Annotated in this window: 58 protein-coding genes, 2 tRNA genes and 1 rRNA gene; 4 read left to right on the top strand and 57 right to left on the bottom strand. The window is 41.5% G+C overall.

What is annotated here, in order from left to right:
- Positions 1–40 precede the first annotated feature (40 nt).
- From dusB to spoIIE, 19 genes are all read right to left on the bottom strand, one after another.
- The gene (dusB, locus tag FZC76_RS21580; protein ID WP_148990169.1) at positions 41–1,042 is read right to left on the bottom strand and encodes a tRNA dihydrouridine synthase DusB; all 1,002 of its coding nucleotides are present in this window, start codon (positions 1,040–1,042) and stop codon (positions 41–43) included.
- Positions 1,042–1,272 carry a helix-turn-helix domain-containing protein gene (locus tag FZC76_RS21575; RefSeq protein WP_148990168.1) on the bottom strand — a complete coding sequence of 77 codons (231 nt, stop codon included), beginning with the start codon at positions 1,270–1,272 and terminating at the stop codon, positions 1,042–1,044. Before FZC76_RS21575 ends, dusB begins: the two co-directional genes overlap by 1 nt.
- A complete protein-coding gene (folK, locus tag FZC76_RS21570) occupies positions 1,224–1,742 on the bottom strand; it encodes a 2-amino-4-hydroxy-6-hydroxymethyldihydropteridine diphosphokinase (protein WP_148990167.1) in 519 nt (172 codons plus the stop codon). The genes FZC76_RS21575 and folK overlap by 49 nt, the downstream gene beginning before the upstream one ends.
- Positions 1,742–2,104: a dihydroneopterin aldolase gene (gene folB, locus FZC76_RS21565; protein WP_148990173.1), complete on the bottom strand. Its 363-nt coding sequence runs from the start codon at positions 2,102–2,104 to the stop codon at positions 1,742–1,744. Before folB ends, folK begins: the two co-directional genes overlap by 1 nt.
- Positions 2,097–2,951 (bottom strand): dihydropteroate synthase, encoded by an 855-nt coding sequence (folP, locus tag FZC76_RS21560; protein WP_148990166.1) that lies wholly within the window; start codon positions 2,949–2,951, stop codon positions 2,097–2,099. Before folP ends, folB begins: the two co-directional genes overlap by 8 nt.
- On the bottom strand, positions 2,902–3,825 hold the full coding sequence (pabC, locus tag FZC76_RS21555; RefSeq protein ID WP_148990165.1) for an aminodeoxychorismate lyase: 924 nt from the start codon (positions 3,823–3,825) through the stop codon (positions 2,902–2,904). Before pabC ends, folP begins: the two co-directional genes overlap by 50 nt.
- A gap of 1 nt (position 3,826) precedes the next feature.
- Entirely contained in the window at positions 3,827–4,408 is a 582-nt protein-coding gene (pabA, locus tag FZC76_RS21550; protein WP_148990164.1) for an aminodeoxychorismate/anthranilate synthase component II, read from the bottom strand.
- Positions 4,405–5,814, bottom strand: a complete 1,410-nt coding sequence (locus FZC76_RS21545; protein ID WP_316246630.1) for an anthranilate synthase component I family protein — start codon at positions 5,812–5,814, stop codon at positions 4,405–4,407. The genes pabA and FZC76_RS21545 overlap by 4 nt, the downstream gene beginning before the upstream one ends.
- 136 nt (positions 5,815–5,950) lie before the next feature.
- A complete protein-coding gene (cysK, locus tag FZC76_RS21540; protein WP_148990163.1) occupies positions 5,951–6,877 on the bottom strand; it encodes a cysteine synthase A in 927 nt (308 codons plus the stop codon).
- 94 nt (positions 6,878–6,971) lie between these two features.
- Entirely contained in the window at positions 6,972–7,889 is a 918-nt protein-coding gene (locus tag FZC76_RS21535) for a peptidyl-prolyl cis-trans isomerase (protein WP_148990162.1), read from the bottom strand.
- A 9-nt stretch (positions 7,890–7,898) separates the two neighbouring features.
- Positions 7,899–8,780: an Hsp33 family molecular chaperone HslO gene (hslO, locus tag FZC76_RS21530; RefSeq protein ID WP_148990161.1), complete on the bottom strand. Its 882-nt coding sequence runs from the start codon at positions 8,778–8,780 to the stop codon at positions 7,899–7,901.
- A gap of 22 nt (positions 8,781–8,802) precedes the next feature.
- A complete protein-coding gene (locus FZC76_RS21525) occupies positions 8,803–9,576 on the bottom strand; it encodes a type III pantothenate kinase (protein WP_148990160.1) in 774 nt (257 codons plus the stop codon).
- A 362-nt stretch (positions 9,577–9,938) separates the two neighbouring features.
- Positions 9,939–11,873: an ATP-dependent zinc metalloprotease FtsH gene (gene ftsH, locus FZC76_RS21520; RefSeq protein WP_148990159.1), complete on the bottom strand. Its 1,935-nt coding sequence runs from the start codon at positions 11,871–11,873 to the stop codon at positions 9,939–9,941.
- 85 nt (positions 11,874–11,958) lie between these two features.
- Positions 11,959–12,507: a hypoxanthine phosphoribosyltransferase gene (gene hpt, locus FZC76_RS21515; RefSeq protein WP_010191424.1), complete on the bottom strand. Its 549-nt coding sequence runs from the start codon at positions 12,505–12,507 to the stop codon at positions 11,959–11,961.
- Positions 12,504–13,925, bottom strand: coding sequence for a tRNA lysidine(34) synthetase TilS (gene tilS / locus FZC76_RS21510; RefSeq protein WP_148990158.1), 1,422 nt, complete (start codon positions 13,923–13,925; stop codon positions 12,504–12,506). The genes hpt and tilS overlap by 4 nt, the downstream gene beginning before the upstream one ends.
- A 142-nt stretch (positions 13,926–14,067) precedes the next feature.
- A complete protein-coding gene (locus FZC76_RS21505) occupies positions 14,068–15,114 on the bottom strand; it encodes a protein kinase domain-containing protein (protein WP_148990157.1) in 1,047 nt (348 codons plus the stop codon).
- The gene (locus tag FZC76_RS21500; protein WP_148990156.1) at positions 15,080–15,817 is read right to left on the bottom strand and encodes a vWA domain-containing protein; all 738 of its coding nucleotides are present in this window, start codon (positions 15,815–15,817) and stop codon (positions 15,080–15,082) included. The genes FZC76_RS21505 and FZC76_RS21500 overlap by 35 nt, the downstream gene beginning before the upstream one ends.
- Positions 15,818–15,905: 88 nt before the next feature.
- Positions 15,906–16,373 carry a hypothetical protein gene (locus FZC76_RS21495; RefSeq protein WP_148990155.1) on the bottom strand — a complete coding sequence of 156 codons (468 nt, stop codon included), beginning with the start codon at positions 16,371–16,373 and terminating at the stop codon, positions 15,906–15,908.
- Positions 16,374–18,860: a stage II sporulation protein E gene (gene spoIIE, locus FZC76_RS21490; protein WP_148990154.1), complete on the bottom strand. Its 2,487-nt coding sequence runs from the start codon at positions 18,858–18,860 to the stop codon at positions 16,374–16,376.
- Positions 18,861–19,295: 435 nt separating this feature from the next.
- On the opposite strand from spoIIE, the gene FZC76_RS21485 reads away from it, so the two are divergent.
- A tRNA-Met gene (locus FZC76_RS21485) sits at positions 19,296–19,372 on the top strand.
- 9 nt (positions 19,373–19,381) lie between these two features.
- Positions 19,382–19,453, top strand: a tRNA-Glu gene (locus FZC76_RS21480).
- A gap of 69 nt (positions 19,454–19,522) precedes the next feature.
- Here FZC76_RS21480 and FZC76_RS23300 read toward each other — a convergent pair.
- The 22 genes from FZC76_RS23300 to yabG form a co-directional block, all read right to left on the bottom strand.
- Positions 19,523–19,681 (bottom strand): hypothetical protein, encoded by a 159-nt coding sequence (locus FZC76_RS23300; protein WP_187442179.1) that lies wholly within the window; start codon positions 19,679–19,681, stop codon positions 19,523–19,525.
- A gap of 290 nt (positions 19,682–19,971) precedes the next feature.
- Positions 19,972–20,433: a S1 domain-containing RNA-binding protein gene (locus FZC76_RS21475; RefSeq protein WP_148990153.1), complete on the bottom strand. Its 462-nt coding sequence runs from the start codon at positions 20,431–20,433 to the stop codon at positions 19,972–19,974.
- An 89-nt stretch (positions 20,434–20,522) separates the two neighbouring features.
- The gene (locus tag FZC76_RS21470) at positions 20,523–20,906 is read right to left on the bottom strand and encodes an FtsB family cell division protein (RefSeq protein WP_148990152.1); all 384 of its coding nucleotides are present in this window, start codon (positions 20,904–20,906) and stop codon (positions 20,523–20,525) included.
- 15 nt (positions 20,907–20,921) lie between these two features.
- Positions 20,922–21,560, bottom strand: a complete 639-nt coding sequence (gene yabQ, locus FZC76_RS21465; protein WP_148990151.1) for a spore cortex biosynthesis protein YabQ — start codon at positions 21,558–21,560, stop codon at positions 20,922–20,924.
- The gene (gene yabP, locus FZC76_RS21460; protein WP_060666716.1) at positions 21,557–21,862 is read right to left on the bottom strand and encodes a sporulation protein YabP; all 306 of its coding nucleotides are present in this window, start codon (positions 21,860–21,862) and stop codon (positions 21,557–21,559) included. The genes yabQ and yabP overlap by 4 nt, the downstream gene beginning before the upstream one ends.
- Positions 21,863–21,940: 78 nt before the next feature.
- The gene (locus tag FZC76_RS21455; RefSeq protein WP_060666715.1) at positions 21,941–22,210 is read right to left on the bottom strand and encodes an RNA-binding S4 domain-containing protein; all 270 of its coding nucleotides are present in this window, start codon (positions 22,208–22,210) and stop codon (positions 21,941–21,943) included.
- A gap of 16 nt (positions 22,211–22,226) precedes the next feature.
- Positions 22,227–23,690, bottom strand: coding sequence for a bifunctional methyltransferase/pyrophosphohydrolase YabN (gene yabN / locus FZC76_RS21450; protein WP_148990150.1), 1,464 nt, complete (start codon positions 23,688–23,690; stop codon positions 22,227–22,229).
- 22 nt (positions 23,691–23,712) lie between these two features.
- Entirely contained in the window at positions 23,713–25,296 is a 1,584-nt protein-coding gene (locus FZC76_RS21445) for a putative polysaccharide biosynthesis protein (RefSeq protein WP_148990149.1), read from the bottom strand.
- Positions 25,297–25,649: 353 nt separating this feature from the next.
- A complete protein-coding gene (gene spoVT, locus FZC76_RS21440) occupies positions 25,650–26,186 on the bottom strand; it encodes a stage V sporulation protein T (RefSeq protein ID WP_148990148.1) in 537 nt (178 codons plus the stop codon).
- A 203-nt stretch (positions 26,187–26,389) separates the two neighbouring features.
- Positions 26,390–29,926, bottom strand: coding sequence for a transcription-repair coupling factor (gene mfd / locus FZC76_RS21435; protein WP_148990147.1), 3,537 nt, complete (start codon positions 29,924–29,926; stop codon positions 26,390–26,392).
- A 111-nt stretch (positions 29,927–30,037) separates the two neighbouring features.
- Complete coding sequence (locus FZC76_RS21430; protein ID WP_148990146.1) at positions 30,038–30,268, bottom strand: anti-sigma-F factor Fin family protein; 231 nt, start codon at positions 30,266–30,268, stop codon at positions 30,038–30,040.
- Between the two features lie 128 nt (positions 30,269–30,396).
- On the bottom strand, positions 30,397–30,957 hold the full coding sequence (pth, locus tag FZC76_RS21425; RefSeq protein ID WP_316246631.1) for an aminoacyl-tRNA hydrolase: 561 nt from the start codon (positions 30,955–30,957) through the stop codon (positions 30,397–30,399).
- Positions 30,958–31,699: 742 nt separating this feature from the next.
- On the bottom strand, positions 31,700–32,344 hold the full coding sequence (locus FZC76_RS21420) for a 50S ribosomal protein L25/general stress protein Ctc (protein ID WP_148990144.1): 645 nt from the start codon (positions 32,342–32,344) through the stop codon (positions 31,700–31,702).
- An 85-nt stretch (positions 32,345–32,429) separates the two neighbouring features.
- A complete protein-coding gene (locus tag FZC76_RS21415; protein ID WP_148990143.1) occupies positions 32,430–33,380 on the bottom strand; it encodes a ribose-phosphate diphosphokinase in 951 nt (316 codons plus the stop codon).
- A gap of 215 nt (positions 33,381–33,595) precedes the next feature.
- Positions 33,596–34,966: a bifunctional UDP-N-acetylglucosamine diphosphorylase/glucosamine-1-phosphate N-acetyltransferase GlmU gene (gene glmU, locus FZC76_RS21410; protein WP_148990142.1), complete on the bottom strand. Its 1,371-nt coding sequence runs from the start codon at positions 34,964–34,966 to the stop codon at positions 33,596–33,598.
- Positions 34,967–35,114: 148 nt separating this feature from the next.
- Positions 35,115–35,405, bottom strand: a complete 291-nt coding sequence (gene spoVG, locus FZC76_RS21405) for a septation regulator SpoVG (RefSeq protein ID WP_010191385.1) — start codon at positions 35,403–35,405, stop codon at positions 35,115–35,117.
- A gap of 127 nt (positions 35,406–35,532) precedes the next feature.
- A complete protein-coding gene (ridA, locus tag FZC76_RS21400; protein ID WP_148990141.1) occupies positions 35,533–35,907 on the bottom strand; it encodes a 2-iminobutanoate/2-iminopropanoate deaminase in 375 nt (124 codons plus the stop codon).
- A gap of 15 nt (positions 35,908–35,922) precedes the next feature.
- Entirely contained in the window at positions 35,923–36,765 is an 843-nt protein-coding gene (purR, locus tag FZC76_RS21395; protein WP_148990140.1) for a pur operon repressor, read from the bottom strand.
- 57 nt (positions 36,766–36,822) lie between these two features.
- Entirely contained in the window at positions 36,823–37,692 is an 870-nt protein-coding gene (ispE, locus tag FZC76_RS21390) for a 4-(cytidine 5'-diphospho)-2-C-methyl-D-erythritol kinase (RefSeq protein ID WP_148990139.1), read from the bottom strand.
- 160 nt (positions 37,693–37,852) lie between these two features.
- On the bottom strand, positions 37,853–38,035 hold the full coding sequence (locus FZC76_RS21385; protein ID WP_148990138.1) for a small, acid-soluble spore protein, alpha/beta type: 183 nt from the start codon (positions 38,033–38,035) through the stop codon (positions 37,853–37,855).
- 285 nt (positions 38,036–38,320) lie between these two features.
- A complete protein-coding gene (gene veg, locus FZC76_RS21380) occupies positions 38,321–38,584 on the bottom strand; it encodes a biofilm formation stimulator Veg (protein WP_010191377.1) in 264 nt (87 codons plus the stop codon).
- Between the two features lie 262 nt (positions 38,585–38,846).
- Positions 38,847–39,749 (bottom strand): sporulation peptidase YabG, encoded by a 903-nt coding sequence (gene yabG / locus FZC76_RS21375; RefSeq protein WP_148990137.1) that lies wholly within the window; start codon positions 39,747–39,749, stop codon positions 38,847–38,849.
- 603 nt (positions 39,750–40,352) lie between these two features.
- Between yabG and FZC76_RS21370 the strand changes: the two genes are divergently transcribed.
- Positions 40,353–41,468, top strand: a complete 1,116-nt coding sequence (locus tag FZC76_RS21370; RefSeq protein ID WP_148990136.1) for an IS110 family RNA-guided transposase — start codon at positions 40,353–40,355, stop codon at positions 41,466–41,468.
- A gap of 594 nt (positions 41,469–42,062) precedes the next feature.
- Here FZC76_RS21370 and rsmA read toward each other — a convergent pair.
- The 5 genes from rsmA to metG form a co-directional block, all read right to left on the bottom strand.
- Positions 42,063–42,953 (bottom strand): 16S rRNA (adenine(1518)-N(6)/adenine(1519)-N(6))-dimethyltransferase RsmA, encoded by an 891-nt coding sequence (rsmA, locus tag FZC76_RS21365; protein ID WP_148990135.1) that lies wholly within the window; start codon positions 42,951–42,953, stop codon positions 42,063–42,065.
- The gene (rnmV, locus tag FZC76_RS21360) at positions 42,954–43,508 is read right to left on the bottom strand and encodes a ribonuclease M5 (protein WP_187442178.1); all 555 of its coding nucleotides are present in this window, start codon (positions 43,506–43,508) and stop codon (positions 42,954–42,956) included. It abuts the gene before it with no gap.
- A 176-nt stretch (positions 43,509–43,684) separates the two neighbouring features.
- On the bottom strand, positions 43,685–44,893 hold the full coding sequence (locus FZC76_RS21355) for a G5 and 3D domain-containing protein (RefSeq protein WP_148990133.1): 1,209 nt from the start codon (positions 44,891–44,893) through the stop codon (positions 43,685–43,687).
- Between the two features lie 224 nt (positions 44,894–45,117).
- On the bottom strand, positions 45,118–45,885 hold the full coding sequence (locus FZC76_RS21350) for a TatD family hydrolase (RefSeq protein WP_148990132.1): 768 nt from the start codon (positions 45,883–45,885) through the stop codon (positions 45,118–45,120).
- 165 nt (positions 45,886–46,050) lie between these two features.
- Entirely contained in the window at positions 46,051–48,039 is a 1,989-nt protein-coding gene (gene metG / locus FZC76_RS21345; protein WP_148990171.1) for a methionine--tRNA ligase, read from the bottom strand.
- Positions 48,040–48,583: 544 nt separating this feature from the next.
- Between metG and FZC76_RS21340 the strand changes: the two genes are divergently transcribed.
- Positions 48,584–48,865: an AbrB/MazE/SpoVT family DNA-binding domain-containing protein gene (locus tag FZC76_RS21340; protein WP_010191364.1), complete on the top strand. Its 282-nt coding sequence runs from the start codon at positions 48,584–48,586 to the stop codon at positions 48,863–48,865.
- A gap of 223 nt (positions 48,866–49,088) precedes the next feature.
- Here the strand turns inward: FZC76_RS21340 and rsmI are convergent, their stop codons facing one another.
- The 11 genes from rsmI to rrf all read right to left on the bottom strand — a co-directional run bounded on the left by rsmI (position 49,089) and on the right by rrf (position 57,562).
- On the bottom strand, positions 49,089–49,973 hold the full coding sequence (gene rsmI / locus FZC76_RS21335; protein WP_148990131.1) for a 16S rRNA (cytidine(1402)-2'-O)-methyltransferase: 885 nt from the start codon (positions 49,971–49,973) through the stop codon (positions 49,089–49,091).
- A gap of 216 nt (positions 49,974–50,189) precedes the next feature.
- Positions 50,190–50,936 (bottom strand): tRNA1(Val) (adenine(37)-N6)-methyltransferase, encoded by a 747-nt coding sequence (locus FZC76_RS21330; RefSeq protein WP_148990130.1) that lies wholly within the window; start codon positions 50,934–50,936, stop codon positions 50,190–50,192.
- Between the two features lie 282 nt (positions 50,937–51,218).
- The gene (yabA, locus tag FZC76_RS21325; RefSeq protein WP_148990129.1) at positions 51,219–51,590 is read right to left on the bottom strand and encodes a DNA replication initiation control protein YabA; all 372 of its coding nucleotides are present in this window, start codon (positions 51,588–51,590) and stop codon (positions 51,219–51,221) included.
- Positions 51,591–51,602: 12 nt separating this feature from the next.
- The gene (locus FZC76_RS21320) at positions 51,603–52,430 is read right to left on the bottom strand and encodes a PSP1 domain-containing protein (protein WP_148990128.1); all 828 of its coding nucleotides are present in this window, start codon (positions 52,428–52,430) and stop codon (positions 51,603–51,605) included.
- Position 52,431: 1 nt separating this feature from the next.
- A complete protein-coding gene (gene holB, locus FZC76_RS21315) occupies positions 52,432–53,424 on the bottom strand; it encodes a DNA polymerase III subunit delta' (RefSeq protein WP_148990127.1) in 993 nt (330 codons plus the stop codon).
- Between the two features lie 18 nt (positions 53,425–53,442).
- On the bottom strand, positions 53,443–53,883 hold the full coding sequence (locus FZC76_RS21310) for a YaaR family protein (RefSeq protein WP_148990126.1): 441 nt from the start codon (positions 53,881–53,883) through the stop codon (positions 53,443–53,445).
- A 76-nt stretch (positions 53,884–53,959) separates the two neighbouring features.
- Positions 53,960–54,289 (bottom strand): cyclic-di-AMP receptor, encoded by a 330-nt coding sequence (locus FZC76_RS21305; RefSeq protein WP_010191354.1) that lies wholly within the window; start codon positions 54,287–54,289, stop codon positions 53,960–53,962.
- Between the two features lie 81 nt (positions 54,290–54,370).
- Positions 54,371–55,009 (bottom strand): dTMP kinase, encoded by a 639-nt coding sequence (tmk, locus tag FZC76_RS21300; RefSeq protein WP_187442177.1) that lies wholly within the window; start codon positions 55,007–55,009, stop codon positions 54,371–54,373.
- A 7-nt stretch (positions 55,010–55,016) separates the two neighbouring features.
- Positions 55,017–56,468: an aminotransferase class I/II-fold pyridoxal phosphate-dependent enzyme gene (locus tag FZC76_RS21295; protein WP_148990124.1), complete on the bottom strand. Its 1,452-nt coding sequence runs from the start codon at positions 56,466–56,468 to the stop codon at positions 55,017–55,019.
- A 177-nt stretch (positions 56,469–56,645) separates the two neighbouring features.
- Positions 56,646–56,846, bottom strand: a complete 201-nt coding sequence (locus FZC76_RS21290) for a sigma factor G inhibitor Gin (RefSeq protein ID WP_148990123.1) — start codon at positions 56,844–56,846, stop codon at positions 56,646–56,648.
- A 599-nt stretch (positions 56,847–57,445) separates the two neighbouring features.
- Positions 57,446–57,562 (bottom strand): 5S ribosomal RNA (rrf, locus tag FZC76_RS21285).
- Between the last annotated feature and the right edge of the window lie 109 nt (positions 57,563–57,671).

The following is a 57,671-nucleotide window of genomic DNA, read 5'->3' as shown; positions in this document are numbered from 1 at the left end:
CAGTTCGATAGTGTTTTGGGGGTACAGTCGCCTGCGTAGTTTAGATCGCTTGGGACGTCTTTGCTTCTTTTTCCTCAGACTCTTCTACAAGGTTATCAAGCAAACTTACAAGATCCATTCTCGTGTTGCATTCATTAATAGAGTTACGTACTAATGCGTTACCGCGGATGCCTTTTAGGTACCACGCTGTATGTTTGCGCATTTCGCGCACTGCTGTATTTTCTCCTTTAAGGTCGATAAGACGATCAAGGTGCAGCTTACATACGTCCATTTTTTCACGTACAGATGGTTCCCCAACAAGCTTTCCTGTTTCTAAGTACTGTACCGTACTGTAGATCATCCAAGGATTCCCGAGTGCCGCGCGACCGATCATGACACCGTCGACTCCCGTTTCCTCAAGCATTCTTTTAGCATCCTGAGGAGTTTGAACATCTCCATTTCCGATGACAGGAATGTTGACAGACTCTTTTACCTGCTTAATGATGTCCCAGTCTGCATGTCCCTCATACATTTGCACTCTAGTACGACCATGGACCGCTACCGCTTGTCCGCCTGCGTGTTCAACGGCACGGGCATTTTCAATGGCAAAGATATGATCTTCGTCCCAGCCTGTGCGCATTTTAACCGTGACCGGCTTGTCGACTGCATCTACAACAGCTGCCACCATCTCATAAATTTTGTTCGGATCCAGTAGCCATTTGGCACCTGCGTCACACTTGACGATCTTTGGTACCGGGCATCCCATATTAATATCAATAATGTCTGCTGTTGTGTTTTTGTCCACGAATTTTGCCGCTTCGACAAGCGTGTCTTTCTCCCCGCCGAAGATTTGCAAGCTCAGTGGTTTTTCGCGCTCATCAATATAAAGCATGCCCATCGTTTTGGCATTTTTATAGAGAATCGCTTTGTCGCTTACCATCTCGGCACAGACAAGGCCCGCTCCGAATTCTTTTACCGTCAGGCGGAATGCAGCATTACATACTCCTGCCATTGGCGCTAGGACCACTTGGTTTTTCATGGTGATATTACCGATCTTTAACATCAGTTGTTGACCTCCTCCCTTGTTAGTTCTGGTGGTTGTAGTTCCTTAACCGTAATATTTAGTTCTTGGGCAATCGACTGAACTAGTTCTTGGGAAGGAACGCGGTTACCCCGTTCAACCTCTCCTAAAACAGAGACTGATATATGAAGATTTTTTGCAAATGATTCTTGGGTATATCCCTTCAGCTTTCGGTAAGCTCGGATACGTCTTCCCCACTTCTCGGCTTCCATACATGTACCCCTTCTCTATCTTGTTGTGCAAGTAGTTCTTTTCTATCTATCTCTATGGGCAGATCTTTACTTTCCGCGATCTCCATTAAAGGAACATAAACAAAAGCTCTTTCCCACATTCTTGGATGAGGGATAATAAGCTCTTCTGTTTCAATATTTTCTTGGTTATACAATAAAATGTCAAGGTCTAAAGTACGCGGACCCCAGCGGACCTCTCTTTTCCTGCCAAAAAGATGTTCGAATTCTTGTAATACCTTTAATAAATCAACAGATGTCAATAGAGTATTAACTTTAATTACCATATTTAAAAATTTATCCTGTTCTGTATAGCCGATAGGATCTGTTTCATAGATGGACGATTTCTTCTCTACTGTTATCTTGTCATGTTGATGGATTTGTTGGATAGCATCCTGAAGGTACCGGGCACGGTTTCCTTGATTGGACCCCAAGGCAATATAGGCTGTATTCATTAGGAACGGCCCCTCGTAATTTCTACTGCAACAGATTCATAATGTCCAGGTATCGGTGGATCAGGCTTGATGGCTTTGATGGTACAACTTTTAATCCGTTCAAAGGATGACAAAATCTCCTCTGCGATCCTCTCCGCAACGGTTTCGACTAATTTATGCGTTTCACCCTCGACTACTTTTTTACATGTATTATAGAGGTCCGCATAATTGACGGATAGTGTTAGATCATCGGATTTACCTGCTTTGGATAGATCAAGTTCCACTGTCAGATCAATCATAAACCGTTGGCCGAGTTTTGTTTCTTCGGGAAAAACACCATGGTACCCGTAGAATTTCATCTGATTTACATATATCTTATCGATAGGAAAGCCCTCCTTCATAAAGCATAGCATCCATCATTTTCGCCATACGCGCAATCTCTTTTACATCATGTACACGGACAATGTGGCAGCCTTTCTGTATGCCAAGACACACCGTAGCCCCGGTCCCTTCCATTCTCTCCTCCGCCGGAAGGTCTAACACATGGCCGATAAACCTTTTTCTAGACGTACCAAGGAGAAGTGGGTAACCAAGCGTATGGAAATGCTCGAGCTTTTGCATCACTTTGATATTGTCTTCGTATGTTTTAGCAAACCCTATCCCCGGGTCCAAGATGATGTTTTCATCCTTCACCCCGGCATGCTTGACCAATGTAATACTCTCAAACAAGTCACTGATCATATCCGGAATCAATTGGTGATAGTCCCGCTCTTTCCGATTTTGCATAAGTATGATCGGTACTTGAAGCTCGGCCGCAACAGCGGGCATATCAGGGTCTCCCTTTGCCCCCCATACGTCATTGATGATGTGGGCCCCTGCCTGAATTGCCTGCCTTGCCACTTCTGCTTTATAGGTGTCAATGGATATGGGCACTTGCACTTCCTTGGATATCGCCTGGATAACCGGAATGACCCGCTCCAGCTCCATTTCCAGACTCACCTTCTCCGCGCCGGGCCTAGTCGATTCCCCGCCTATATCAAGGATGTCGGCCCCTTGTTCGACGAGTTCCTCAGCACGCAAGACTGCCCTTTCCACTTCGTTGTATTTGCCTCCATCGGAAAAAGAATCTGGCGTGGCATTTAAAATCCCCATAATTAAGGTTCTTTCACCCAGCGGCAAGTTATATGGTCCACATGTCAGCTTCGTTTGATATAAGTTTGTATTTCCCATTTTTCCAATCTACCTTCTTTACCTGTTGATAGGTCAACAATTGCTGTTCTGTACTCTGTTTATATAAACCTTTCAGACAAGTGAGCCACGATGTTTCAACCATAGGGAATACTGTGTCATCAAGTTTATTGATCCTTATTATTTCCTGGGTGGAGTTGGTGATGAATACCTCATCCGCTCCCAAAAGGTCCACTAGGGGGAATTTCCCTTCCTTCACTTCCAGGTTGAGGAAGGAGCATAAGAGGAGGATGAAGTTTCGAGTCACTCCATTTAGAATCCCTGTCGAAATGCTCGGGGTATAGACAATATCACCTTTTATCCAAAAAACATTAGAAACAAGTCCTTCTGCCACAAAGCCTTCCTGTGTGAGAAAGATCCCCTCTACATCCAGCTGAGGCCCTATCTCTCTTTTACCAAGAAGATTATTTAAATAGTGGTGAGACTTTAACCTCGTATCACCTTCAGGGGTATTGCGTCTCCGCTTTAAAATTACAGCATGTTTACTCGCTGCATTGTGATCAGGTAAAGGCCTTGTAAACAACAACAAGGACGGGGCCCGGTATGTCTCTGTGGGAAGGCCCCAGTTACTGATGCCTGCTGTAACATTCAGCCGGATTACACCATCTGTTAAACCATTTTTCTCTAATGCTTCTGTTACCAATTTATATAACTTCTCCTCTGAATGGTCCCACTCTATATAGACCGACTCTAAACCATCCCTTAGACGCTTCAAGTGGTCTTGAAACAAGAACGGGATGCCGTTATACGTACGGAACGTTTCAAAAAGTCCCACTCCGTATAGAAAACCATGATCCATAACCGAAACGTTTGTCTCTTCTATCGGCTGCCAGCTTCCGTCTTTATAAACAATCATGTTATACCTTTTTGGTAGAGTAGGTTGAGATGAAGTTGCGCAATAATTCTTTACCTACGGAGGTCATGATGGATTCCGGGTGAAATTGAACTCCTTCGATTGGAAGCTCTTTGTGGCGGATGGCCATTATCTCGTCCTGATCTGTCCATGCTGTTATTTCAAAGCACTCCGGAAGGGTTTCTTTTTTCACAATTAAAGAATGGTATCTTGTCGCAACAAATGGATTTGCCAAGGTGCGAAAAATCGTCTTTCCATCATGATGCATCTCAGATGTCTTGCCGTGCATCAATCTTTCCGCCTGTACTACGTCTCCGCCAAACACTTGGGCAATCGATTGGTGTCCAAGGCATACTCCAAAAATCGGTTTCTTACCCGCAAAATGCTTGATTACTTCTAAGCTAATTCCTGCCTCATTCGGCGAACAAGGCCCAGGAGATATCATTAAAAACTCAGGATTAAGCGCTTCTATCTCCTCAATGGTAATTTCGTCGTTTCGCTTTACCACTAATTCCTCTCCAAGCTCCCCTAAATATTGCACCAAATTGTACGTAAATGAATCATAATTATCAATCATTAAAATCATACTCTCACCTCTGCTCGGTTTTTCAACTCTTCTTCACTCAGCTCTTTCGCTTTCCATAAGGCTGCGGCTTTCTTTAAGGATTCCTTATATTCCCGCTTCGGCACAGAATCAATGACCACTCCAGCACCGGCCTGCACATAAGCCATGCCGTCTTTAGCAATCATTGTCCGGATAGAGATATTCAACTCCATCTCTCCATCATAGCCAATCCACCCTATGGAACCAGTATATACAGAACGTCTTACTGGCTCAAGTTCTTCTATAATCTCCATCGTCCTAACCTTGGGTGCACCAGTTATCGTACCTCCCGGGAAGGTTGCCTCGATGATATCAGAAATATTCTTCCCTTTTTTCAATTCGCCCTGAACATTGGAGACAATGTGCATGACATGCGAATATTTTTCGATAGCCATGAACTCATTCACTTCTACCGTTCCGTACTCACAGACCCGGCCCAGGTCGTTCCGCTCCAGGTCCACTAGCATGACATGTTCGGCACGCTCTTTTTCATTATCAATCAGCTCTTGTGCAAGCTTATTGTCCTCTTCGTCCGTCTTGCCTCGTGATCTTGTGCCTGCAATTGGCCTCGTACTTACCACATCGCCTTTTTTCTTGACTAAAAGTTCCGGGGAACCGCTGACCAGCTGGAAATCAGGAAACTGCAAATACCCCATATATGGTGAAGGGTTAATCTTTCTCAAAGAGGAGTAGACTTCCATCGGATGAGTCATAAGTGGCTCTGCCTGTCTGACAGAAAGATTCACCTGAAAAACATCACCTTGTGCAATATATGCTTGAACCTTTTTCACGGCTGTTATGAAGTCTTCTTCTGTAAAAGAAACCTCTCTGTTTTCTACAGGTTGTCTTTCTGGTGTATATGGATAGCAAGCTTCTTCCATTGGCTGTTCCCATTGCTTTTTATACTGCTCGAGTCGTGTTTGGGCGGACTCTTCTTGTCCTTCAAAAGCATGGCTAATCAAATAAAGAACGCTTTCTTGCTTGTCATATACAAATACATCATCAAATAATAAAAAATAAAGGTCAGGCAAGGCCAAGTCATCCTCAGCTATATTCGGTAAACGCTCAATGTATCTAACACAATCATAGGTCAAATAGCCAATTGCTCCTCCTGTAAAGTCAGGGAAACCTTGTAGTTTCTGAATAGATCGCTCAGAAATGATTTCTTGTAATAGCGATAAAGGATTGCCACTTCTCTTTTCCTTTTTCCCATCCAGATAATCAATGTGCAGCTCTTGTCCTTTTCCTTGAATGGAGGCGATTGGGTCGAGGCCGATAATATGATATCTCCCCCCACGTCCACTCTCCAATAGGACATGATAAGGCTTGTCCTTTGCAAGTGCTTTATATTTTTTATACCATTGATCTTCATTTAACGTTAGCTTCATTCCTACAGGCACCTTTTGCATTCTTGCTGTCACGCTCCTAAATTGCATACTACCCTTATATTACATGAAAATTACACTCTGATGCACGATAAAAGAAAAGGGAAACAGTTCAACAGACTGTTCCCCTTAAGATAACCTATTCTTCAAATTGATATAATGGTGTGCTCAAATAGCGTTCCCCGTTACTAGGAATTATCGCCAGCACCTTTTTGCCTTCGCCTAGCTCCTTAGCCACTTGCAGTGCCGCAGATATGGCTGCTCCGGAAGAAATACCTCCAAGCAAACCTTCACGTTTAGCAGCAAGGCGTGCATATTCAAATGCCTCTTCATTTTTCACTGTAATAATTTGATCATAGATGTTTGTATCTAAGATGGAAGGTACAAACCCTGCACCAATTCCTTGAATTTTGTGAGGCCCTGGTTTTCCACCAGACAGCACCGGGGAATCCGCAGGCTCCACAGCTACAATCTTAATTCCAGGGAATGCCTCCTTTAAGACCTCCCCAGCACCTGTAATAGTACCGCCTGTTCCTATACCGGAAACAAAGGCATCAAGACCGTCGCTGAATTGTTTTACAATTTCTCTGCCTGTTGTGTTACGGTGAATTTCAGGATTTGCCGGATTATTGAATTGCTGCGGCATGAATAACCCTTTTTCTTTTGCCAATTCTTCTGCTTTTCTAATCGCCCCACCCATGCCTTCTGGACCTGGTGTAAGCACTAGTTCTGCTCCATATGCACGGAGGAGATTTCTTCTCTCCAAGCTCATCGTCTCAGGCATGACCAAGATAGCCTTTAATCCTTTAGCTGCCGCAATCATGGCGAGTCCGATACCGGTGTTTCCACTTGTTGGCTCAATAATGGTGTCGCCTTCTTTTAACTTGCCGTCTTCTATAGCAGCGTCAATCATCGCTAGGGCGATACGATCCTTAACACTGCTGCCAGGATTCATAAATTCAAGCTTCAGATACACATCTGCCATGTCTTCTTCTACAATTCGATTTAGCTTTACGACGGGAGTATTCCCGACTAACTCATCAATAGAATTTGCTACTCGTACCATTTATTTTTCCCCCTGTCTTTAAAACTTAGTGTTTTTGTCGGATTAATCCCATTTAACACCATTAAATCTGAATTGTCAATTTATTTGGTTCGACCTATTGTGCAGATGGAAGGTTCCATACCACACCAACCTCGTCCCAGAATATGGAGGCATCCACCGAACCATCCATATGTTCCATAGCAAGGTGTCGTCGAATCTGATCTTTTACTTCTTCAAAGGAATATGTGACTCCGTCCATTTTTTCATGAAGGTAAATGATTGCATACTTTCCGTCAACAGAAATGGGATCGCTCCACGACTTTTCTTTTAGATTTGCAGCTTCTTCCATATAGACAGTCGGATATACTTGCGATTCATGTGTTAAAAATCCAAGGTCTCCTCCTTGATTTGCCGTCAACTCATCCGTTGAAACTTCCATTGCTAGAGATGTAAAATTGGATCCATCCTTTAGTTCTTTTACAATGGTTTCCGCCTCGTCCTTGGTCTCTACGATAATATGTGAGAGATGAAAAGAGTCCTCAATCGTATATAGCTGCTTGTTTTCCTGATAATAGCTTTCCAATTCCATTTCTGGTATCGTGACATCTTTAACAAGTAATTCTTCAAGCAATAAACTAGAACGAATCTGCTCCTTCACAAGCTCTTCAGAAGTATTGGTATGCATAGGAGAACGGCTGTACATAGTTTTAATCATTTTCCATTCTCGGTCGACCGACTGTTCTGATACTGTCACATTGTATTTCTTCGCAATTTGCTTAACCACTTCATTATTGACCATTTTCGTCAGCATTTCCTGTCCATACATGCCTTCAAGTTCTTCTAACATATCTTTCCTCGTGATAACGGTATCTCCAACTGTTGCAACAATATTGGCTTGACCATTTACAAAAGCTGCCTCTTTTAACGAGAAGCTCTGTTTTACCACTACCGCTAGTGTGAGACAATTAATAATCACAAGACCAAAGATGATATTCCATACCCACTTTTGTTTTAATCTCCGCTTTTGGTTCATATGTGCCCCCTAGCCTTTTACTTGCTCCCTCATTGCCTCTAATTCCTCTTTGCTGAAAAGGTATTTCGCATTACAAAAATGACAGTGTGTTTCTGCTTGACCGTCTTCCTCAATAATTTCTGTTATATCCTTTTCTCCCAATGAGATGATCGCTTGTTCAAAACGCTCTTTTGAGCATGTACATTTGAATTCAATCGGCATGGTTTCCAGGAACTTAACATTTCCTTCACCAAGAATTTCTGTCAAAAGTTCCTCCGGCGTTAAGCCTCTTTCAATCAACTTGGAGACAGGAGTCATATTGTTGATTTTCTCTTCAATCAATGTGATGGTCTCTTCTGACGTTCCCGGTAAAAGCTGAATGATGAATCCTCCCGCTGCAAGAATGGTGTTGTCAGGGTTAACAAGCACACCCACTCCTACTGCAGAGGGAACCTGTTCGGAAGAAACAAGGTAATAAGTAAAATCCTCCCCTAGCTCTCCTGATATCAATTCGGTTTGACCGGAGAAATGTTCTCTAAGTCCGAGGTCTTTAACAACAGAAAGCGTTCCGTTAGTTCCGACCGCACGTGCTACATCAAGCTTGCCGTGCTGATTCAAATCAAAATGCGTTTGTGGGTTGGTAACATATCCACGAATCTGCCCCTTTGCATTACTGTCGACTAAAATTACCCCGATCGGACCACCGCCATCAATTTTCACAGTAAGTTTATTTTCTCCCTTTAACATCGCACCCATCATGACGGAAGCGGACATTGCCCGTCCTAATGCAGCAGAAGCAGTTGGCCATGTCTGATGGCGTTGTTGAGCTTCTCCCACTGTTTCTGTTGTTCTGATTCCATATGCACGTACCTGGCCTTCAAAAGCCAAAGCTTTTACGAGATAGTCTGACATGCTAGTTAGCTCCTTTCGAATTTCAATCCTCTTTAGTATTTTTCATGTAAATCAAATGCAGTCCCTTCAACGTTAAGAAAGGATCTACGATATCAATGACATCTGATTCATTACCTATAAGCGCAGCAAGGCCACCAGTGGCAATAACTTTAGGTGTTACGTCACTTTGCCTCTTCATACGATTTACGATACCCTCAACTTGACCAACATAGCCAAAAAGAATACCCGCTTGCATCGCACTAACGGTGTTTTTACCAATTACTCCATCTGGTCTTGCTATTTCTATTCTAGGAAGCTTGGATGCACGTGAATAAAGCGCTTCTGTGGATATGCTTATTCCCGGTGCGATTGCGCCACCCATATATTGCTTGTCCTCGTTTATGTAGCAATACGTGGTTGCCGTCCCAAAGTCAACAATGATTAAAGGGCTACCGTAAAGATGGATCCCTGCGACCGCATTGACGATTCTGTCTGCTCCGACTTCTCTAGGATTTTCATATTTTATGTTTAAGCCTGTTTTGATTCCTGGTCCAACAATCAATGGTTTCAGATGAAAATATTTTTGACACATTCTCTCAAGGGAGAACATGATTGGCGGCACAACGGAAGAAATGATGATTCCTTCAAAGTCTCTAAAGCTTAAGCCAACATGTTCAAGAAGGGATTTGAAGATCATCCCAAATTCGTCTTCTGTTTTGTTGCGGCTTGTTTCGACACGCCAGTGATGCTTTAATTCTTCTCCGTCATATACACCGATTACGGTATTGGTATTACCGACATCTAACACAAATAACATATATATCCCCACCATGCTTTAAAATTAGTTTCATTATACTATATGGTAACCTAAGTGACTCAATAGAAATAATTATTCCTCGGGAAATCATGATTCGACAAAATTCTAATTTAGGATTTCATTAAACGCCGCTGTTGACTTCCGCAAATGGCTTCGCTTTCCTTGGGAAGGTGCTTGAGCCTCCTCGCAACGCTTGAGGGGTCTCAAGCTACCTTTATCTCCCTCAGGAGTCTTCGCCTTCTGCTCCAATCAACAGCTAGAAACAGAAGTCTCAACCTGCACTTCAGTCAACAGCGCTAATTCTATTTGACACTTTGGATCACAAAAAAAGGTGCCTGATTTTACTCCAGGCACCTTTTTGTTTATTCAGGTTTGTGTTGATCAGTAGATTCAGTTTTGTTTTCATCTTTTTTAGAGTTGATATTCACTTTAACATCTTCGCCACCATCAGCCTTTATAGGGAGTTCTGGAAGCTTCCCTTTTTCATATAGGTGTTTGATTTGATCTGCATCAAGTGTTTCAACTTCTAATAGAGTTTGTGCTACAAGCTCCAACTTATCTCGGTTCTCGGTAAGAATTTGCTTCGCTCTTTCATAACACTCTTTGATGAAACGTTGAATCTCCATATCGATTTGGTGTGCAATGGCATCACTGTAGTTTTGCTCATTTTGGATATCACGGCCGAGGAAGACTTGCCCTCCTGAAGCCTGACCAAATTGCAATGGACCAAGCTTTTCGCTCATTCCGTATTCGGTTACCATTTTACGCGCTATACCTGTTGCACGTTGGAAGTCATTATGGGCACCAGTACTTGCTTCACCAAATGTGATTTCCTCTGCAACACGACCACCCAATAGACCTGTAATCTTATCTAATAGCTCTGGTTTAGTCATAAAGTAACGATCTTCTTTTGGAAGCATGACAGCATAACCGCCAGCCTGCCCGCGAGGTACGATGGTCACTTTATGTACCGTATCTGCTTCATCCAATACGACACCGATAATAGTATGACCCGCTTCATGATATGCAACGATGTTTCGCTCTTTTTGAGAGATAACTCTGCTCTTTTTAGCAGGTCCAGCAATTACTCTATCAATTGCCTCATCAATATCCAACATATCAATATGCTTCTTGTCTCGTCTAGCAGCCACAAGTGCAGCTTCATTCAACAAGTTTTCAAGGTCCGCCCCAGAGAACCCAGGGGTACGCATGGCAATTGTTTTCATGTTGATACTTTCATCGATAGGTTTATTTCTTGCATGGACTTTCAGTACTGCTTCACGGCCTTTCAAGTCAGGACGATCTACCGTGATTTGACGGTCAAAGCGACCAGGTCTCAATAATGCCGGGTCAAGAATATCCGGTCTGTTCGTTGCGGCAACGATAATGATCCCTTCATTCGCTCCGAAACCATCCATTTCAACAAGCAATTGGTTCAAAGTCTGTTCACGCTCATCATGACCTCCACCTAGGCCTGCGCCACGTTGGCGACCTACTGCATCGATCTCATCGATGAAAATGATACATGGAGCGTTCTTTTTCGCATTTTCAAAAAGGTCACGTACACGGGATGCACCGACCCCGACGAACATTTCCACAAAGTCAGATCCACTGATAGAGAAGAATGGTACGCCAGCTTCTCCTGCAACCGCTCTTGCTAGTAACGTTTTACCTGTACCAGGAGGTCCAACAAGCAGAACCCCTTTAGGGATACGTGCACCAAGCTCGGAGAATTTGCGTGGATCCTTCAAGAATTCCACAACCTCGACAAGCTCTTGTTTTTCCTCATCTGCACCGGCAACGTCTTTAAATTTAACCTTTTTCTTCTCTTCGCTATATAGCTTTGCCTTACTTTTACCAAAGTTCATGACACGACTTCCGCCGCCCTGCGCTTGATTTAGTAAGAAGAAGAATAAGATAAAAATGATGACAAAAGGAATGATGGAAGTAAAGAAGGTTACCCATCCACTCGTCTCTTCCGCCGGATCTACTGTCATTGGAATCTTCTGCTCTTGGGCAATGGATTCTACGCGTTCCAATGCACTTGCACTATTTGGAAATACGGATACAAAAGTCTCTCCTTCTGCAGCGCCTTCCAACTTACCACGCGCTTCATACACCGAACGCGTTGGTTGAATGGTGAATTCCTCCACCTTATTTTCTTCAAGATTCTGGATGAATGTATTATAGGTGATCGGTTTTTCGCTCGTGTTAGGGCTATTAAAAAAGCTCACAACACCAATGACCACTAAAAATATTAATAAATAAAAGATGGTATTACGAAATATTCTGTTCATCCCTTACCTCCTCCCACGATAGCCAAACTAAACCAATAGTAACATAGTAAATTAATCCAATTCAAGGAATCTGTATTGGGATAGCTTATTCTTCTACGTTAGAATAAATTTCAGGTTTTAATACTCCGATATACGGAAGGTTACGATATTTTTCAGCATAATCAAGCCCATAACCTACAACAAATTCATCTGGTACGATGAACCCAACATAGTCAGCTGTGATATCAGCTTTTCTACCACTTGGTTTGTCAAGTAGTGTAACAATCTTAATGGATTTCGCTTTGCGATAGCGGAATAATTCCACTAGGTAGCTAAGCGTCAAACCGCTGTCGATGATGTCCTCGATGATCAGGATGTCTCTTCCTTCTACTGAAGTATCTAAGTCTTTTAGGATCTTTACTTCACCAGAGGAAACAGTGGAGTTTCCGTAGCTTGAAACGTCCATGAAATCCATTTCCAAATATGTATCCATACGTTTGATAAGGTCACCCATGAAAGGCATTGCACCTTTTAACACACCAATCGCCAAAGGAAAACGATCACTATAGTCCTCTGTTAATTGTGCACCTAGTTCTCTAACTTTTACTTGAAGCTCTTCTTCACTAAAGAGTACTTTTTCGATATCTTTGTTCATTTCTTTGTTGCCTCCCAAACTTTTTGACTCGTTTTGCAAGTTAATACTAAAACAGGACCCATCGTTTCCTCTGTTGCTTCGAAAGCGGAACGTTTAAGCATGGGTATCCACAAAATCTGATGGTTGGCATCGACGATTAAAGGCCATATTTCTCGTTGTTGAAGAGGTATTTTACCTTCAATGAAGATGCTTTTGATTTTTTTGGAACCGTTTGTCCCCTTCAGTTTCATTCGATCGCCGTCTAAACGGGTTCTCACATATAGCGGAAGAGCGACCTTCGATAAGTCAATCACAGCTTGATATTCTTTGACATCTTGAGGTTTTTCTTGTGTCCGAATCTCGCTGGTGATCATAAAATCGGTTGGTAATGCCACATTACCAGGGACTTCAAGCATATGCTTGTAGGTTTTATCACGTTCATCCTCATCAAATGTCAATGTGCATTCATTATAGGATTTGATAACCTGTAAGCCATTTGGGAAATGCAGCCTTCCAGAAGGGTGTTCACTTTCCAATAAGGATAATAAATTATCAATATGTATAGAGGAAAGAGATGGAGGAATTTCATTATTATAGAGATAGTTTAATATTAGTTGAATCCCACGCCTTTGTAAAGGTTTAGCCATTAAAAGCAATGGTTTGGTATCCAATATCACTCTATCTTTTGCTTTACTCTTAATAACGGCAATCCATTCCTTTTCCATTAACGCCCCTATGTATTGTTCACTCTCCTGTATTTGCTCGCTGAAAGCTTGAAACCTCTCATGAAGTCCGGGAAATTCCTCCTTCAAAATTGGTAGAATGTGATGCCGCAGCCTGTTTCTTCTGTAGGCGTCCTTGTCATTGCTGGGGTCATGCCTGAATGGAACTTCATGGTCAGTTAGATATTCCATGATTTCAGACTTTGTTACAGTCAAGAACGGACGAATAATCACACCATCTCCAAAGGCCCGTTTGGGAAGTATCCCTGCGTAACCTGTCATAGAAGATCCCCTTCCAAGTCTCATCAGAATGGTTTCCACCTGATCGTCTGCATGGTGACCGAGCGCAAGGAAGTCAGCATGATACTTCTTCATCACTTTTTCATAAAAAGCATAGCGGCATTCTCTTGCAGCAACTTGCACGGTAAGCTTCTTCTCTTTTTGATAGGCAGACACATTGATTTGTTCTGCTTCAAAAAGAAGACTCCTTTTTTCACATTGCTGCTTTACAAACTTCATATCCTCTTCGGATTCCGCCCCTCGGAACATATGATCGACATGGGCTACCACTAGCTTCAAGCGTTTAGCTTCTTTGATAGAATCCAAATAATGAAGCAAACCCATGGAATCCGCTCCGCCGCTGACACCAACCACCACAGTCGCGTTCGCTGGCAGCAAGTCATATTTACCTATGAATGTCGAGACAGTCTCCCACATATTGTGTACCCATTCCTTTAATCTACGCGTATAATTTCTATTTTATCCTACCATTTGACTTCTTCTCCTGCAAAAATAGATGCTTATCCAAAAACATCCATACTGCTTTATACCCCCAATCACAACCTCAAAACGCTTATACCTACATTACCTGACCATATAAATAGAAGAAATAAGCAAACAGAATGACTGATAAAAGCACAGCAGTCTCCATCCACCCTTTGCTTGTGGCTTTCTGTGGCACAGAATTTACAGGTTTACTCGTAGCTGCTCTTCCTCCTACTCGACTTGTCCTTGAGGCTGGGCCTTGTTTGGCTTTGTGGCTGGCTGGTTGCTGTGAAGTCCCCCTTGGAGAAGTGCTTGGTTTTCGTTGACTCATGACAGAAAGCATTCCGCTTTTCATTTCATGTGCAGAGGAATATTCACCCGCTAACGCTCGCATCAGGACAATTTTATACCTTTTTAGCCAAGCGTTTTTGTCAATCTGCTCTTCTAGTTGCTTGATTCCGCCCTCTCCGTTCTTTTGAAATTGTTTTGGGTAACAGATGTGAATCATGATCATTGCTACTGCAAATAGATCGTAAGTAGCTTCTGCTTTCCTAGAACCAAGGCCCCAATACCCCCGGTCAAAAAACTCTGTGAATTCTTTAATGGCCCGGCCATGCTGGGTCGTGCCGCCAACATCCACAAGCCTTACTTTTGGAGGGGTTGACGTTACAATGAGATTATCGGGCTTAAGATCTCCAAACACCCAGCCTTCACGATGAAGCGTTTCAAGATCTGTCAGCAATTGCAAAGTTAGAATGCCAGCCCACTCCATTCCCCTTTTTTGGACAAATGATAAAAGGGCTTCCCCTTCGAGAAATTCCATCACATAAAAGGAAAAAGTCTGTTTTCCACCAAGGTCTGGCCTCTCCCAATCATCTACATCTAACAAAGAAGGCCCCAGGGAGAACCCTTGGACCTTCGAAAAATGACGCAGAACATTAACCTCTGAAGTGATGGACATGCTGTTTTCACTTATTTTTAAAGCAGCTAATCCCTTTGAACTCCTGGTTAGATATACATACCCCGTCGCACCGTACCCGAGTGTTCTGACAATGGTGTATCTCTCTTTATGCCATTTTCCGATAATGGTCGTCCCTTGAGGCAGATTACCTACCGGATTCTTCATAGTATTGTTCATCATCGGAAATCATGCTCCTCAGGTTACGTGTTTCTTTAAAATAAGGAATGGCTTCTTGAATGGCAGGACCTGTTGGCGTGATCCCGCCTGTAGATAGTTTTGGAAAAATACTGGACAGCGATTCCAATTTAGGTGTCCAATCTAAGATCTTCTCCACTTCTTGGCGTTTTCCCGGGAAAACAAAGGCTGAAAACTGGTTATCACCAATTCTTGCATTCAAGCTTAGTGCCAAATCCAACAGTGCTTCCTTGACGGTTGGAAGCTTGGACTTCATGCTAGCACTAGTATCAACAAGAATCAGCACCTGCAGGGAAACCGTTTCACCCAGTTCATCCACTACTTCCATCACTTCCCCGCGTTTCTCAGGCGGAAGGTCCTCCATAGAAGTTTCTGAACCCAATATTTGTTGAAGCTCCTTATTAATAACCCCCTGTAATGTTTGGGTCATCGCTTTTCTGGTTACCATCTGGACTGTCTGAGATAAGTTCTTGGCATACACAATTTGACTGACGCCGCCACCAGACATTGCGATCCCCTCTATCTCTTGCATTCCTTTTTCGTCTATCGTATCCTCATCCATCACCCCAATAACATTTACTGTAATACCTTGCTCCTTCGCAAGGGCTGCCATGGCAATTGGGTCGTCCCCTGAATTTGAGCATCCATCTGTAATTAATAGAATTTGTTTTAACGTTCCTTTATACACGTTTCGTCCCCTCCTAATGCGTATAATTTACATTAGCCATCATGGACGAGACGGGCTTAATTTATACCTTTTGTCTGCAATTTACCTTCTAAGAGGTATTCACCCCAACCACTTCCTTTTTACTAGAAAGAGATAGAGCAAACTTGAATTCGGCCAGGAAGTTGATTGGGCGTTTTGTCAGGTGTCTAATTCGTTCCTTGACTCCCACTGCTTTATTTGGAATAATTGCTAGAATCTTTTCTTTTCGACTCTCGTTTGTTGCTTCCATACCTGTTAACGCAATCATCTCTTTTTCCGTCATATTTTGTGCAATCACTGCCAACATGTTTTGCTTTCTCCACATCGTGTTTCTGGCATTATCTGATTCGTTGGCGGCTCTTCTAAACATGACCTCGGCATTAATTGCCAGTTTCAGTACTTGTCTTCCCAGCATATTCATCGGACTAACCGGCACCACACCAACAGTTGGGCTCTCCGGTACTACCTCCACAACCTCACGACGGCTACCCATTTCCTTGACAAGACCCGTTACCATTTTAGATAAAGTTTTCAACATTTAAAGCGCCTCCTTCATTCCTTGGTTTTTGGATAAATAGTGATAGGCAGGAATGGCTGCCCATTTCGGAATATTCCTCTCTATTTTTGCTACCACAACCGTCATGTCGTCCTGAATTTGACCTGATCTTGTCCGAATGACTTCCTCCATTATGATATCTGCCATTTCTTGCGGGTCGTCCGTTCTGATTTCGGATACTTTACGCTTCATCCATAAATCATAGTTTTCTACATGTTTTGGTCCTTCAAAAATTCCGTCGCTCATCATAATCAATAGATCACCAGCTTTTAACTGGGAACTCACGACGTCCACATCGAATTCTTGAATAATCCCCATTGGTAGATTACTTGCTTCAATCTTAATTACCTTATCTCCCCTCTTCACAAAACTTGGAGTCGAACCAACTTTCAAAAACTTGGCAGAAGCATCTTGAAGGTCAATCATTGCTAGATCCAGCGTAGTAAATATCTCATCGGTCGTCCTTAATGATAGGACCGAATTAACCGATTTGATGGCTACTTTTTCTTTGATTCCAGACTGTAGAATCTCTTGAAGCAACTTTAATGTTTCTTTACTTTCATAGTGCGCGCGCTCACCATTTCCCATCCCGTCACTAATGGCAATGGCGTATTTTCCGTGACCCAATTCTATGGTGGAATAGCTATCCCCTGATATCAGTCCTCCCCCTTTAGCGGCATGCGCAACGCCTGTGTCGACTACAAACGCTTTTGCAGAGCCGAATGATACATGACAGTATCCATTGTTATCAGAATTACATTCTTCCTTTTTAACAATAATATTTTCTCGCAATATATCTGAAAGCATCGGAGCGATGAGTTTTTCACACTCACCACGCCCTTCGCAGTAAGGAACGGTCATTTCAATATCCACATTCCCCTGCTCGACGCTGTATATTTCCACTTGTTCAATTTCAATACCGAATGCTTGGAGGGCATCTAAAATCTGATCTTCCTGCACATAATGATTCTCCCTCTCTCGCTGAATCTCCCTTGCAAAGTCCTCCATTACTTGTGATACTCCCATCAATTGATCCGCTACCAACCTCCTACTCTCCATTAATTGTTTTTTCAGTTTCTCACTCGCGTGGAACTGGGCTAGCTCGTTTTTGATCACGGCTTTTACCTTTTCTGATTTTACGCAATGGCGATCCCACTCCTTTTGCAGTTTGACATTCAGACTAATGGTTCCTTCCTCTGTATCCTCCATTAAATGAGTCATATAATCATAGGTTTTCTGGAAATTCTGTGTCCAACACTGCTCTTTTTTAAAGCAATTTTGACACGTTTTCTCTGTAACATTGCTCAAAAAGAGATCCACTTCTTTTTCCGAATTAGGGTGTTCAAATTGAAATTTTGAAAAGCTATTGGATAACGCTTGGAAAACGTGTGAAAATTGTTCCACTCTATTGGCAGTTACATCACGGATCTTCCGCATATATTGCTGTTGCTCTGCAGTATGTTCAGCTGTTCCGGGAATGGATTTCGCCAAATTAGCGATAGCTCTTTGCGGAGTTAGCAGAAAGAGTGCAACAGCTACCATCGACTCCATGATGGTAGGAACAATTAGCGTCATCCCATCCCCATAAATGCCAATTAGTAATGTGCCTAGAAGCAGTCCCACCGATACACCAATCTTATTTCCTTCTCGTAGCAGCCCTCCTAACAGACCGGCGAAGGCCAGCAGACTCATCTGATATAGGTTGGATACAGTAGCTAAGCTTAAAATGAGACCTGTCACCACGCCAACCGTCGAACCAATGGTGGCCCCAGCAACAAATGCAAAAATTAACACAAGATAACGAGATAATATATGTTCAACAGAAAGATCATAGGCTGTCCAACCGATGGTCCCTGTCAGAACGGAAGCGAACAGAATAATGAGGCAAATAATTTCTTCTGTTTTAAACGCCTGTCTCTTTTTCTTCATCGTGATAAGGGGTAGGCTCTGAAAGAAAATAAGGGTGAGGATAAATCCAAGCCCCGCCTCTACTCCAATCATCAGCCAATCATACGTCACAATTCCTGTTGTAAAATAAATCATTGTTGTCTTTGAGAGAAAGGCCGAGATGAAGACTAGAAACGGCATTGCCTTTAGAGGTTCTATCTTTAATGCCTGTGCCCATTTAAAAAGGAGTACAAATAATATCATCCCCCCTAACACATACACGGCGGTCATTGCTGAGATGGTAGCCGACCCAACCATTAAGGCAATCAATGTGAGTCCAGCCCGTTTCTTTTTCAAAAAATACACTGCTGCGAAAAATGGTAACGCAAACGGTGTGATTTCATTAAGGATCAGGGCTCGTCCGAGTAAGAACCCGATAAAGACTAAAAGAAATCCTTGGTGAAATAGAATGGTCGAAAGTTTCGTTTTCGCCGTATGGATCGACTTCATAAATGATTTTCGGATTTTACCAAACTGAAGATTGGAAACCGGTTCCCCCAAATCTCTTTCTAGTCCCTGCATGATATCCACTCCCATATTTTATCTATTGGGGTCATTATACAAGCTCAAAAGGAAAAGATTTGTCAAAAGAACCGCCCAGAACCTAAGAAGTGTTCGACTTATTACAAGGAAAAGAGGGAAAAGCTGTCATGAAATCATCGCATTTGCTAATGCCCCTCATCAGTTTTTGTAAATTCTCTAGGTAATTGCTAGGATAATGTTCTAATTATTCTTACATTTTTAAAATGTATTGACATATGAATGATAAGTTAGTATGATAATTCTTGTGTCTTATGAGAGACTCCTTATAATTTTGGCGGTGTAGCGACGAGCGACACTTCCACAAATTTGCTTCGAGTTGTCCCGACGGATTCACTTCCTGGCTTTACTTGCAGAGGAAGGGACACATGCCAGTAACATTGGCGCCAGTTAATCTAATGCATTACTTATAAATTTGGCGGTGTAGCTCAGCTGGCTAGAGCGTACGGTTCATACCCGTGAGGTCGTGGGTTCGACTCCCTCCGCCGCTACCAACTTTATAAGGCCCATTGGTCAAGCGGTTAAGACACCGCCCTTTCACGGCGGTAACACGGGTTCGAATCCCGTATGGGTCATAAAATAAAAGCTGCCACAGCTTCAGGAATACCTGAAATTGTGGCAGCTTTTTTGTATTTGCGAAACTTTTAAAGTGGTTTTGGGTAACTTTCTTTTGACTTTGGGGTGGATTCATCCATATTAACTGTTCCACTAACCAAATTTAGAGTGAATTTTCGTTTATCCATCACAAATGGAATATATCCATTGTAAAGCCGATATATCCATTGTAAAACCGAAATATCCATGTTTACATCACCTTTATCCATATTAGCAAAAGTGACTTGTAGAACGGTTGATTTCCGTTCCAGGCGCTTCGCTTTCCTGCGGGCGGTCCGGGAGCCTCCTCGGCTTCGCCTGTGGGGTCTCCCCTGTCCCTTCCTCCTGTTGGAGTCTTCGCGCCTTCCACTACAATCAACTAAGGTTATCCATTCACCATTGGATATAGTTAAGTCAACCAACCCAAAAAAACACGCCCCACAAAATCTGGGACGTGCTCAAACATTACGTTTATATATATGAGATTTTCAGCAGCAAGTTACTTTCTACTTGCTCCACGACCTCCACGTTTTGATTCCGTGTTGCGCTTCAGGGAAGATAAACGATCTTCACTATCTTTTAAGAATCTTGCCATCTTCTGTTCGAAGTTTTCCTTTGGTTTGAATTCTTCTCTTCTTCCTCGTGGTGGGCGTTGATTTGAGCGTTGTTGATTGTTGTTCGGACGTTGTGACGGTGCTGCAGAACGCGGTTGTGGCTCACGGTAAGTGTCGCTTGCCTTCTTGATGGATAGGCCAATTTTGCCATCCTTCTCCACATTGATTACTTTCACCTGAACTTCGTCACCAACTTTAAGATGGTCGTTGATGTCCTTTACGTAGTTGTCTGCAACTTCACTGATGTGAACAAGACCAGTAGCTCCTCCTGGCAATTCAACAAACGCACCAAAATTAGTTATTCCTGTTACCTTTCCCTGTAACTTGCTGCCTACTTCGATTGACATAAAAAAAATGCTCCTCCTTAAAATCATAAAAAATAAATCACTTTACCTACCATTATACCTAGAGCAAAATTGAGGTGTCAATATGACGACTAATCTGACGACGAATCGTCAGGGATATTGAAGATGATTTCATCCTCTTCTGACATGAAATAATCTCTACGTGCGATCTTCGCAATATAATCATCATCGTTCAGTTTTACAATTTCCTCTTCTAAACGTTGTTGTTCTTTTTTAAGTTTTGCCAGCTCTTGTTGAACAACTTCTTTTCTATCCTCTTTTTCCTGAAGGATAGCTCGTTGATCTAAGAGTGTTTTCCCCATTAGTATTCCAAAGACTAATGCTAAACAAAAGAATAATGATAAACGGCGATAAAGCCCACGGCGTCTTTTCTGTTGTTTCAACTGCTGGTCCTGTTTTTGTTTGGAATAATCGGAATGGATTTTTGCTACCTTTTCATCTTTTGCCGCGCTCATCTTATCATTCCTCTCCTAGCGCTTTTTCCAAAAGTTCTTTACTCTATTTATTATACTATGTTTCCTATTCTTTACTAGTGTGAAAAATCCTTCAAGTTTTTTGAAAACAATGTGTAAATATTTTTTCACTACGTTCGGGACCAACTTCCATACTAGCATAAGAATCCACTTGAATGGTAAGAAACAAATTTTAACAATTCGCCATAACAGCAACAGCAGAAAGCGAATGGTCGAGTAAAGAAACTTCCCAATACCCAATAATAATACGATAAGGGCTTGTACTAATAGTTGAATAGGCTTCACTATTAGCATTCTTACCATTTTTTCCAAGAAGCGATACAAGTTGATGACAAGTTGTATGATGGATTCCAGCAAGCTCAAATAAAAATATCGGAATAAGCTTTGATAAGCTGCAAAGCCACACACGAGTGCAATGAGAATATAAAAACGAATTTCTCCTTCATTGACCCTCAGCAATACATAAAAGCCGATAAGGGCTTGCAAGAGCCAAAAGAGGATGTCATGAATAAACACAATCCACTTGGCTCTCTTTTCCCGTTTAAGAAAGCGTCCATACGTATCAATGGCCGCTCCAAGCCATGCCCCCATCCCAATCATGGCAAGCATTGTATAAAGTTGGGTGCTAAGTGTCATTTGAACAACTTACTAAAGAACCCTTTAGCTTTCTCCGCCTGTTGATCATCTAAATAAATGATTTCCATGATCTTACCTTTGATCGAGACGACGCCACTTTCTACATCCAGGTTCTTCATCTGGAGATTTTGGCCCCTGACAGAGAGAAATCCCATCACAGTTTCTAATAGAAACTCTTCGTTATCAAAACTTTCCACTTGCTTTACACCTGTGATATCCAACATTCTGCGGCTTCTCATCACGATGTCTTGCTCTTGGACAGTCTGCTTGTTTCCTTGATTTGAATCATAGTATTGGTTCATATTCATCCCTCACCTATCTAGTACTTGAAGATAGTACATGTATATGAGAGGGATATATTTTTAGAACAAGCCTGTCCGTTACTCTTCTGTTTGTTCCACTCTTTCTTCTTTAACAATCGTATACATCATAGCTGCGTCTTCTTTTTTGGCATTCTCTTGAATGTTGTCGACAGAAGCCGTGACGATCTTTTGCCCAAAGTGAATTTTCAACTCATCTCCTGCTTTAACATTGCTACTAGCTTTAGCTTGGACATTATTAATATAGATACGCCCTTGTTCTGCCACTTCTTTAGCAAGTGTGCGGCGCTTGATGATCCTTGATACTTTCAAAAATTTATCTAAACGCATTTTCTAACTCCCCCTATTATAACCCGTTCTTTTTCGCTTCTTCCCAGATAGCATCTAATTGTTCTAATGATAGATTCTCGAAAGATTGCCCTAATTCCTTTACCTTCTTTTCAATAAAAGTAAACCTGCGGTAAAATTTTCGGTTGGTTAGGGACACTGCTTCTTCCGGGTCGATTTTATAGTATCTTGCAATGTTAACGAGAGCAAAAAGTACGTCCCCGAATTCTGCAGCCACAAGGTCCGAGCTTGCATCCTTTGTCAATTCTTCCTGCAACTCCTGGATTTCCTCATTCACTTTATCCCACATCGGGGCGACATCGTTCCAATCAAACCCTACTTTACCGGCTTTTTTCTGATATTGGAATGCTTTTGTAAGATTAGGAAGCCCTTTTGCAACCGAATCAAGAATGGACTGCTCGGCCCTTTCACCTTTTTCCTCAGCTTTGATGGCTTCCCAATTGGTGATGACATCTTCTGCATCTTCCACAGAGGTGTCGGCAAATACATGAGGATGTCTGCGGATCATTTTCTCATTAATCCCTTCTATTACATCTTCTATGCTAAAGTAACCTTCATCCTCCCCGATCTGGGCATGAAGCATCACTTGTAAAAGAACATCCCCAAGTTCCTCAATGATTCCATCTGTATCTTCCTCATCAATGGCATCGAGCAACTCATATGCTTCTTCAATTAAATATTTTTTCAGGGATTCATGCGTTTGTTTCTGATCCCAAGGGCAGCCACCAGGACCTCTTAAGGTCGCGATGGTTTTTCTAAAAGAAGAAAATTGTTTATAAAGCAGTTCCTCCTCTTTTACTGCTGGGACATAGACACTTGTCAGATTATTGATTTCTGCCACCCTGTCGAGTTCGTATAACGGTACCTCTGTAATCTGTTCCATGGAAGAACCTGCTGCTGTTACAATCGTCACGGGATAGTCGTCAGGCAACAACTCCATCAACGTGAGCTTCACTTCTGAAGCAATAAAAGCATCATATACCTGACAAAAGATCATCGCCTGGGTCGGTTCAATTGCTTCTTTTACAAGCGCGGTGGCATCATGAAATTGAAAGCCATCGATGGGATCCAGTCCTACTGCTGTAAACATGGGATCAAGGAAACTTTGCCCGCCTTTAATATCAAGTGTGATAATGCCTTCTTTTTCTTTTTCAAGTAAAATCTGAACGGTTTTCTCTGCCACAAGCGGATGTCCCGGTACAGCGTACACAATTTTCTTATGTGCACTAAGCCCAATTAATTCTTCCGCAATCCTTTCATAGACCGTGCCGAATGTTCCTTCCTGTTCATAGATAGAATCAAACGACTCGTAAGTCAGCCCTTCCTTTTCGAGCTCTTCGATAACTGGATGTTCTTTCGTTCGAAGGAAAAGATGGTCCGACTGCATTAATTGCTTGTACACTCCCATTGGAAGCTGTTCGAGGTCACCTGCACCAAGTCCCAGAACCTTTATCATATTCATATATTGGACACCAACTTTATTATTATTTTAATAGCTTCACCAATTTCTTTCCTAGCGGGAGCAGCATGAGTTCTTCTTTTGTAAAAAAGCGATTCTTTATTAAAATTAATAGATAGGTGATTCCGCCTATCATCACTCCCACCATGCTTTGGACGGAGGAAAGCGTACGGTTATCGCCTACTAGTGAATCCGTAAGAAGCAGATAGATTGCCAAAACGGTAGACATCATCCCGATGCTCACAAGCAAGGGGACGGTTGGCATTCTTTCAAATATAGAAGTGCCTGTCTTCTTTTTTAACGCCATTACCAACATGACGGCGACTGCACTGAACGCGACCAATGTACTGACCGCCGCTCCCAAAGTTGAGTGAGTGGGAATTAATAGGACATTCAACAAATATTTTAATCCAATTCCGATCCCTACAAAAAGAGCCGGAAGATACGGGTTGCCAAGTCCCTGTAAGATAGCAGCCGCGGTCAAGGCCATACTGCAAAAGAGAATGGACAAACCAAGGACCAATAGAACATGGTAGCCATTTTCATTGGAAAAAAGCATTACATTCACCGGTCGAATAAGCCACGCAAGACCCACAGCCGCTCCTGCTCCCACTCCTATGCTGACACGGATAGAGAGACTAATTTTTTCTTTTACTTCCCTTTCATTGCTTTTGGAGAGAATAATGTATGGGACAAGGGAAAGGGAGAAGGCTGTTGCTACCACTGTTCCAAGCTGGATAAGCGGTTGTCCCCTGTCGAATACCCCTTTTAGCTCTTTGGCTTGTTGTTCGTCGACGCCTGCTTCCAATAGACCCGCATAAATAGTGAACGCATCCACCATTTGAAAAAGGATCAGCAATAGCGAGCTGATGCAAATGGTAAAGCCTTGAAGCATAAGGACCTTTACAATAGACTTCGAAGACGGAAGCATATTTGAAGGCACAACCGTTTGCTTCTTTTTTGTCTTTTGATAAAAGACCAACAATACTAAGACGGCAGCAAATCCTCCAAAGACTGACCCGAATATGGCTCCTGCTCCTACTTCATAAAGGGAGTATCCCGCATTTACGAGCAGGTAGGAGAGCACTAATATAGTCCCAACCCTTATTAATTGTTCACTGACTTGCGAAACGGCGGTCGGCGTCATTTCTCCAAGCCCTTGAAAACTTCCTCTCCATACCGAAACTAGTGGCATTAGTAAAAAAGAGAAGGCGACAATTTTTATTAGTACAGCGAGTTTGAGGTCCCCCATAAAAGCTGCTAAGTGGTTAGCACCTAGGTATAGCAGCAGGAAAAAGCTCACACCCAAAAGCGTTAAGAAACAAAAGGACACCCAGCGTATTTTGCGTGCTGCATGCTCCCTTGTATTCTCTGGGTGTTCTGCAATAATTTTAGAAATGACAACCGGAAAGCCATATGTAGATAAAATGATAGCCACCCCGTAAAAGGGATATACCTGTTGATAAATATAAAAGCCAACATCTCCTACAATATTCTGGAAAGGAACGCGATAGGCTGCACTGAGGATTTTAATGATAATCCCTGCAATAGTAAGAATCATAGCGCCTTTCCATACCTTTTGATAGGAGTGTGGTGATAAATCATTCATAAAAAGCCCGCCTTAAAGGTATTCGTACAATTGTATAATTATAGCATATTTTAATTGGAAAGTTGGAAAGATGGATGCATTATGTCTATGATGGTGTATTCTATTGGAGAGATACGAACAATCCGAGATTATTAAATCTCCTTCTTCGGATAACTTACTGTCCAAAAGTAGCGATTTACTGTCCATTCAGACAAAAATACTGTCCAAATACTTAAAATACGATCCAAACTGACCCATTTACTGTCCAAACTCACGTAAATACATGCCAAACGACAAATCTCTTTGAATTTCGACTTGATTCACTCAAAAGAAAAGAAGCAACAGACAATCATGTCTGCTGCTCCAACTAATAATTATTGCTCCATCTGTCTTGCAAGGAAGCCTGCAGCTGTTTCCACTGCTTTCTGTTCCACTTCTCCAAGCGACTTATCTTTGGACATAATAACCACTGCTCCAATTGGATCTCCGTTTGCTACGATAGGTCCAATGGTATAAGAAGCAAGTGATTCTACATGCCCATCGACAATTGCCATTTGCTGTTCTTCCGTTTTTAATACGGAATTGCGGTCTTCCATGGATTTCTCCACGACTTCGCTGATGCTTTTGTTCAGATATTCCTTTTTAGAACTCCCAGCGACAGCAATGAACGTATCACGATCACAGATTAACACTGGGTGTCCCAGGCTATCATACAGAGCTTCCGCATATTCCTTTGCGAAATCGCTAAGCTCACTAATAGGAGAGTATTTCTTTAGTATAACCTCTCCATCCCGGTCGACAAAGATCTCAAGCGGGTCACCCTCGCGGATACGCAGGGTTCTTCTTATTTCTTTAGGAATTACAACGCGACCGAGGTCATCAATACGACGTACAATACCAGTTGCTTTCATTTCTTAGGTTGCCTCCTTCATCCGATGATAAAAAGAGATGAGTTAAATTGGTGGAATTGATCAATATGTCCTGCTTTTGAAGAATTCACCATTCGTTGAAGTTAGTATCCTACACTCAGGGAGTTATATACATGTTGGAAAAGTTTTTTTCTGATAGTAAATTCCCCCAGTATTTATATAGACGTTTCTTCACAAACTCAAACCTATGAGGAAGCATTCACGCTTTCTTTTTTTACTTTTTCTAGTCCTTTTATCATGGAAATGGCCACCTGTATCCACTCTTCTGTCGCAGAACGTTTCGTCTGGATGACAATCTTCAGATGCTGTCCTTCCATGCCGAGGCTTACCATTCTGCCAAACTCATTTCCTAATAAGAATAACTTCTGTCCATCAATAACGCTACTTGCTTCTTCGGAAAGAAGAATGACAAGCTCTTGTTTTGTTTGTTTGATGGAATCCACTTTTTCTTTGAGGCCAAAGACTCTCATCTCTGAGACTTGGAATAAGTAATCGACCTCTTTTGGATAGTTTCCAAAACGGTCCTTCATTTCATCTTGAAGCTCAACAAGATCTTCTTTTGACTCTAATCCACGGAAACGCTTATACATATCAATCTTTTGCTTACTATCAGGGATATAAGACTCTGGAATGTACGCGTCAAGCTCCACATCAATGGATATTTCATGCGCCTTTTTCGCATCTTTCGGCCCTTGGCGCTGCTCGATTGCTTCTTTTAGCATCTGAGAATACATATCAAAACCGACAGAATCGATAAAGCCGTGTTGCTGGGCACCGAGCAGATTTCCTGCTCCACGAATGGAAAGGTCACGCATTGCAATTTTAAAGCCTGATCCAAGTTCTGTGAATTCCTTGATAGATTGCAGACGTTTTTCTGCTACCTCCGTAAGTACTTTATCTTTTCGATACGTGAAATAGGCATATGCCACACGATTTGATCTTCCAACACGTCCTCTAAGCTGATAAAGCTGGGACAATCCCATTCTATCTGCATCAAAAACGATCAATGTGTTTACGTTTGGAATGTCGACACCTGTTTCGATGATGGTCGTACTGACAAGTACTTCCGCTTCCCCTTCAAGAAACTGAATCATCACCGACTCAAGTTCATTTTCGGTCATTTTCCCATGCGCATACGTAACACGGGCTTCTGGGACAAGCATGGAGATCTCATCTGCTTTTCGCTCGATATCTTCGACCCTGTTATATAAGAAATAAACTTGACCTCCTCGGGCCAGCTCTCTTTCGATTGCTTCTTTCACCAGGTTCCCGTTATATTCCATCACATACGTTTGCACAGGGAAACGGTTTTCAGGTGGTGTCTCAATGACAGATAAATCACGCACCCCAAGCATAGACATATGAAGAGTACGCGGAATTGGCGTTGCTGTTAAGGTAAGCACATCAATATTCGCTTTCAGCTGTTTGATTTTTTCCTTATGGGTCACTCCAAAACGCTGTTCTTCATCGATAATTAACAAGCCAAGGTCTTTGTATTTAATATCTTTAGACAACAACCGATGTGTCCCAACAACAATATCTACTGTTCCGTTCCCAAGCCCTTTCATTGTTTCCGTTTGTTGCTTTCTAGAGCGGAAACGGCTTAACAAACCAATATTGATAGGGTAATCTTGAAACCTTTCTCTGATGGTTTCATAATGCTGCTGAGCCAAAATGGTGGTTGGGACCAAAATGGCTACCTGCTTGCCATCAGTAATGGCCTTGAAAGCAGCCCTTATGGCAACTTCCGTTTTTCCATAGCCAACATCTCCGCAAAGCAAGCGGTCCATTGGGCGTTTCTTTTCCATATCCAATTTAATCTCATGAATAGACCGCAATTGATCTTCTGTTTCCTGATAAGGGAAGGTTGCTTCAAACTCCCTTTGCATTTCTCCGTCTGGCGAGAAGGCGTGGCCGACACTTGCTTCCCTTTCTGCATATAACTTAATAAGGTCATCGGCAATATCTTGGACAGACGACTCCACTTTATTTTTAACCTTTTTCCAGTCAGTACCACCTAGTTTATAAACTTTCGGTTCTTTTCCCTCTGAGCCGACATATTTTTGAACTTGATCAATTTGCTCAACAGGAACGTAAAGTTTGTCAGAGCCTTGGTATTTAATATGAATATAATCTTTATGAAGACCGTTGATATCAAGTGTTTCAATTCCTAGATATTTACCAATTCCATGATTAATATGGACAACATAGTCACCGACATTCAATTCGGTATAGTTTTTAATCCTTTCCGCATTGGAAAGCTTTTGTCTGTTTTTAGGCTTTTTCGCTTTCTTTTTGAAAAGCTCTTCCTCCGTGATGACCGCAAGCTTTTGCATCGGTAATTCAAATCCAGAATGCAAGTCACCCTCCACAAGCTGCACCTCTCCATGGGCAAAGGCAGAACCTTTGGAAAGCTTTCTTATGTCCATCTCATAATCAGCAAAAACCGTCTCTAGCTTCTCCATCCGCTCTTGGTTGGAAGCAAGGACTACAATTGCATAATTCGCCTTCCTCCAACGCTCAATTTCCGATTTTAACAGATGCATCTGCCCGTGGAAGTGCTGCATGCTCTTCGAAGACATACTAATTAAGTTTTCGGGATGCGTATGCGGCACTGCTCGTAAGAAGAGGGAAAGATAAAGGAACGGTTGTTTTTTGCTATGTACAATCTGCGCAAAAGAATGAGAAAACTTTAGATCATGCACCGCTTTTCCTTCAGCCAATAGCTCTACCAGCCACTCTGCTTCTTCTTTATCAAGACTTTCCGCCGTTTCATGGATTCTGCTGATTTCATCCATAATAACTAAACCGCCTGCAGGGATGTAATCTAGTAAACTAGCTGGTGAACTGTAGAAGAATGAAAGATATTTATACAACTCAGAAAACACTTGTCCGTTGCGTATTTGTTCTAGCTCATAGGAAATATTTTCTGTTAACAGCTGTTTTACTTTTTCATTTTTTACCTTTTTTATCGTTTTAGCTAGTTCCTTTTCGAGAACTTCCCGACCATTTGTCAGCTCTTGATTCGTGAGCAACATCTCTGTTGCCGGGCCAATCGTTACCTTATCCATATGTTTTTGAGAGCGTTGATCTTCTACCGTAAAATATCGGATGGACTCCACTTCATCATCAAAAAGTTCTATCCGGACGGCATATTCTTCCGTGATAGGGTATATGTCGATGATGCCCCCTCTGATACTGAAATCCCCTGGCGTTGCTACCATCCCTACACGCTGATACCCGAATCTGACGAGACGCTCTGCTAAGTTATCAAGTTCCAACGTCTTTTCTACTTCAATGGTCAACAACGTTTGCTGCCATTTTTCTTTAGATGGGAGTATTCTTTTTAACCCTGCGATAGGTGCAATGATAATACCATTATTTTTAGTAGCCCAATGATTAAGCGCATCTACACGCTGGGCTTTAAGTTCCGGACTCGCAATTCCAATTTCCGCTGCCAACACATCGTTGACAGGATACAGATACAGTTCATCCTCTGGCAGGAAGCTTGCCAAGTCATCATATACTTTTTGGGCATGAAATAAATTATGCGTGATTAGCAGAATCGGCGCTTTTCTCTCTTCATACAACGCTGCAATTAACATGGACCTTGCTGAGTTAGATATCCCTGAAATTAACTGTTCTTGCAATCCTTCTTGAAGACCAACCAAAACCGATTGAAAATCATCATTTTCGCTCAAATATGGAATAAAACCCTTCATAACATACACCCTCCCCTCTCTATCATTAGTGTTTCATTGTGTTCTTTTTTATGATTACGCTTCTCAGACGCAAAAAGGCTTTGGTATCTCACCAAAGCTAATTTATCTGCTCTATTGTATGAACCGTTCTTGTTCATGCCAGTCAGGATTCCGATCAAGGGCCTCCTGGCAATCCTCACAAATCGTTTTAACATGTACATCACCATTTTGTTGATATGCTATCATTTCATGTCGTTCTGTATCCGACAGTTGATGAAACCCTAGTTCTTCTGAAAATACTGATTTGGACTCGATGGTGCCGACCTTATAGCCGCAATGCCTGCAATGATAATGGATAGCCATCCTTTTCCCTCCACTTTTCTGCAAGACCTAAAATGGCCCCTTTTACCACTAGTATAAACAGTGGGAAACATTGTTATACAGGGTAGGTTGGTTTAGAGAAAACTCAGGAAAGCTACCTTAACATTCTATTATTGATTAAAAGTGTTCATTACTTGTAGGAACTCTTTGGACAAGCTTTCTTCACAAGCTTCTGCCGCTTTCTTCACGCTGTCATCAATCGCAGGACGCTCATCAGCGTGGAATTTTCCAAGTACATAATCTGAGATGGACGGTCCATTATTCGGACGGTCGATACCCATTCTAATACGGTTAAAATTCTGGGTTTGAAGGTGTTGTATCAAGGACTTAATCCCATTATGCCCACCGGCACTTCCCTTTTGGCGAAGACGCAGCTTTCCAGCTGGCAAATCTAAGTCATCATAAATTACCACGAGATCCTCCACATCTAACTTATAAAAGTCCAATAACGGGCGAACACATTCCCCCGATAAATTCATATATGTAAGAGGCTTCACTAATAGTACTTTTTCGCCGTTTATCGTGCCTTGTCCAAAAATTCCTTTGAATTTGGACTGTGTCAATGGGATGTTCCATTTGTCTGCTAGTTCATCTATTACCATAAATCCGATATTGTGCCTTGTTTCTTCATATTGACGGCCCGGATTTCCCAGCCCCACAAATACTTTCATTATTTTTCCTCCTGAAACGTCTTGCTCTTTACCAAATAAGGATTGCAAAAATTTCTTCATGAATACCTCCCACAAACCTATTCGCTATCTTTCATTTTACTTGAACATGTGTGGAAAAGGAAATGAGAAGGAGTTTTGTCCATTAAAACAACTTTATATGCTGAAGTTTAGAAGCAACTCTGTTGTTAACGAGCGCTATCCGATCGTTAACGCGTTTCCCTTTTGGCTTCGGGCGTATAGAAGCACTTTATTTGACCGTTTTCTCTTTTTCTTCCTGCTTCAGGCGTATAGAGGCACTCTATTTGACCGTTTTCCCTTTTTCCTCTTAGCTTCGGGTGTATAGAAGCACTCTATTTGACCGTTTTCACCTTTTCCTACTGGCTTCGGGTGTATAGAGGCACTCTATTTGACCATTTTCACCTTTTCCTACTGGCTTCGGGTGTATAGAAGCACTCTATTTGACCGTTTTCTCTTTTTCCTCTTAGCTTCGGGTGTATAGAAGCACTCTATTTGACCGTTTTCTCTTTTTCTTCTTAGCTTCGGTCGTATAGAAGCACTCTATTTGACCGTTTTCTCTTTTTCTTCTTGCCTTCGGGCGTATAGAAGCACTCTATTTGACCGTTTTCTAGCTTCGGGCATTTATTATTGTCTTTTTTCTTATAAAGCTTCCCGTTGACCTTTTTATACCCTAAGTATTTAGAGAATCTTCTTCACAACAAGAGAAAAGACGTAACCTTAAAGGTTACGCCTCCTCCTCTGTGCTTTCATTGTTTTCTCTACCTTCTACAAGTTCAGGCTCGCCTGGTTCTTGTTCTTCACCAGGGTCAATTTCCTCTTCTTGTCGTGGAGGTAAGATGGAAGCTATCACTTCATCATCTTCATGATTAAAGCTATATTTTCCTGATGTATTTAGGTCACCGATTGTAATATTTTCATTCACGTCAAGTTCCGTTACATCCACATTAATGGATTCCGGTACGTTGTTTGGAAGTACTTTGATGGATACTTCATGGAGAACTTGTTGCAAGACTCCGCCATCTTTCACTCCTTTTGCATCACCTGTAACGTGAACCGTAACATCTACATCGATTTCTGATTTAAAATCAACTACATGGAAATCCAAGTGGACAAATTCCAAGCTTTTGAGTGGATTGACTTGATAATCGTAAAGCATTACTTTGCGTTTATCGGAACCAATTTCAAGCGAAATGATGCCGTTTCGTCCTGTTCCACGAATCGTTTTAATAAATTCCTTACTATCGACAGTAATAGATTTATTTTCTGTATCATTCCCGTAAACAACCGCTGGAATTAATCCTTCCTCACGGATTTTGGTTTTTGAAGATCCTTTGAATTCTGTACGTTCATTTGCATGTAATACTGACATTCTTATCACCTTCCTGGGAAAATAAAATACTTGTCTCTCATACAATTTCCCCTATTTACAGAAGGTTAAACATGAATCTTACGGATTAATCAAATAAAGTACTAACGGATTTCTCTTCATGCACCCGAATAATCGCTTCAGCAATAAGCTCTGCAACGGATAGTTGTGTAATCTTTTCGATTTTCTTATCTTCCGCTAAAGAAATGGTGTTGGTCACTACCAATTCTTTAATCTTAGAGTTTTGGATACGTTCAATAGCCGGACCTGATAACACTGGGTGTGTACAGCATGCATACACTTCTTTTGCACCATTTTCTATCAGGGCATTTGCCGCCAATGTAATAGTACCCGCAGTATCAATCATGTCATCAATCAAGATTGCCGTTCTACCTTCAATATGACCTACAATGTTCATCACCTCTGCAACATTTGGACGAGGTCTGCGTTTGTCAATGATAGCAATCGGAGCTTTCAAACGGTCTGCAAGCTTTCTTGCTCTTGTTACACCACCGTGATCCGGTGAAACGATAACAAGATCCTCTAGGCCTTTGCTGTCAAAGTACTCTGCCAAAATAGGAACACCCATTAAATGGTCAATAAGAATATCAAAGAATCCTTGAATTTGAGGTGCATGCAAATCAAGCGTGATAACGCGGTCTGCTCCAGCAGTTTCTAACAGGTTTGCCACTAATTTCGCTGTGATCGGTTCACGCGCGCGCGCTTTACGGTCTTGTCTTCCATATCCGTAATACGGCATTACGATATTGATCGTTTTTGCAGAAGCACGTTTTAGTGCGTCAATCATGATAAGCGTCTCCATGATATGTTCATTTACAGGTGCGCTTGTAGATTGGATAACATACACGTCACATCCACGGATGCTTTCCTCGATGTTGATTTGTACCTCTCCATCACTGAAACGGGCAACGGAACATTTTCCGATTGGAACACCTACGTGTTGTGCAATTTCTTCGGCTAAGGCTGTATTGGAATTTAATGTGAAAATCTTTAGATTAGAATCTGCATACTTTGGCATGATTTCTTGAACCCTCCGCTAGGTTTATTTAATGGCTTCTTTTAATGACTTTGTTAATCACCGCTTTTGATTTTCGCACCGGGCTTCGCTTTCCTAGGGGTGCTGCTGGAGCCTCCTCGGCTGCGCCTGCGGGGTCTCCACCTTAGCACTATCTCCCTAGGGAGTCTTCCCCCTGTGCTCCAATCAACAGCTGTAAAACTCTCTGAAACAGGTTTTTATTTATTGTGAATCTTGTTTACGTAGTTTTCTTTGTTTACTTGGCGAGCGCGTGCGATGGACAGTGCATCACCTGGTACATCTTCTGTGATGGTAGATCCTGCTGCAACATATGCGCCTTTGCCAATAGTCACAGGTGCCACCAAATTGGAGTTGCAACCTACAAACACACCATCTTCAATTTTAGTTAAGTATTTCTTCTTCCCATCATAGTTGACAGTGATAGAACCGCAACCGAGGTTTACATCCGCTCCGACTTCCGCATCGCCAATATAGCTAAGGTGAGAAGCCTTGCTTCCGTTGCCAAATGTCGCTTTTTTTACTTCGACAAAGTTTCCAAGCTTCACTTCATTGCCAATCTTGGAATCCGGTCTTACGTGAGCAAACGGTCCGATATTTACATCGTTCCCAATCTCGCTGTCATGCGCCACAGATTGGCGGATAGTTGTACGGTCCCCGATTTGGCAGTCTTTAATTTCAGAGTTTGGACCGATGATGGAATCCTCTCCAATTTTAGAAGCACCCAAGATGATAGTACCAGGGCTGATGACTGTATCTCTGCCAATCTCCGCATCTGCAGAAATATACGTGTTATCTGGGTCAATGATACTTACTCCATTGATCATATGTTTTTTATTAATTCTTTTCTTCATGGTTTTTTCAGCTTGAGAAAGCGCTACTCTGTCATTGACTCCAAGTGTTTCATCAAAATCCAATGTCTGGTAGGCAGAAACGATATCGCCTTGTTCTTTCAAAATTTCAATGACATCTGGAAGGTAATATTCTCCTTGCACATTGTCATTTGAAACGTTGTTAAGCGCTGTAAAAAGTGCTTCATTGTCGAAGCAGTAAGTACCCGTATTAATTTCTGTCACTTTACGCTCATCTTCACTAGCGTCCTTATGCTCCACAATTTTCCCAACATGCCCTTCGCTGTTACGGATAATGCGTCCATATCCAGTAGGGTCTTCTGCATAAGCTGTCAGGATAGTAGCCTTTGCTCCTGTGTTTTCGTGCAGATCAAGCAATTCCTGCATTGTTTCCGGTGTGATAAGTGGAGTATCTCCACAAATGACCAGTGTTACGCCTTTTTTATCCTGAAGCATTGGTGCGGCTTGCATAACTGCATGCGCCGTTCCTAACTGTTCTGCCTGAAGGGCATATTCGCTTTTTGATCCAAGATGGCTCTTTACTGTGTCCGCTCCGTGTCCCACCACTGTTACTATCTTCTCGAAGTTGAGTGCAGAAACATGATCCACGACATGTTGAACCATTGGCTTGCCACAAACAGGGTGTAACACTTTATATAATTTGGATTTCATCCGTGTACCTTGTCCAGCTGCTAAAATTACGGCATATCGATTTATCATAACGGCCTCCATTTTCACCTAATTATCCATTACGAATATATCCTAAAACGTTGCCCATTTCAAGGAAGTACGCGAAAGTACATTTATTTGTCAAAAATGGCCAAAAGAAAAAACAGGCTGCATAACAGCCTGTTTCACCTTCTATCGATTAAGAAGCGCCTGCTTCTTCGTATTCTACTTCTAATTCGCCTAAGCGGTGGTACTCTGCTAGAACCGCTTCTTGGATTTTCCCACGCGTCCCTGAGTTGATTGGGTGCGCGATATCGCGGAATTCTCCATCCGGCGTACGTTTACTAGGCATCGCAACGAACAAGCCGTTGTTTCCATCGATTACACGGATGTCATGAACAACGAATTCATGATCTAATGTAATAGATGCGATAGCTCTCATGCGACCATCGGTATTTACGCGGCGTAATCTTACGTCAGTTACTTCCATTCTGTTCACCACCTTTTGTCCCAATAAAAAACTTAGTATTATAAATTCTCTAAATTTTCTAGAATTCCTTCTTATTTTCAAATTTTTTTTGAAAATTTTGGGCAAATTGGTGTAAAAAGAACAGATTCTATTTTACTAGAGCGATAACCTCTATTTCTACAAGAACATCTTTCGGTAAACGTGCAACCTCCACACAGGATCTTGCAGGTTTGTGGGTAGAGAAATACTCCCCATACACTTCGTTAATATCTCCAAATTGATTCATATCTTTAATGAATACAGTAGCTTTTACTACCGTCTCAAAGGATGCTCCGGCTTCTTCTAGTACCGCTTGCAAGTTTTTAAACACTTGATGGGTTTGTTCTTTCACATCCCCTTCTAGTAGTTCTCCACTTGGCAACAACGGTATTTGACCTGAACTGTAAAAAAGATTGTTGACGATGATCCCCTGGGAATATGGACCTATCGCTTTTGGAGCGGCATCTGTATGAACAACTTTCATGAACTTACACACCCTTTAGTTTAATGTAATATTTTCTTTCACATGCTGAAGATAGTTGCCTTGCTGCACTTCTATCTGTCGGTCTCTTTCACTTACCTTTTCAAGCTTAGCCAGGGAAACATAGTCATCGACCAGGCGTTCTTCAATGTTTTCAGACTCCACTAGAATCCCGATACCTGCTACGGTCGCTTGAAATTCAGCCAGTAGATTCACCATTCCGCTTACTGTCCCGCCAGCTTTCATGAAATCATCAATGATCAAAACGTTAGAACCTGTTTCCAAGCTTCTTTTTGCCAATACCATTGTTTGAATTCTTTTGGATGAACCTGAAACATAATTTATGCTTACTGTAGATCCTTCTGTAACCCTGCTGTCACGTCTTACAATGACAACCGGTACATTTAAAAAGCTCGCCACTGCATGTGCAAGCGGAATTCCTTTTGTCGCCATCGTCATGACAACATCTACTTTTTTATGACTGAATGCTGTTGCAAACATTTTCCCCACTTTATTTAACACTTTTGGGTTACCAAGGATATCGGTCATATATAGGTAACCGCCTGGTAGTAATCTTTCCGGCTTTGCAATCATTTCACACAGTTCCTCAAGGTAGGCAGATGCCTCTTCATGGTTTACATATGGGATATACCTAACACCGCCAGCAGCACCAGGTACTGTGACAAGCGTTCCGATTCCTTGCTCTTCAAAAGTTTGTTTAATGATTCCAAGATCTTCACTGATAGAAGACTTTGCAGACCCATAACGGTCAGCAAAGAAGGAAAGCGGAACTAATCCTTGTGGATGCTGCAACAAATAATGAGTCATGTCCACAAGACGACCACTTCGACGTAATTTCATGCTACTTCCTCCTAAAATCCGAATATTCTAATGTAAATATAACATTAATATCCGGATTTAATCAAGACTGTTCCGCTCGCCAAGGATTCTGACGGCAAACACTTGATCACAGAACCCTCTCAGTCCATTGCAAATGCGATGCATTCTTGAATCATATTGAACGATTCCGAAGACAGTCGGTCCACTTCCGCTCATCAGTACGGCATCCGCTCCGAATTTTTTCATCTGTTCTTTGATGTGTGCCACTTCCGGATAAAGCTTCAAGGTAACACTTTCCAACACATTTCCAACAAGCCCAATCATCTTTTCATAATCATTTTCATGAATGGCACCAAGCATACCTTCCACATCCGGATGCTCTACCTTGCTAAGGTCAAGGTTATTATACACTTCTGCAGTTGATACACCTATTGTCGGTTTCGCAAGCACAATCCAGCTATGAGGCGGTGCTGGGATATGTTGAACAATTTCCCCTCTTCCGGTTGCAAGGGCAGTTCCGCCATACACACAGAACGATACATCAGAACCTATTTCAGCTCCAATCTCAGCCAGCTCATCCAAGGTTAACCCAAGTTTCCAAAGCCTGTTCAAACCACGTAGCGTAGCAGCCGCGTCACTGCTTCCGCCAGCCAATCCTGCAGCAACAGGAATCACCTTTGTTATTCCGATGGAAACCCCTTGCTTCACGTTAAACCGTTCTTTTAACAGGGCAGCTGCTTGGTAGGCCAAATTTCGATTGTCGTCCGGAACATAACGATTATGAGATAGAATCGTGATTTGACCATCTTTTCGCTCTGACAGTTCAATACGGTCAGCTAGATCGATAGTGGTCATAATCATTTTCACTTCATGGAATCCGTCTGGACGCTTATGTAGCACATCTAGCGACAAGTTTATTTTCGCTGGTGCTTTTTCTAACAGTCTCACTTTCTTCACCTTCTTTATTCGTCTCCAATTATCTATGTATTGTACCATATTCCTTGACAGAAATATCTCCATGAATGGGAAATATTATGTTTTCAAAAGTGGCCTACTTTTTTATGCTGCTAAAAAACCGAAGTGGCTTACACTTCGGTTCTTCTTTTATCTATTTTGGTTGATGGTTTATAAGTTGTCGCTCTGCCATTTCTATGGCAAGTTTAACCATGTTCCCGGCATCCTTGGCTTTTATTCCGCCCCAGCCTTCATTTTGGACGACATCATAGAAGCCAAGTTCCTTTGCGAGTTCTTCTTTAAGCTGATGAGACATTACGCTTCGTCTTCTGCTCATGATAAAAGCCCTCCTCATTGATCGTTGAACGCGACAATATTAGTATTGGAGGGCTTTTGTGTTTTTATAAGCGGTTATATATGTATTTTTAAGAGGATTGCTTTTTACACCGCTGTTGATTTCCGCAAATGGCTTCGCTTTCCTAGTGGCTGACGAAAGCCTCCTCGGCTTCGCCTGCGGGGTCTCCACCTAGCGCTATCTCCCTCAGGAGTCTTCGCCTTTTGCTCCAATCAACAGCTATATGTTATAAAAAAGGGCAAAATAAAAAGCAGCAAACAAATTTGTCTACTGCCCACTTATGGCCATATTTCCTTCTTCAAAAAATGTAAGTTGTACCGTCTCTGTGAGGACATCTGCATAGCTGTAGGATACACGTTCAAAAGCATTTTCGTCTTGATCTAGTTCTATTACAAATACTGATGGATAAGTTTCTGCTAATATCCCTATGCGCTCAATTGTCTTTCTACGACCACCGTTAGCACGAAGAGTTAACTTTTTACCTAAATTAGAATCTAACGTCCTTTTGATATCTACTAACGTTTTTCCCATTTTACTCCACCTCACTATACTATAGTTAGTGTAACATAATTTTAATAAAAAATCAAATAAAACTTAAAATTATAACAACCACAAAAGCAACCTGTCAATATATTTCTGTCTACAATTATCATCATATGTCTACATTTACTATGCGCATATATTGGAATAAATATGTATAAATTTTAAAATCACCTTTTAAGCCTTGCCAGTAAAGGTTTTTGAACAAAGATAAGCATGCGAAAATACGACAAAAAACCCTTAACTTCCACCGTTAAGAGTCTTCATCATCTTCTTCGTTTTCTTTATACGGTCTAAATGGCATCCCTGTTCGTAACACTCCTCTTGTCTCAATACCTCCCAATCCCTTATCTCCTGTTAATGTATTCCTCAGTAAATCCCAAACATTTACTCGTTCCATAAAAGGAGTAAAGCAGATTCTTCCCACAATATAAACTGGATCAAGCGCATGGATATTCACTCGAGAAGGAGAGCTTGCAAAATTTGCACCTGCCTGTATTAACGATTCAAAGTGGGACTGGCACGCTCCTGCAAAAATGACCAACTGATCAAGGTTTGGTTGGAGCCGGCGGGCTTCTTTCACTGTTTGCACAAAATGCCATGAGTGGCGATATGCTTTAAGGTCAGACACTTTCCCTTTGCTTTTGGAGTATGCGTCATGGCCGGTGATGACCAAAATATCTGGTCGATACCTTTCCATCAACTCCGTTATTTTCAGAGGCATTTCTTTCTCATTCGCATGCACGCCATGTACTGGTACGCCAATTCTTTCGTAAAGCTCCAGGCACTTTTTTAAATACAAAGGGTCGCCATCCAAATGCAACACCTTCCCCGGCACTTGAAAATAGTTTTGCTCTGTACTATAGCCTCCTGTTGCCTCGTATTCATTCTTCTCCCGAATGAGCTGGTAATCCTGTTGCAGTAGCTGCAAAGATCTGTTGACCTTGGATTCTGCTCGTTGCTTTCTCGTCATATGCTCTTTACCATCTACCACTTTTAGATCTTCGTAGAGGGCGTCTGCCATCAGCCTGACATCTTCCCCATATAATAAAACAACTCGCTGTTTTAATTCATTTTCATGTATATCCATCACACGAAATAACAGGTCATAATTATAGGATTTTCGTGCAACAATGTCTCCAATTTTCAGCATCATTTTTTCCCTCCAACTTGGAGAAGGCATTTACCCCAACGGTCTATCTAACCTAGAGTATGCACGGGACTTTAGGTGTGTGAGCACTTTCCTTGGTGTAATGGAGGGTGCGAGCGCATTGGCCCGAATATAATATCAGGGCATTATAAAAGCTGCCATATCTTGAGGGAATACTTGGTGCTGTGGCAGTTTTTTTGTGTTTTCTTATTAATTTGGGACAAAACCATTCATATTAGCTGAGTTTGTTACTCGAATATTGGTTGAATTTTCGTTTATCCATTGTAAATTGATTTTATCCATTGTAAAGACACTTATATCCATCGTAAAAACGATTTATCCATTACAAAAGTGATTTATCCATTGTAAAAAAGATTTATCCATTTTTGAATAATGAATATTCACTGCTGAATGCGTACCCCAAGTTGATTGGAGTGGAAGGCGCGCAGACGCCCGCGGGAGGAAGGGACAGGTGAGACCCCGCAACGGAGTGAGTTATCATGAACGAAACTAGCTCCTTACTCGTAAAAACGTAGGTTAATTTGGTTAGAATGTTTACTGGAAAAACCAAACCAAATCAGAGCTACATTACGGAAGGAGCTAGTTATTATGCAGGATACCATAAAATACATAGGTTTAGACGTATCTAAAGAAAAAATTGCGATTGCGGTTGCCGAAGAGGGACGTGAAGCACCTAGATATTGGGGGCTCATTCCTCACACTGCTGATGCCATCAGAAAGTTAATCAAGAAGCTAGGAAGTAAAGAAAATCTACGATTTTGCTATGAAGCTGGTCAAACCGGTTATCCATTGTATAGGTTGTTTCTTTCTCATGGGGTACATTGTGATGTCATTGCTCCCTCTCTCATTCCTAAAAAACCAGGGGAAAAAATCAAAACAGACCGAAGGGATTCCATACGTTTGGCTCAATTGTATCGAGCAGGTGAATTGACTGCTATTTATGTACCTACTTCAGAAGATGAAGCTTTACGGGATCTTATCAGATGTAGAGAAGATGCTAAAGAAGATGAATTAAGAGCCAAACATCGATTAAGTAAATTCCTATTGCGTCATGATATAAAGCCTCCCGTAGGAGTAAATAAATGGACCACTAAATATTATAGATGGTTAGATACATTAAACTTTGAGAATACGTCATTGAGATTAGTAATACAAGAGTATTACCACCAATTAAAAGAGTTAATTCAACGAATTAAGAGGTTAGATGAAGAGATAAAACTTCAAGCTACCGAAGGTACACATGCTCCTAAAATTCAAGCACTTCAAAGCTTAAGAGGAATCGCTACTCTAACGGCAACAAGTATTGTAGCGGAAATAGGGTCGTTCAAACGATTTGCCACCCCTAGACATTTTATGGCTTATGTCGGACTGATTCCTAGTGAATATTCAAGTGGAGAAAGTAGATATCAAGGGGAGATTACCAAAACTGGCAACCGTCATGTACGTCGTTTATTAGTAGAATCTGCATGGAGTTACCGTTATCAACCAGCTGTGAAGGGTAATTTGAGAAGAAGGCAAGATGGACTATCTCCAACCATACAAGCAATATCCTGGAAAGCCCAACATCGACTTCATAATAAATATTATCGGTTAGTATCAAAAGGGAAAGAGAAAGGTAAAACCGTTACGGCAGTTGCCAGAGAATTGGCTGGGTTCATTTGGGCAGTTATGCAAGAAGTAGAAGATGTACCGAAAGCACAGTAAAAAAGCATTTCGCAACAAGGGACTATGGATGTAAACACTTTTTAAGAAGCCTGAGAATAGGGCTCGAAGGCAAAGTTAAAAACCGAAAAGGAAAATCCACGTGCCTCCTCTGTGCCATTTCTAATTAGAATAACGCACGTCCTGAGTTAGTGGAAAAGTCCTTTATACGGAAAGATACTATGTGAAAACCCACGAATATCAGAATGCTAACCGCAGTTGATTTTTTTGCCTTCGTGCCGTGTTCTTACCTTCTTTAACAAGGAGGATTAAGACCAAATCCTTCTTAGCTTGAAGATCGTCTCACCCCATGGAATGGCAGTCAAGGAGAGCACTTGACAACCATTCCATGGGGTGAGGAGAAAGTTTGTAAGCTAAAGAAGGAGTTAAACTAGCGTAAACGCTAACCTCAAACACTTAAAAAAGAAGTAAAATCGGCTTCTCTTCTTAGAGTTGCACAAAAACAATACAAAAACACCTAGTTGAGTGGGGGCCTTGACAGTTTCGTTCATATCAGGAGGCTCACGGACCGCCCGCAGGCAAGCGAAGCGCCAGGAACGGAAAGCAACTGGATTTCACATAAAAAAACGACCCACTTCAGGCCGTTTCCGTTTTAAACAGTGGGAACAATTCATCACTCAAAGCACCGAACTCCTCAATGGAGAGAGTTTCTCCACGCCTTCTGGGATCAATGGAAGTATTGGCTAGTGCCGCTTCAATTCCTTGTTTCTTTACCTTTCCATCAGGCAGGTTGCTTGTCAGGTTATTTAAAATCGTCTTCCTTCTTTGTCCAAAGCTTGCACGAACCACTTCAAAGAAGAAGTCCTCATCTTTCACACGAACAGGCGGCTCCTCACGGACTACCAGTCGAATGACCGCAGAATCCACATTAGGCTGTGGAACAAAAACTGTTTTTGGGACGATCATGACGGTTTCTGCCTGCGTATAATACTGCACTGCAATGGAAAGAGAGCCATATTCCTTGGAACCAGGCTTAGCGGCCATGCGCTCTGCTACTTCCTTTTGCAGCATGACAGTAATGCTTTTTAGGGGTAATCCTTCCTGCAATAGCTTCATGATAATAGGAGTAGTGACGTAGTACGGAAGATTGGCAACCACTCTCACTTCCTCAAATGCCTTTAACTCTTCACCAATCAGTTCTGTTACATCTGCCTTCAGAATATCCTTATGAATAACTGTAACATTGTCATAAGGAGATAGGGTGTCTTCCAAGATCGGCAACAGTCTTTGATCAATTTCAAATGCGAAAACCTTGCCCGCTCTTTTGGCAATCTGCTCTGTTAATGCCCCAATCCCTGGACCAATTTCAATGGCTGCTGTCTTTTCCGACACTTCCCCATATTCTACAATATTCCTTAGTATGTTTGTGTCGATTAGGAAGTTTTGTCCCAGACTCTTTTTAAAAGAGAAGCCGTACTTATCCAATATTTCTTTCGTTCGTTTCGGTGTGGCAATATCTTTATGCATTTATTGCTCCTCCTGATCAATTTTCGTTACTGCTTGTTTCAATCTATCTAAAGAGATATGGAACATTTGCAGGCGCTTTTGCAACTGCTTGCCGTTCGTATAACCAATGTTAAGTTCCATGCCAAGGCGCTCTCTTCTTTTTTTGGCTGTAGGACCCGCAACAAGTCCATAATAGACAAGGGCTTCAAAGGGGATCTCTTCGGTTTCCTGTTCATACTCTTGATGCAGCCCGTTAAGCGCTTGTTGAATATCACTCACTGTGGCATGCTCTACCCCTATCCCTTTGCCGTTTTTGCCGCGCGCCTTTTCTTTAGACAAAAACGCGTGTTTACAGCCAGGAACAGCCTCTCTGATGGTATGGCGTATCTTTTCCCCAGGATAGTCAGGGTCTGTGAATACAATGACACCTCTTGTGTCCTGAGCATGCTTAATACGGTTTAGGATTTCCTCATTTATTGCCGATCCGCCTGTTTCGATCGTATCAGCATCAACAGCCCGTTTAATGGCTACCGTATCATCTTTTCCTTCCACCACAATAATTTCTTTTATTTTCATTTTTTCCTCCAAAAGAGTGAAACTTTTCGTCTATGATAAACGTCTAATGATATGAAAGCAAAAACAAACAATAGTATGTATTCTACTTTATTTTGTCTTTTATTACTAATATTTATTTTAACAGAAAAAAGCAGAGGCATGAAGAAACCCCTGCTTGAACTAACTATCACATATCATTAATCAAGAATCTTGATTTTCACTTTTTTCCTTCCCCAACGATAAGCAGCATCTTTATTAGCGAAGAAAACATCAATTTTGTGGCCTTTGATAGCGCCGCCAGTATCTCCTGCAACAGCATAACCATAGCCTTCCACATAGACTTTTGTCCCTAAAGGAATGACACTTGGATCTACTGCAATTACTTTCGCTCCTGGATTTGTACGTAAGTTAATGCCCGTACTTGTTACACCGCTACACCCATTACAAAATGCTGTATAGGCCGTAGAAGAAACATAAAACTCTTTAGAACTTGTTTCTGTACTACGTGAGACAACCTGCTGCGGTTTAGGTTGTGGCGGAGCTTTCGTTCCAACAGCAACGATTCGGTCTAACGATTCTTTCACCGTTTCTGTTTTCACTAATTCACGGGAAACTTCTTTGCCGTTCTCTAATATGACTTCATAATGATTGGCAACGGTCCCATTTTCCCCTTGCTGAACCACTTGTTCTTTTCCCTTATCAAGGGAACTATCATTTTGTGTTACAACACCAAACTCTATAGGCTCTTCCACTACATCGGTGACCTTTTCAACTCTAGTAATATTAACTACAGTATCTTTTGCTACCAATTCTTCTAGACTAGGCTCCACTCGGTCAAGATCATTTACTGTGATATCGTGCTGTTCTAAAAAGTCAGCGACCGTAGTCGAAGTAGACCATACTTGTTGTTTTTCCCCCCCGACATCCAATGTAACTTCAAATGCCTTTTCTATGGCAATGACTAGATTGTCTTTAAGTGGGGTATTTAACTCTTGACTTACTTTATCGTGCTCTTTTATATCTATATCTCTTTCTGCTAAGAAATCTTGTACTGTCTCTGCTGTCGTATAAATGCTGTGTTCCTTATCATCGATGACAAGTTTCACTTCTTTCGCAGGATCCCAGACGATTTGCATGGAATCGCTGACAACGGTATCCTTAGAAGGCTCCAATCGGTCCTCAGGATGGACTTCTATGTCCAACTCTTTTAGAATATCCGCTACAGTTTTTGCGTGCGTGCGCACCGTGACTTCCTCACCGTCCACATTCACTGTTACAGCAGCCTTTGTGCCATGAAAGACACCAAAGCCAAGTATGGTTGAGAAGACTATGAAACTAGTTAAAGTTATGACCAGTTTCGTCCTGCTCAACTTACCAGAAAACAGTTTTTTCATGCTATTTAACATGTAAAAAAACGCCTCCTTCTCCTCGAATGGATTATATAGACAGTTATGTAACTTGTCAACCCTTTCCATTGGCTCGACCGTAATGTCTATTATGCAGAAAATTCTCACAAAAGGGAAGTGAAAACTATCGACACGTTTATCCTATGAGGAGAAGTAGATAGGTAGAACTTATTTGTTTTTCCCCGAATTGGACAAGTATCCACCATTTTTGACAAGATTTTTTGTCACTTTATGCCGAATAATTTCTTAGCATTTGCTGTTGTTTTTTCTGCTACTTCCTCTATCGTTAATTCTTTCAACTCAGCAATTTGTTCTGCAACCAGTCTCACATACCCTGGCTCATTTCTTTTTCCTCTGTATGGATGTGGGGTAAGATATGGGCAGTCTGTTTCGATCAAAAGTTTTTCCATCGGGATCTCTTTCACCACTTCTTTTGGTTTTTTCGCATTTTTAAACGTGACAGGCCCGCCAAATGAAATAAAGAAATTCATTTCCATACATTCTTTCGCCACTTCCAAGCTGCCCGTAAAGCAATGCATGATTCCTCCCACTTCTTTGGCATCCTCTTCTTTTAAAATTTGAACTACATCTGCTGTTGCATCCCTGTTATGGATGACGATAGGAAGTTTTACTTTTTTCGCCAGCTGAATTTGTTTGCGAAACACTTCTTTTTGTACATCTTTGGGCGATTTATCCCAATGATAGTCAAGCCCCATCTCTCCGATTGCTACTACTTTTTCATGGGATGCGAGATCTTCTATCCAAGCTAGGTCCTCTTCTGTCATATCTATCGCATCGACCGGGTGCCAACCTACAGCTGCATAAAGAAAATCATATTTTTCCACAAGCTCCATTGCTCTGGTGATTGTTTTTCTGTCAAACCCCACCACCACCATATTCGTTACTTGTTCAGCTTGCGCACGATTAATTACCTCTTGTAAATCTTCCTCATATTGATCTGCATTTAAATGCACATGTGTATCAAATAACATGAAAAACACTCCCGTAATATATTGGTTGAAATGAGAATTAAATCCTTTTATTAATATAATATAAACATAAAGCATCCCGAAAAAGAAACAAAGAGGTGCAACCCGTTGTTACACGTGAAACACCTCTTTCATTCTAAAATTATTTTATCCAAAAACTAATACTAATTATTTTACTTTAGCACCTAGCGGCAGGGAAGCGTCTACAGAAGCTAAGGACAATACCCCATCCTTTTCGCCTGCTAATATCATTCCTTCTGATAACTCTCCGCGTAGTTTAACAGGTTTTAAGTTTGTTACGCAAATAACTCGCTTTCCAATTAGCTCCTCTGGTTTGTAAAACTTTGCAATACCGGAAACTACCTGTCTCTTTTCATAACCAAGATCCAATTGAAGCTTTAATAACTTGTCGGCCTTTTTCACTGGCTCACAGTGAGTCACTTCTGCTACACGCAAATCTATCTTCATAAAATCATCAAACGTGATCTCTTCAGATACTGGTGGTGCTTCTGCCACCTTTTCTTCCGCTTTTTCTGCTGGTGCTGAAGGCTGCATGACTTGTTTAATGTGCTCTACTTCTTCCTTCACATCAAGGCGAGGGAAAATAGGGTCTGCTTTTACTGTCTTCGTTCCTGCAGGAATCTGGCCGAATGCGGATAAACTTTCCCAAGTAGTTAGAGACTCATTTACTCCAAGTTGCGCGAAAATCTTCCCTGGTGTTCTAGTCAAGAACGGTTTTAAAAGAATCCCGATGAATCTCAATGATTCTGCAAGGTGGGCCATGGCAGAAGCTAACTGTTCTTTTGTCTCATCATTCTTTGCCAGCACCCATGGTTGTGTTTCATCTATATATTTGTTCGTTCTGCTTACAAGCTGCCAGATAGAAGATAGCGCCACAGAGAATTCCATGTTTTCCATGGCATTTTCATACTGCTGAACTGTGTTCACTGCAAGCTCGCTTAACGTCTCGTCAAACTCTGTTACATTACCGTTATAAACAGGAACTTCACCGTCAAAATACTTATCAATCATGGCAACCGTTCTGTTTAATAAGTTTCCAAGGTCATTGGCAAGGTCAAAATTCACTCTTTCCACGAAGCCTTCAGGTGTGAAGACACCATCCGCTCCAAACGGAACTTCTCTTAATAGATAATATCTCAATGCATCGAGACCATAACGATCAATTAAAGTGACAGGGTCTACAACATTCCCTTTTGATTTGGACATCTTCCCATCTTTCATTAAAAGCCATCCATGTGCAAAAACTTTCTTTGGAAGTGGCAGATCCAGTGCCATCAACATGATTGGCCAGTAAATAGTGTGAAAGCGAACAATTTCTTTCCCTACAAGATGAACATCTGCAGGCCAATATTTCATATACTTCTCATCATTGTCCGTACCATAACCAAGTGCAGTGATATAGTTGGACAATGCATCAATCCATACGTAAATAACATGTTTCGGGTCTCCAGGGACCTTTACTCCCCAATCAAAGGAAGTTCTTGAAACAGCAAGGTCCTCAAGTCCAGGTTTAATGAAGTTGTTGACCATTTCATTTTTTCTGGATTCTGGTTGAATGAAATCTGGATTTTCATCGTAATATTGAAGCAGACGGTCCACATATTTACCCATGCGGAAGAAGTAAGACTGCTCTCTCACCAATTCAACTGGATGGCCGCTGTCCGGACTCTTTCCTCCTACCACTTTCCCATTCTCGTGAATCGGATCCACTAACTGGTGTTCTCTGTAGTATGTTTCATCCGGAACCGAATACCATCCCTCGTATTCATCCAAGTAAATGTCGCCTTGGTCTAGTAATTGTTTAAATATTTTCTCTACTACTTCTTTATGGCGGCTTTCCGTAGTACGAATGAAATCATCATAGGAGATATCAAGCTTTTCCCAAAGCTCTTTAATTCCTGACACAATATCGTCTACGTATTGTTGAGAAGTGACACCTTTTTCTTCTGCTTTTCGCTGAATTTTTTGTCCGTGCTCGTCTGTACCGGTTAAGTACATCACATCAAAGCCTTTAAGACGTTTATAACGAGCCATCGCATCACCCGCCACCGTCGTATATGCATGACCAATATGTAAATTACCACTCGGATAATAGATAGGTGTTGTAATGTAAAAAGTTTTTTTATCGGCTACCATCATAAATTACCTCCCTATAATCGAAACATATAAAAGTAGAAAACTCCCGCCCAATGGACGAGAGCGATGAGCGTTTTCGACTTCCTATATATATCAACATCATAACCTATTTTTTATAACTATTATACATGGTTTACGCCAGTATTGTTAAGGATTGAGCAAAAACTTTTTCTATCCTCTTTCATTTCCGCCACACATAACGAAGTCTTTCCTACCACTTTGACATTTGTCGAAAAATTTGTCGAAAAAACTAGTTGAAATTTGTCGAATGATGATTATAATTAAGTTAGTATTCTATTGAAAATTAGTAAGTAATTGTAAATGTTAACCTGAGACAGATTCCAGTAAACCCTTATTACAAAGCTATTTTTCCGCTTTTGGAATACAATTTTTAAAAGAAATACAAATATTTTCAAACATAAATGTTGACGGATTTTGTAAATATTGTTATGATGAAAACACGTTAGATTTGTCGAATAATGACGAAAATGATAGATTAATATTATTCATAATAACTTATAATTTGGAGAGGGGTATTTTTCTTATGAAATCTACTGGTATTGTACGTAAAGTTGACGAGTTAGGCCGCGTGGTTATTCCTATCGAGCTTCGCAGAACTTTAGGAATTGCAGAGAAAGATGCTTTAGAAATCTACGTTGATGATGAAAAAATCATCTTGAAAAAATACAAGCCAAACATGACTTGCCAAGTTACTGGTGAAGTTTCTGACAACAACCTTACTCTTGCAGATGGAAAAATCATCTTAAGCCGTGAAGGTGCAGAGAAAATTATCCAAGAGATCCAAAACAACTTACAAGCTAAATAATGATATGACACAAAAAAGAGGGTGCTGCGGCACCCTCTTTTTTATATTTGTAATGTAAGGAAACTCTATTGTTGGCGATGAAGACAATCTCAGTAGAAAAATTCTTTGCAGATTGTCTTCATCAGCCCTCTGCCCTCAAAAACTTACTTCACATACAAAAAACCAGCGCATAATCTAATCAGCACTGGTTTCTTCATTTGCAGAAGAAACTTATTGGTTCTGTTCAATCTTCAACATGAAATGCTTGGTACACTTCTCTTTTTGGTAAGTTACGCTCTTTGGACACATGCTTGATGGCTTCTTTGGAGGAATGCCCTTCAACCTCCATCACTTGTTGCACGTGCTCTTGAATGGAGAGGTCTTGCCACCAGGATTCAGTATCATCGTTGACTTCTTCACTACTTCCTTCTATTATAATGCAACACTCCCCTTTGATTCCTTGCTCTTCATAAAGAGCCAATACTTCAGAAATGTTACCTCTTGTGAATTCTTCAAATTTCTTCGTCAGCTCTCGGCTTACAACGATAGAACGATTCCCTAGTATCTCATGCATCACGCTGAGCGTTTCTTTTAAACGATGTGGAGATTCGTAGAGAATAAATGTATCTGTGAACTTTTTCAAACGCTCTAATTCCTTTTTCTTTTCCTTCTTCTGACGATCGAGGAACCCATAGAAGTAAAAAGGCTGTGAGACTAACCCTGACGCAATTAAAGCTGTTAATGCTGCGTTGGCTCCCGGCAAAGGAACCACATATAACTTTTCTTCGATTGCCTCCACCACTATTTCATACCCTGGGTCTGAGATAGATGGCATTCCGGCATCACTGACGAGACCAACATCCTTTCCCTCTTTTAAAAGGTCGATTATTTTTCTGCCGCTTTGTTCTTTATTGTGTTCATGATAACTGATCAATGGAGTGGTTATCTCAAAATAGTTACATAGTTTTTTGGTGTTTCGTGTGTCTTCTGCTGCGATATAGTCTACTTCTTTTAACATCCTTAAAGAACGGTAGGTAATGTCTTCTAGGTTCCCGATGGGGGTTGGGATGAGATAAAGCCTGCCTTGAGTATATGAATCGTTAAAACTATTTTGTTGCCATAAGTCCATAATGTATCCCTCTTTTTTTCTTGGCTACTATAATTTATTTTAGGGTTCTGTAAACACCGCTGTCGATTTCCGCACTGGGCTTCGCTTTCCGCGGGGCGACCTTGAGCCTCCTCACAACGCTTCAGGGGTCTCAACATTGTCGCTACTTCCCCCCAGGAGTCTTCGCCCTATGCTCCAATCAACAGCTAAGAACTTCTATTAATCATTGTTCTTTCCTTACCCAAAGAGCATCTTTCTCACTTCTGGGGTGTATTCGCCGTTTTCATCGTACACTAATAGTGGCGGAAGGATTTTTAGGTCAGGGTTGCCGTCCTTTATTCCTTCTATTAATAGTGTATTGGCGGGTTTTCCAAGTTTGGAATGAACAAATTGAAGACGCTTTGGTTCTATGCGGTATTTCCTCATCACGGAGATGATATCTAAAAGCCTGCCTGGACGATGTACAAAAGCGACTTTTCCTCCTTGTTTTGTAATCTGGCTGCTGACCCGTACCACATCCTCAAGCGTGCATTCTATTTCATGCCTTGCAATAGCATAGTGAATATTGCTGTTTATCTTTTCTTCCTGCTCTGTTAAAGGAAAATAAGGGGGGTTGCACGTTACAACATCAAACTTCTTGTTCTCTAGCATTGCCGGAAGCTCTTTAAGATTCATGTTGATTACTTTTAGCTGTTCCTCTAGCCCGTTATAAGAAAAGCTCCGCTCAGCCATGCCCGCAAGTCGCTCCTGAATCTCTATTCCAGTGATGTTTCCCTTTGTCCGTTTACTCAATAATAGCGGGATGATGCCGTTTCCTGTGCACAAATCCATTATATTCCCTTTTTGAATCGGAACATAAACAAATTGCGCTAACAGTACAGCATCCAACGAAAAGGAAAACACAGAGGGACTCTGTATGATCCGCAAATTCTCCGCCAACAAATAATCCAGACGCTCATCGCCTATAAGGTCTACTTCTTTCATCAAACAAAACCCTTTCGTACCATAATCTTTCCCTATTATAACGCAATCCCAACAAAAAACATAAGAGGCATAAAGATTTTGCTTTCACCATAAGTGAGATGTGAATCCTATTGATTGGAGTGGAAGGCGCTCAGACGCCCGCGGGAGGAAGGGACAGGTGAGACCCCTCAGGCGAAGTGAGGAGGCTCACGGACCGCCCGCAGGCAAGCGAAGCGCCTGGAACGGAAATCAAACGTACTAAACAAACAAAAAGCCGCCACCCCGTTACGGAGAAGCGACTCTTTACTTCTTATTAAGAAAGGACAAGCAAAACATACAATCCCCTTCTTTGCGTGGACTGCCGAAATTCAGGTTACAAATATGAAACCCTTCCTGGTAGAGCCTGGCCAAATTATCATAACCTTCCCCTACATCCGTCTGTTTTTGCTGGTCCTGCTGCTTTTTCTTGCGTTTTTGTTCCGGTAAAGGAGTTTCATCCTCCACAGCAGTCATTTGCTCTAGACGTTTGCGGAGGTGACTGTTTTCCACCAGCACACTGTTGTTCTCTTCAATAATCAGGGCAAGGTGTTCTTTTAATTCTCCAAGCTGTTTATATAAATGTCCAATCTGTTCTTCCATGTTGCTGACAGAATCAAAAATTTCCTTCTTGTCCAAGTTTTCCACCTCTTAATCTGTGGCTTGCGTTGAAACGGCTCCCTCTTGAAGTAATTCGTCTAGAGAAAATTCGACCACTCGGTCCTTCCCGGACAACTCCACTTGAAGCACGCGTTCGAGTATATTTAATCCAACAACCCGGCCTACCCCATTTGGTGTTTTAATTACTTCATCTAAATCCGGTAATTGTTCCTTGGCGGACTCATATTCGTCATTTTCATACTTCAGACAGCACATTAGACGACCACAGAGTCCGGAAATCTTGGAAGGATTCAACGACAGGTTTTGATCCTTCGCCATTTTGATGGATACCGGTTCAAAGTCTCCCAAGAACGTGGAACAGCAAAGCATGCGTCCACAAGGGCCGATACCACCCAAAAGTTTGGCTTCATCACGAACACCAATTTGTCTAAGTTCAATTCTGGTACGGAAGATGGAAGCCAGATCTTTCACAAGTTCCCTGAAATCCACACGTCCATCGGCTGTGAAATAGAAGATGATCTTATTGCGATCAAACGTGTATTCCACATCGACTAGCTTCATGTCCAGTCCATGGTCATTTACTTTACCGAAACATACATCAAACGCTTCGTTTGCAGCCTTTTTATTTTCTTCTACAATAAGTCGGTCTTTCTGATCAGCAATGCGGAGTACTTTTTTCAATGGCAGAACGACATCGTTTTCTTCGACATTCTTTTGACCGATGACAGCCTTTCCGAACTCCACACCTCTAACTGTTTCCACAATGACAAACTCATTATCTTTTATATCAAGCCCATTTGGGTCAAAATAGTATATTTTCCCTGCTTTTTTAAAACGAACTCCTACTACTTCATACAAACTAATATCCCTCCTGCAAGTTTAACGCTAATTGTTCCATGAGAAGGTGCGGATTCACATTCGATGCCAACCGAGACTTGCTCTGTAATATATAGGACAGTTGCTCGGTCACTCGCTGTTGAGTCGTCTGGAGCGCCAACTTTTGAATCAACTCTTTCTCGTCGACAAACACCAGCTGCTCCTCTTTGGATAACTGAGCATACAGCATATCTTTATAAATAAATAGCATTAAATCTAAACCTATCTCCAGCTGCTTTCTATCGGAAAAATGGGGCATCCATTTTTCTTGTATAAATAGCAAAGATGCCTGAGGACGATTAAATATTGCTTCATACAATTTTATCACTAAGTTTCTAGCAAGCGCAAACCAATCATCTCGACATAATTCTACTGCTTCCTCTAAACTGTTTGTTAGGGAAGCTGCTGACTTGGCTAATGGCAGTGGAATATCTTGTGCTGTAAGCTTTGTTATCAGTCCTTCTGATGTTAATGCGCGGAACGATAACGGCTGACACCTCGAAATGATCGTATTTAACATTTGATTGACATTTTCCGTCAATAAAAAGGCAAACGTTTCTTGGTTCGGTTCCTCCAAGAATTTCAATAAACTATTGGCTGCATTGGTCGTCATCTTATCTGCATGCTCAATAATATAAATTTTCCTCTTAGATTCCAAGCCCGTTTTCGTAAACTCTTCTTGCAAGAATTGAATTTGTTGCTTCTTGATGGAGTTACCGTCCGGCTCCACTACATGGACATCCGGATGATTTCTGGAATCTATCCGCTTACAATTTGTACAGCTCTGACAGGGATTAACTCCTTTTAGATCTTTACACAACAAGCTCTTTGCAAATAGATAGCTGACTTCTTTTTTTCCTGTGCCCTTCATCCCATCTAACAAATAAGCATGGGCAATTCTATTTCGCTCTAAACTGTTTGTGACGATTCTTGCAACGGTAGGCTGGTTTTGTAGTTCCGACCAACTATTAATCACTGTTTATCACTCACTAACCTACATATATAAATTGATGAGTAAGCCCTTAATCTCACCAATACTGCTTAATATGTTTATTCTTGATTCCTCTTGGCTCATGACTTTTTCAGTCAGGCCAAGAAGTGCTTCGTCCACCTGCTTGACCACTTGCAGATGCCTAGATTGTCCGTCATTTGTCCAATGATGGGACTGATTCAGCTCCATTCCAAACTCAACCGCCTCTTCCATAAAACGTTTAACAAGTGTCTTATACTTAGCCAAGTCTTGGAAAGAGCGAGAATTTCCTAAGCGGTCGCCTACCATTTCAATATCCTTCATTAATAATTGCAACTGTTGGGTATGCAGTTTGCTGGAGTGTCTTTGCATGACCTCACCAAAGGCAGTCGTGGCAGCAGAACCGCTTCTCAAATCCATCCTTGCATTATCTACATTTGTTCTAAGGTCGGTTGAAATTTTCATGACAGTATGTCCCTTTCCCATAACTTCATTTCATGGAACTATTATCTGAAAAAAGCAGCCTTTCAGCCGCTTAACGTTAGAATTGATGAAAATGCTCAATAGGCAAGACAAAGACCGTCGCGCCGCCCACTTCCACTTCTACCGGGTATGGAACATAGGAATCTGCGTTCCCACCCATAGGCGAAACAGGTGCAACCAATTGCTGCCTGTGCTGACAATTGTCTTTAATGATATCCAATGCCTTTTGTACACGAACGTCTTCCGTACCAATCATAAAAGTGGTGTTTCCACTCTTCAAAAACCCGCCTGTACTCGCAAGTTTCGTTGCACGGAAATTATGTTCTACCAAAGCATTCATTAATCGATTGCTATCTTTATCCTGAATAACAGCCATAATCATTTTCATTTAAAGCGCCTCCTTTATTTTACCATTAATTATCTTCTACTTCATTACTTCGTATTTGGTAATTTATTTTTATGATAAGAATTAGAATCCGTGTTTAGAAATATAGGAGATTAAAACCTCTCTTACTTGGTTGCATACGGACTCAAAGTCCATAGAAGCATCCACTACCGTAATTCTTTCTCCATATTTCTCTTTTACAAGGTCATATCCCTCTTTCACCTTATAATGGAAGTCTAGTTTTTCTTGATCTAAACGGTTAACTTCCCGATTATTATTCGCTTCAATACGCTTAAGTCCTGCTTCTGGTTCTATATCAAAAAAGATAGTGAGGGACGGCATCATTTTTTCCGTTGCAAACTCATTAATGCTAAGCACGTCTTCTACACCAATTCCCCTTGCATGGCCTTGATAGGCAAGAGAACTATCGATAAAACGGTCACACAGAACAATCTTATTTTCTTTTAATGCAGGTATCACCCGCTCCACTAAGTGCTGACGGCGAGCGGCAGCATAAAGCAATGCTTCTGTTCTTGCATCCATTTCTGTGTTGTCACAATCTAAAATAACATTTCGAATCTGCTCTGCTATGCTAATGCCTCCGGGTTCTCTTGTTAGTAAAATAGGATATTCCTGATCTGTTAATTCCTCTGCCAACTTCTGAATGACAGACGTCTTTCCTGCACCCTCAGGGCCTTCAAATGTAATAAATAATCCCTTCACAATCCTGTTACTCCTTTATCTTCTTATATATATAAATATAATTACTTTTAAACGCTTCGCTAGCTTGAAACCTTGCACCGATATGTTGGAGGGCCTTTATGTATTCCACGGTGGAGCTTGTAATCATCTCCCCATTAAATAAAAGTGGGATTCCAGGAGGATATGGCACAATCGCTTCGGCAGCGACCTCACCGATCGCTTCCTCTATTGGACATTTTACCTTTCGATACTCTGCTTGTTTGCTAAAAGGAATAGTAAGTTCACTAATTTCAGCTGGAAATGGCGGAAGTGTAATCTGTTTCTTTTTTGGGCCTCCATCTGTTTCATTGGTTACAGCCCGGACTATTCTCTCTATCATATCATGTTTTTTCTCATTCACCGCTAGGGGCATAATAATTAATACATTCTTAGGGTCTGCCAGTTCTACAAAAAGACCTTCTTTTTCCAGAAGACTGGAAAGTTTAAACCCGCTCAGCCCGTTAGTGGATTGCAGTGTAACCTTTAAAGGGTCGACAAATAAACGGCTGTTAATAGGAGTAACCACTTCTATCTCCTTTACCTTTTTCAGCTCTTGGTGGATTACTTTGAGCCCCTCTACAATAGCTTGTATCTCCTGTTGTGACAAACATGCAAGATAGTATCTGGCAATATCCAAGGATGCCATTAACGGATAGGATGGGCTGCTCGACTGTAACATCTTAAGATAATGAATCACTCTTTCCTTCTTTACCCTATTCCCCTGTATATGCATCCATGATCCCATTGTCATTGCAGGCAAGGTTTTATGCGCTGAATGTACAACCACATCCGCTCCACTAACGAGTGCGGACTTAGGAAAAGGTCTCCCAAGCAGAAAGTGGGCCCCATGCGCTTCATCCACTAAAACGGGAATGCCGTGATTATGTATAACTCGTATGATATCATCCAAATCTACTGCTACCCCGTAATAATTCGGGTTGGTTAACACAACAGCGGTTATCCCGTTTATCGATTCCAGTGCCTCATATAGATAGGGTAAATCGACAGATACAGCAACCTCCAGATTCTCATCCACTTCACACGGTAAAAAAACGGGATCTACTCCTGCAAGCTCTAATCCATTTAATACTGACTTATGGCAATTCCTCTGCACCAGCACCTTGCTACCACGGGTACACGTGGCCAAAATCATGGCCAAGTTGCCTACTGTAGATCCATTCACCAGAAAAAATGTTTCATCAGAACCGTATAAGTTACTCGCCAAACGCTGCGCCTCATCTATCATGCCTTCTGGATCATGCAAATCATCCAATCCGGTAATCTCCGTTGCATCCAACTTTAATATATCTTTATAATAATCCCTTGCTTCATCAGGAAGAACCGTACCGTACTTATGACCAGGAACATGCCCAGACAATGGTGAACCTTCCCAGTGACGTCTTAGTCCTGAAAACAAAGGTGTTTTAGTTTGATCTAACATGTGCACACCCTCTAATCATTCATTTCCTCTATATACTCCCATTATAACGGATAGAACTTTAGACTTATAGTCAACCGCCATTTAAGAGAACCTTAAAAAAATAAAAGCCCTAGACAGGACTTTTCATAGTAGCAGACTATTTTTTGTTTTTTAGTTCTTTTTGAATGGATATAGACACTACGAATAGATTTTTGGGATGGTAATTTTCCTCAACTGTTGCAAATAAAACTTATATTTCGGGTCTTCCACATCAGTCTGAAGCATTGTTCCCTCACATTCCGTACAGATAAACGACGTGTATAAATGTATTCCTTTTTCTTTCTGCTCTTCACAAACGATACACGTTTCCCCAAATGATGAATGAATGGCTGACTTCATGTCTCTTTCTCCACCTCCATCCACTATTCTAACCAAATCAAAAAATTGTATACTACTTTAGTAAAATCCCAGCCTACCAATCTCCTACATCTAGTGTATGTAAAGCCTACTAGTCTGTGTTTGTCTTTGGATAAAAAAAGATTGTGGTTACTTGGTTTAGAATTCATCATGGAAGAATGGTTCGGTAGGTATTCTTGCTCACATTTTAGAATCAAAGACGTCTACGATGGGGAACCCTGCGTTAGATGGTCTTTATAGCGGTGATCAAGACTTCTCGGTTAGGAATTTCTGCTTCTGAAGGACTTTATAACAGTGATTACGACCTCTATGATGAAATTCTCTCCTTCTACATGTCCATAAAACTTCAATGAAGACACTATCCTTGAAAACTCCCCCTTTAAAGTGTCTTCATAATCATAATGAAGACACTATCGAGGAAATTTTCCCCTTAAAAATGTCTTCATATACCCGATGAAGACACTCTCATTAAATTCCTCCCTTCCAAAATGTCTTCACCACGAAACTCCCCCTCCTCTCAAACTCATGAAACACAAAAAAACCAGCGCCTAATCTAATAAGCACTGGTTTCCTATAAATTTGCCTGGCAACGTCCTACTCTCACAGGGGGAGATCCCCCAACTACCATCGGCGCTGAAGAGCTTAACTTCCGTGTTCGGTATGGGAACGGGTGTGACCTCTTCGCCATCATTACCAGACATATTCAGTTGAAGGTTGATCCTTCAAAACTAGATAATGTGTTCGTATCAAGAAATTCATATCGTTCACTTATTTCAATACTTATTGGGTTAAGTCCTCGATCGATTA

Origin of the sequence: Sutcliffiella horikoshii (assembly GCF_008180725.1) — a bacterium.
In the GTDB taxonomy this organism is placed as follows: domain Bacteria; phylum Bacillota; class Bacilli; order Bacillales; family Bacillaceae_I; genus Sutcliffiella_A; species Sutcliffiella_A horikoshii_B.
The sequence above is the reverse complement of the archived record's forward strand: the minus strand, read 5'-3'. Positions and strand labels throughout refer to the sequence as shown.

Coding starts and splice junctions, on each gene's coding strand:
- dusB (WP_148990169.1), bottom strand. CDS start 1,042: ATGTTAAAGATCGGTAATATCACCATGAAAAACCAAGTGGTCCTAGCG.
- FZC76_RS21575 (WP_148990168.1), bottom strand. CDS start 1,272: ATGGAAGCCGAGAAGTGGGGAAGACGTATCCGAGCTTACCGAAAGCTG.
- folK (WP_148990167.1), bottom strand. CDS start 1,742: ATGAATACAGCCTATATTGCCTTGGGGTCCAATCAAGGAAACCGTGCC.
- folP (WP_148990166.1), bottom strand. CDS start 2,951: ATGGGAAATACAAACTTATATCAAACGAAGCTGACATGTGGACCATAT.
- pabC (WP_148990165.1), bottom strand. CDS start 3,825: ATGATTGTTTATAAAGACGGAAGCTGGCAGCCGATAGAAGAGACAAAC.
- pabA (WP_148990164.1), bottom strand. CDS start 4,408: ATGATTTTAATGATTGATAATTATGATTCATTTACGTACAATTTGGTG.
- FZC76_RS21545 (WP_316246630.1), bottom strand. CDS start 5,814: ATGAAGCTAACGTTAAATGAAGATCAATGGTATAAAAAATATAAAGCA.
- cysK (WP_148990163.1), bottom strand. CDS start 6,877: ATGGTACGAGTAGCAAATTCTATTGATGAGTTAGTCGGGAATACTCCC.
- FZC76_RS21535 (WP_148990162.1), bottom strand. CDS start 7,889: ATGAACCAAAAGCGGAGATTAAAACAAAAGTGGGTATGGAATATCATC.
- hslO (WP_148990161.1), bottom strand. CDS start 8,780: ATGTCAGACTATCTCGTAAAAGCTTTGGCTTTTGAAGGCCAGGTACGT.
- FZC76_RS21525 (WP_148990160.1), bottom strand. CDS start 9,576: ATGTTATTTGTGTTAGATGTCGGTAATACCAATACCGTAATCGGTGTA.
- ftsH (WP_148990159.1), bottom strand. CDS start 11,873: ATGAACAGAATATTTCGTAATACCATCTTTTATTTATTAATATTTTTA.
- hpt (WP_010191424.1), bottom strand. CDS start 12,507: ATGAACAAAGATATCGAAAAAGTACTCTTTAGTGAAGAAGAGCTTCAA.
- tilS (WP_148990158.1), bottom strand. CDS start 13,925: ATGTGGGAGACTGTCTCGACATTCATAGGTAAATATGACTTGCTGCCA.
- FZC76_RS21505 (WP_148990157.1), bottom strand. CDS start 15,114: ATGATGAACAATACTATGAAGAATCCGGTAGGTAATCTGCCTCAAGGG.
- FZC76_RS21495 (WP_148990155.1), bottom strand. CDS start 16,373: ATGTTGAAAACTTTATCTAAAATGGTAACGGGTCTTGTCAAGGAAATG.
- spoIIE (WP_148990154.1), bottom strand. CDS start 18,860: ATGCAGGGACTAGAAAGAGATTTGGGGGAACCGGTTTCCAATCTTCAG.
- FZC76_RS23300 (WP_187442179.1), bottom strand. CDS start 19,681: ATGGATATTTCGGTTTTACAATGGATATATCGGCTTTACAATGGATAT.
- FZC76_RS21475 (WP_148990153.1), bottom strand. CDS start 20,433: ATGTCAATCGAAGTAGGCAGCAAGTTACAGGGAAAGGTAACAGGAATA.
- FZC76_RS21470 (WP_148990152.1), bottom strand. CDS start 20,906: ATGAGCGCGGCAAAAGATGAAAAGGTAGCAAAAATCCATTCCGATTAT.
- yabQ (WP_148990151.1), bottom strand. CDS start 21,560: ATGACACTTAGCACCCAACTTTATACAATGCTTGCCATGATTGGGATG.
- yabP (WP_060666716.1), bottom strand. CDS start 21,862: ATGAACCAATACTATGATTCAAATCAAGGAAACAAGCAGACTGTCCAA.
- FZC76_RS21455 (WP_060666715.1), bottom strand. CDS start 22,210: ATGCGTTTAGATAAATTTTTGAAAGTATCAAGGATCATCAAGCGCCGC.
- yabN (WP_148990150.1), bottom strand. CDS start 23,690: ATGAATATGATAAAGGTTCTGGGACTTGGTGCAGGTGACCTCGAACAG.
- FZC76_RS21445 (WP_148990149.1), bottom strand. CDS start 25,296: ATGAATGATTTATCACCACACTCCTATCAAAAGGTATGGAAAGGCGCT.
- spoVT (WP_148990148.1), bottom strand. CDS start 26,186: ATGAAAGCAACTGGTATTGTACGTCGTATTGATGACCTCGGTCGCGTT.
- mfd (WP_148990147.1), bottom strand. CDS start 29,926: ATGAAGGGTTTTATTCCATATTTGAGCGAAAATGATGATTTTCAATCG.
- FZC76_RS21430 (WP_148990146.1), bottom strand. CDS start 30,268: ATGGCTATCCATTATCATTGCAGGCATTGCGGCTATAAGGTCGGCACC.
- pth (WP_316246631.1), bottom strand. CDS start 30,957: ATGAAAGTATTTGTGGGGCTGGGAAATCCGGGCCGTCAATATGAAGAA.
- FZC76_RS21420 (WP_148990144.1), bottom strand. CDS start 32,344: ATGTCAGTATTACATGCAAATGAACGTACAGAATTCAAAGGATCTTCA.
- FZC76_RS21415 (WP_148990143.1), bottom strand. CDS start 33,380: ATGCCAAAGTATGCAGATTCTAATCTAAAGATTTTCACATTAAATTCC.
- glmU (WP_148990142.1), bottom strand. CDS start 34,966: ATGATAAATCGATATGCCGTAATTTTAGCAGCTGGACAAGGTACACGG.
- spoVG (WP_010191385.1), bottom strand. CDS start 35,405: ATGGAAGTAACTGACGTAAGATTACGCCGCGTAAATACCGATGGTCGC.
- ridA (WP_148990141.1), bottom strand. CDS start 35,907: ATGAAAGTTGTTCATACAGATGCCGCTCCAAAAGCGATAGGTCCATAT.
- purR (WP_148990140.1), bottom strand. CDS start 36,765: ATGAAATTACGTCGAAGTGGTCGTCTTGTGGACATGACTCATTATTTG.
- FZC76_RS21385 (WP_148990138.1), bottom strand. CDS start 38,035: ATGAGCAGAAGACGAAGCGTAATGTCTCATCAGCTTAAAGAAGAACTC.
- veg (WP_010191377.1), bottom strand. CDS start 38,584: ATGGGAAAAACGTTAGTAGATATCAAAAGGACGTTAGATTCTAATTTA.
- yabG (WP_148990137.1), bottom strand. CDS start 39,749: ATGATGCTGAAAATTGGAGACATTGTTGCACGAAAATCCTATAATTAT.
- FZC76_RS21370 (WP_148990136.1), top strand. CDS start 40,353: ATGCAGGATACCATAAAATACATAGGTTTAGACGTATCTAAAGAAAAA.
- rsmA (WP_148990135.1), bottom strand. CDS start 42,953: ATGCATAAAGATATTGCCACACCGAAACGAACGAAAGAAATATTGGAT.
- rnmV (WP_187442178.1), bottom strand. CDS start 43,508: ATGAAAATAAAAGAAATTATTGTGGTGGAAGGAAAAGATGATACGGTA.
- FZC76_RS21355 (WP_148990133.1), bottom strand. CDS start 44,893: ATGTTAAATAGCATGAAAAAACTGTTTTCTGGTAAGTTGAGCAGGACG.
- FZC76_RS21350 (WP_148990132.1), bottom strand. CDS start 45,885: ATGTTATTTGATACACATGTGCATTTAAATGCAGATCAATATGAGGAA.
- metG (WP_148990171.1), bottom strand. CDS start 48,039: ATGGTAGCCGATAAAAAAACTTTTTACATTACAACACCTATCTATTAT.
- FZC76_RS21340 (WP_010191364.1), top strand. CDS start 48,584: ATGAAATCTACTGGTATTGTACGTAAAGTTGACGAGTTAGGCCGCGTG.
- rsmI (WP_148990131.1), bottom strand. CDS start 49,973: ATGGACTTATGGCAACAAAATAGTTTTAACGATTCATATACTCAAGGC.
- FZC76_RS21330 (WP_148990130.1), bottom strand. CDS start 50,936: ATGAAAGAAGTAGACCTTATAGGCGATGAGCGTCTGGATTATTTGTTG.
- FZC76_RS21310 (WP_148990126.1), bottom strand. CDS start 53,883: ATGAAAATTTCAACCGACCTTAGAACAAATGTAGATAATGCAAGGATG.
- FZC76_RS21305 (WP_010191354.1), bottom strand. CDS start 54,289: ATGAAAATGATTATGGCTGTTATTCAGGATAAAGATAGCAATCGATTA.
- FZC76_RS21295 (WP_148990124.1), bottom strand. CDS start 56,468: ATGTTAGATCAAACTAAAACACCTTTGTTTTCAGGACTAAGACGTCAC.
- FZC76_RS21290 (WP_148990123.1), bottom strand. CDS start 56,846: ATGAAGTCAGCCATTCATTCATCATTTGGGGAAACGTGTATCGTTTGT.